The 55,878-nt window shown below is 65.6% G+C and carries 55 protein-coding genes and 3 pseudogenes (1 of these 58 only partly in view); 38 read left to right on the top strand and 20 right to left on the bottom strand.

All coding sequences use genetic code 11. From position 1 onward, the window contains the following. Positions 1 to 262: 262 nt before the first annotated feature. The 8 genes from V8F63_RS15380 to V8F63_RS15345 all read right to left on the bottom strand — a co-directional run bounded on the left by V8F63_RS15380 (position 263) and on the right by V8F63_RS15345 (position 5,914). Positions 263 to 583 (bottom strand): hypothetical protein, encoded by a 321-nt coding sequence (locus V8F63_RS15380; RefSeq protein WP_392353969.1) that lies wholly within the window; start codon positions 581 to 583, stop codon positions 263 to 265. Next, positions 580 to 1,389, bottom strand: coding sequence for a hypothetical protein (locus V8F63_RS15375; RefSeq protein ID WP_392353968.1), 810 nt, complete (start codon positions 1,387 to 1,389; stop codon positions 580 to 582). The genes V8F63_RS15380 and V8F63_RS15375 overlap by 4 nt, the downstream gene beginning before the upstream one ends. 241 nt (positions 1,390 to 1,630) lie before the next feature. Continuing rightward, entirely contained in the window at positions 1,631 to 1,864 is a 234-nt protein-coding gene (locus tag V8F63_RS15370; RefSeq protein WP_392353967.1) for a hypothetical protein, read from the bottom strand. A gap of 26 nt (positions 1,865 to 1,890) precedes the next feature. Beyond that, positions 1,891 to 2,637 carry a UDP-glucose 4-epimerase GalE gene (gene galE / locus V8F63_RS15365; RefSeq protein WP_392353966.1) on the bottom strand — a complete coding sequence of 249 codons (747 nt, stop codon included), beginning with the start codon at positions 2,635 to 2,637 and terminating at the stop codon, positions 1,891 to 1,893. Positions 2,638 to 2,774: 137 nt separating this feature from the next. Next, on the bottom strand, positions 2,775 to 2,963 hold the full coding sequence (locus tag V8F63_RS15360) for a hypothetical protein (protein WP_303684407.1): 189 nt from the start codon (positions 2,961 to 2,963) through the stop codon (positions 2,775 to 2,777). 65 nt (positions 2,964 to 3,028) lie between these two features. After that, positions 3,029 to 3,781, bottom strand: a complete 753-nt coding sequence (locus V8F63_RS15355) for a Crp/Fnr family transcriptional regulator (protein ID WP_392353965.1) — start codon at positions 3,779 to 3,781, stop codon at positions 3,029 to 3,031. Between the two features lie 295 nt (positions 3,782 to 4,076). Beyond that, on the bottom strand, positions 4,077 to 5,003 hold the full coding sequence (locus tag V8F63_RS15350) for a methyltransferase (RefSeq protein WP_303705249.1): 927 nt from the start codon (positions 5,001 to 5,003) through the stop codon (positions 4,077 to 4,079). After that, complete coding sequence (locus V8F63_RS15345; RefSeq protein WP_392353964.1) at positions 5,000 to 5,914, bottom strand: iron-containing redox enzyme family protein; 915 nt, start codon at positions 5,912 to 5,914, stop codon at positions 5,000 to 5,002. The genes V8F63_RS15350 and V8F63_RS15345 overlap by 4 nt, the downstream gene beginning before the upstream one ends. A 378-nt stretch (positions 5,915 to 6,292) precedes the next feature. Between V8F63_RS15345 and V8F63_RS15340 the strand changes: the two genes are divergently transcribed. The 17 genes and pseudogenes from V8F63_RS15340 to V8F63_RS15260 all read left to right on the top strand — a co-directional run bounded on the left by V8F63_RS15340 (position 6,293) and on the right by V8F63_RS15260 (position 18,511). Beyond that, positions 6,293 to 6,958 carry a hypothetical protein gene (locus tag V8F63_RS15340; RefSeq protein ID WP_392353963.1) on the top strand — a complete coding sequence of 222 codons (666 nt, stop codon included), beginning with the start codon at positions 6,293 to 6,295 and terminating at the stop codon, positions 6,956 to 6,958. Continuing rightward, positions 6,922 to 8,040 (top strand): acetate--CoA ligase family protein, encoded by a 1,119-nt coding sequence (locus tag V8F63_RS15335; protein ID WP_392353962.1) that lies wholly within the window; start codon positions 6,922 to 6,924, stop codon positions 8,038 to 8,040. Before V8F63_RS15340 ends, V8F63_RS15335 begins: the two co-directional genes overlap by 37 nt. Continuing rightward, positions 7,965 to 9,038: a Mur ligase family protein gene (locus tag V8F63_RS15330; protein WP_392353961.1), complete on the top strand. Its 1,074-nt coding sequence runs from the start codon at positions 7,965 to 7,967 to the stop codon at positions 9,036 to 9,038. Before V8F63_RS15335 ends, V8F63_RS15330 begins: the two co-directional genes overlap by 76 nt. Beyond that, positions 9,031 to 9,258, top strand: a complete 228-nt coding sequence (locus V8F63_RS15325; protein WP_392353960.1) for a hypothetical protein — start codon at positions 9,031 to 9,033, stop codon at positions 9,256 to 9,258. The genes V8F63_RS15330 and V8F63_RS15325 overlap by 8 nt, the downstream gene beginning before the upstream one ends. Before the next feature lie 28 nt (positions 9,259 to 9,286). After that, a pseudogene (locus V8F63_RS15320) lies at positions 9,287 to 9,856 on the top strand (cyanophycinase); the annotation flags it as partial. A gap of 74 nt (positions 9,857 to 9,930) precedes the next feature. After that, positions 9,931 to 10,449, top strand: a complete 519-nt coding sequence (locus tag V8F63_RS15315) for a ferritin-like domain-containing protein (protein WP_303684402.1) — start codon at positions 9,931 to 9,933, stop codon at positions 10,447 to 10,449. 46 nt (positions 10,450 to 10,495) lie between these two features. Continuing rightward, positions 10,496 to 10,669: a manganese catalase family protein gene (locus V8F63_RS15310; RefSeq protein WP_392353959.1), complete on the top strand. Its 174-nt coding sequence runs from the start codon at positions 10,496 to 10,498 to the stop codon at positions 10,667 to 10,669. After that, on the top strand, positions 10,612 to 11,400 hold the full coding sequence (locus V8F63_RS15305) for a manganese catalase family protein (protein ID WP_392353958.1): 789 nt from the start codon (positions 10,612 to 10,614) through the stop codon (positions 11,398 to 11,400). Before V8F63_RS15310 ends, V8F63_RS15305 begins: the two co-directional genes overlap by 58 nt. Before the next feature lie 899 nt (positions 11,401 to 12,299). Continuing rightward, positions 12,300 to 12,443, top strand: coding sequence for a hypothetical protein (locus tag V8F63_RS15300; RefSeq protein ID WP_392353957.1), 144 nt, complete (start codon positions 12,300 to 12,302; stop codon positions 12,441 to 12,443). Continuing rightward, positions 12,440 to 12,841 (top strand): annotated as a pseudogene (locus tag V8F63_RS15295) (DUF72 domain-containing protein); the annotation flags it as partial. The gene V8F63_RS15300 and the pseudogene V8F63_RS15295, both read left to right, overlap by 4 nt. Before the next feature lie 116 nt (positions 12,842 to 12,957). Beyond that, positions 12,958 to 13,227 (top strand): annotated as a pseudogene (locus V8F63_RS15290) (DUF72 domain-containing protein); the annotation flags it as partial. A 292-nt stretch (positions 13,228 to 13,519) separates the two neighbouring features. Continuing rightward, positions 13,520 to 13,804: a hypothetical protein gene (locus V8F63_RS15285; RefSeq protein WP_303684398.1), complete on the top strand. Its 285-nt coding sequence runs from the start codon at positions 13,520 to 13,522 to the stop codon at positions 13,802 to 13,804. Positions 13,805 to 14,028: 224 nt separating this feature from the next. Continuing rightward, complete coding sequence (locus V8F63_RS15280; RefSeq protein WP_392353956.1) at positions 14,029 to 14,457, top strand: hypothetical protein; 429 nt, start codon at positions 14,029 to 14,031, stop codon at positions 14,455 to 14,457. 611 nt (positions 14,458 to 15,068) lie between these two features. Then, a complete protein-coding gene (locus tag V8F63_RS15275) occupies positions 15,069 to 15,512 on the top strand; it encodes an SRPBCC family protein (RefSeq protein ID WP_392353955.1) in 444 nt (147 codons plus the stop codon). 18 nt (positions 15,513 to 15,530) lie between these two features. After that, positions 15,531 to 16,703, top strand: a complete 1,173-nt coding sequence (locus V8F63_RS15270) for a zinc-dependent alcohol dehydrogenase (protein ID WP_303684394.1) — start codon at positions 15,531 to 15,533, stop codon at positions 16,701 to 16,703. 171 nt (positions 16,704 to 16,874) lie between these two features. Further along, positions 16,875 to 17,924, top strand: coding sequence for a DNA polymerase IV (gene dinB, locus V8F63_RS15265; protein ID WP_392355114.1), 1,050 nt, complete (start codon positions 16,875 to 16,877; stop codon positions 17,922 to 17,924). 5 nt (positions 17,925 to 17,929) lie between these two features. Further along, a complete protein-coding gene (locus V8F63_RS15260; protein WP_392355113.1) occupies positions 17,930 to 18,511 on the top strand; it encodes an alpha-ketoglutarate-dependent dioxygenase AlkB in 582 nt (193 codons plus the stop codon). Here the strand turns inward: V8F63_RS15260 and V8F63_RS15255 are convergent. Next, positions 18,508 to 19,704, bottom strand: coding sequence for a DUF6880 family protein (locus tag V8F63_RS15255; RefSeq protein ID WP_392353954.1), 1,197 nt, complete (start codon positions 19,702 to 19,704; stop codon positions 18,508 to 18,510). The two genes, V8F63_RS15260 and V8F63_RS15255, sit on opposite strands and share 4 nt — an antisense overlap. 151 nt (positions 19,705 to 19,855) lie before the next feature. On the opposite strand from V8F63_RS15255, the gene V8F63_RS15250 reads away from it, so the two are divergent. After that, a complete protein-coding gene (locus tag V8F63_RS15250) occupies positions 19,856 to 19,999 on the top strand; it encodes a hypothetical protein (protein ID WP_392353953.1) in 144 nt (47 codons plus the stop codon). A 251-nt stretch (positions 20,000 to 20,250) separates the two neighbouring features. Here V8F63_RS15250 and V8F63_RS15245 read toward each other — a convergent pair whose 3' ends face one another. From V8F63_RS15245 to V8F63_RS15230, 4 genes are all read right to left on the bottom strand, one after another. Continuing rightward, positions 20,251 to 21,150, bottom strand: coding sequence for a LysR family transcriptional regulator (locus V8F63_RS15245; protein ID WP_392353952.1), 900 nt, complete (start codon positions 21,148 to 21,150; stop codon positions 20,251 to 20,253). A 10-nt stretch (positions 21,151 to 21,160) separates the two neighbouring features. Further along, entirely contained in the window at positions 21,161 to 21,541 is a 381-nt protein-coding gene (locus tag V8F63_RS15240; protein ID WP_392353951.1) for a RidA family protein, read from the bottom strand. A gap of 94 nt (positions 21,542 to 21,635) precedes the next feature. Then, complete coding sequence (locus V8F63_RS15235) at positions 21,636 to 22,811, bottom strand: FAD-dependent oxidoreductase (RefSeq protein WP_392353950.1); 1,176 nt, start codon at positions 22,809 to 22,811, stop codon at positions 21,636 to 21,638. 55 nt (positions 22,812 to 22,866) lie between these two features. Continuing rightward, positions 22,867 to 24,204 (bottom strand): serine hydrolase domain-containing protein, encoded by a 1,338-nt coding sequence (locus tag V8F63_RS15230; protein ID WP_392353949.1) that lies wholly within the window; start codon positions 24,202 to 24,204, stop codon positions 22,867 to 22,869. Between the two features lie 215 nt (positions 24,205 to 24,419). On the opposite strand from V8F63_RS15230, the gene V8F63_RS15225 reads away from it, so the two are divergent. From V8F63_RS15225 to V8F63_RS15185, 9 genes are all read left to right on the top strand, one after another. After that, positions 24,420 to 25,016, top strand: a complete 597-nt coding sequence (locus tag V8F63_RS15225) for a sigma-70 family RNA polymerase sigma factor (protein WP_392353948.1) — start codon at positions 24,420 to 24,422, stop codon at positions 25,014 to 25,016. Next, on the top strand, positions 25,007 to 25,969 hold the full coding sequence (locus tag V8F63_RS15220) for a FecR domain-containing protein (protein ID WP_392353947.1): 963 nt from the start codon (positions 25,007 to 25,009) through the stop codon (positions 25,967 to 25,969). Before V8F63_RS15225 ends, V8F63_RS15220 begins: the two co-directional genes overlap by 10 nt. Before the next feature lie 241 nt (positions 25,970 to 26,210). Beyond that, positions 26,211 to 29,372: a TonB-dependent receptor gene (locus tag V8F63_RS15215; RefSeq protein WP_392353946.1), complete on the top strand. Its 3,162-nt coding sequence runs from the start codon at positions 26,211 to 26,213 to the stop codon at positions 29,370 to 29,372. An 81-nt stretch (positions 29,373 to 29,453) separates the two neighbouring features. After that, entirely contained in the window at positions 29,454 to 30,749 is a 1,296-nt protein-coding gene (locus V8F63_RS15210; RefSeq protein WP_392353945.1) for a dicarboxylate/amino acid:cation symporter, read from the top strand. 4 nt (positions 30,750 to 30,753) lie between these two features. Next, positions 30,754 to 31,590, top strand: coding sequence for a gamma-glutamyltransferase (locus tag V8F63_RS15205; RefSeq protein WP_392353944.1), 837 nt, complete (start codon positions 30,754 to 30,756; stop codon positions 31,588 to 31,590). Then, a complete protein-coding gene (locus tag V8F63_RS15200) occupies positions 31,511 to 32,482 on the top strand; it encodes a gamma-glutamyltransferase (protein ID WP_392353943.1) in 972 nt (323 codons plus the stop codon). The genes V8F63_RS15205 and V8F63_RS15200 overlap by 80 nt, the downstream gene beginning before the upstream one ends. A gap of 173 nt (positions 32,483 to 32,655) precedes the next feature. Beyond that, complete coding sequence (locus V8F63_RS15195; protein ID WP_392353942.1) at positions 32,656 to 35,004, top strand: amidohydrolase family protein; 2,349 nt, start codon at positions 32,656 to 32,658, stop codon at positions 35,002 to 35,004. Between the two features lie 265 nt (positions 35,005 to 35,269). Continuing rightward, positions 35,270 to 35,944, top strand: a complete 675-nt coding sequence (locus tag V8F63_RS15190) for an amidohydrolase family protein (RefSeq protein ID WP_392355112.1) — start codon at positions 35,270 to 35,272, stop codon at positions 35,942 to 35,944. Beyond that, positions 35,908 to 36,804 (top strand): CIA30 family protein, encoded by an 897-nt coding sequence (locus V8F63_RS15185; protein ID WP_392353940.1) that lies wholly within the window; start codon positions 35,908 to 35,910, stop codon positions 36,802 to 36,804. Before V8F63_RS15190 ends, V8F63_RS15185 begins: the two co-directional genes overlap by 37 nt. Positions 36,805 to 37,720: 916 nt before the next feature. Here the strand turns inward: V8F63_RS15185 and V8F63_RS15180 are convergent. Both V8F63_RS15180 and V8F63_RS15175 read right to left on the bottom strand, forming a co-directional pair. Next, positions 37,721 to 38,152 (bottom strand): TonB-dependent receptor, encoded by a 432-nt coding sequence (locus V8F63_RS15180; protein WP_392353939.1) that lies wholly within the window; start codon positions 38,150 to 38,152, stop codon positions 37,721 to 37,723. Further along, positions 38,149 to 40,173, bottom strand: a complete 2,025-nt coding sequence (locus V8F63_RS15175) for a TonB-dependent receptor (protein WP_392353938.1) — start codon at positions 40,171 to 40,173, stop codon at positions 38,149 to 38,151. The genes V8F63_RS15180 and V8F63_RS15175 overlap by 4 nt, the downstream gene beginning before the upstream one ends. 578 nt (positions 40,174 to 40,751) lie before the next feature. On the opposite strand from V8F63_RS15175, the gene V8F63_RS15170 reads away from it, so the two are divergent. Next, positions 40,752 to 42,035: a tannase/feruloyl esterase family alpha/beta hydrolase gene (locus tag V8F63_RS15170; protein WP_392353937.1), complete on the top strand. Its 1,284-nt coding sequence runs from the start codon at positions 40,752 to 40,754 to the stop codon at positions 42,033 to 42,035. A gap of 397 nt (positions 42,036 to 42,432) precedes the next feature. Here the strand turns inward: V8F63_RS15170 and V8F63_RS15165 are convergent, their stop codons facing one another. After that, entirely contained in the window at positions 42,433 to 44,130 is a 1,698-nt protein-coding gene (locus V8F63_RS15165; protein ID WP_392353935.1) for a tannase/feruloyl esterase family alpha/beta hydrolase, read from the bottom strand. A gap of 103 nt (positions 44,131 to 44,233) precedes the next feature. On the opposite strand from V8F63_RS15165, the gene V8F63_RS15160 reads away from it, so the two are divergent. From V8F63_RS15160 to V8F63_RS15140, 5 genes are read left to right on the top strand one after another with little or no spacing between them, the layout of a single operon-like run. Beyond that, positions 44,234 to 45,136, top strand: coding sequence for a fumarylacetoacetate hydrolase family protein (locus V8F63_RS15160; RefSeq protein WP_392353934.1), 903 nt, complete (start codon positions 44,234 to 44,236; stop codon positions 45,134 to 45,136). Next, the gene (locus tag V8F63_RS15155; protein ID WP_392353933.1) at positions 45,133 to 46,074 is read left to right on the top strand and encodes an acetaldehyde dehydrogenase (acetylating); all 942 of its coding nucleotides are present in this window, start codon (positions 45,133 to 45,135) and stop codon (positions 46,072 to 46,074) included. Before V8F63_RS15160 ends, V8F63_RS15155 begins: the two co-directional genes overlap by 4 nt. A 1-nt stretch (position 46,075) precedes the next feature. After that, on the top strand, positions 46,076 to 47,116 hold the full coding sequence (gene dmpG, locus V8F63_RS15150) for a 4-hydroxy-2-oxovalerate aldolase (RefSeq protein WP_392353931.1): 1,041 nt from the start codon (positions 46,076 to 46,078) through the stop codon (positions 47,114 to 47,116). Positions 47,117 to 47,148: 32 nt separating this feature from the next. Next, positions 47,149 to 47,721, top strand: coding sequence for a tannase/feruloyl esterase family alpha/beta hydrolase (locus V8F63_RS15145; protein WP_392353930.1), 573 nt, complete (start codon positions 47,149 to 47,151; stop codon positions 47,719 to 47,721). Beyond that, positions 47,718 to 48,725 carry a tannase/feruloyl esterase family alpha/beta hydrolase gene (locus V8F63_RS15140; RefSeq protein ID WP_392355111.1) on the top strand — a complete coding sequence of 336 codons (1,008 nt, stop codon included), beginning with the start codon at positions 47,718 to 47,720 and terminating at the stop codon, positions 48,723 to 48,725. Before V8F63_RS15145 ends, V8F63_RS15140 begins: the two co-directional genes overlap by 4 nt. A 95-nt stretch (positions 48,726 to 48,820) precedes the next feature. Here the strand turns inward: V8F63_RS15140 and V8F63_RS15135 are convergent, their stop codons facing one another. Further along, positions 48,821 to 49,780: a bile acid:sodium symporter family protein gene (locus V8F63_RS15135; protein ID WP_392353928.1), complete on the bottom strand. Its 960-nt coding sequence runs from the start codon at positions 49,778 to 49,780 to the stop codon at positions 48,821 to 48,823. Between V8F63_RS15135 and V8F63_RS15130 the strand changes: the two genes are divergently transcribed. Together V8F63_RS15130 and V8F63_RS15125 are read left to right on the top strand one after the other, a co-directional pair. Next, complete coding sequence (locus tag V8F63_RS15130; protein WP_392353927.1) at positions 49,735 to 51,078, top strand: gamma-glutamyltransferase; 1,344 nt, start codon at positions 49,735 to 49,737, stop codon at positions 51,076 to 51,078. The genes V8F63_RS15135 and V8F63_RS15130 overlap by 46 nt on opposite strands. A 444-nt stretch (positions 51,079 to 51,522) precedes the next feature. Beyond that, the gene (locus tag V8F63_RS15125; protein WP_392353926.1) at positions 51,523 to 51,687 is read left to right on the top strand and encodes a hypothetical protein; all 165 of its coding nucleotides are present in this window, start codon (positions 51,523 to 51,525) and stop codon (positions 51,685 to 51,687) included. A gap of 85 nt (positions 51,688 to 51,772) precedes the next feature. Here the strand turns inward: V8F63_RS15125 and V8F63_RS15120 are convergent, their stop codons facing one another. Next, the gene (locus tag V8F63_RS15120; RefSeq protein WP_392353925.1) at positions 51,773 to 52,009 is read right to left on the bottom strand and encodes a Rieske 2Fe-2S domain-containing protein; all 237 of its coding nucleotides are present in this window, start codon (positions 52,007 to 52,009) and stop codon (positions 51,773 to 51,775) included. 57 nt (positions 52,010 to 52,066) lie between these two features. On the opposite strand from V8F63_RS15120, the gene V8F63_RS15115 reads away from it, so the two are divergent. After that, positions 52,067 to 53,029: an asparaginase domain-containing protein gene (locus V8F63_RS15115; RefSeq protein ID WP_392353924.1), complete on the top strand. Its 963-nt coding sequence runs from the start codon at positions 52,067 to 52,069 to the stop codon at positions 53,027 to 53,029. Here the strand turns inward: V8F63_RS15115 and V8F63_RS15110 are convergent. Continuing rightward, on the bottom strand, positions 53,026 to 53,355 hold the full coding sequence (locus V8F63_RS15110; RefSeq protein WP_392353923.1) for a hypothetical protein: 330 nt from the start codon (positions 53,353 to 53,355) through the stop codon (positions 53,026 to 53,028). The two genes, V8F63_RS15115 and V8F63_RS15110, sit on opposite strands and share 4 nt — an antisense overlap. A gap of 58 nt (positions 53,356 to 53,413) precedes the next feature. Further along, the gene (locus tag V8F63_RS15105; RefSeq protein ID WP_392353922.1) at positions 53,414 to 54,016 is read right to left on the bottom strand and encodes an FAD-binding oxidoreductase; all 603 of its coding nucleotides are present in this window, start codon (positions 54,014 to 54,016) and stop codon (positions 53,414 to 53,416) included. Between the two features lie 98 nt (positions 54,017 to 54,114). On the opposite strand from V8F63_RS15105, the gene V8F63_RS15100 reads away from it, so the two are divergent. Together V8F63_RS15100 and V8F63_RS15095 are read left to right on the top strand one after the other, a co-directional pair. Beyond that, positions 54,115 to 55,275 (top strand): Rieske 2Fe-2S domain-containing protein, encoded by a 1,161-nt coding sequence (locus V8F63_RS15100; protein ID WP_392353921.1) that lies wholly within the window; start codon positions 54,115 to 54,117, stop codon positions 55,273 to 55,275. A 14-nt stretch (positions 55,276 to 55,289) separates the two neighbouring features. Beyond that, a protein-coding gene (locus V8F63_RS15095) for an alpha/beta hydrolase (RefSeq protein WP_392353920.1) crosses the window boundary here: on the top strand, positions 55,290 to 55,878 show its 5' portion. It continues 227 nt past the right edge of the window; only the first 589 of its 816 coding nucleotides appear in the window; the start codon lies at positions 55,290 to 55,292; its stop codon lies beyond the right edge, outside the window.

Raw genomic sequence — 55,878 nt, 5'->3', positions numbered from 1 at the left:
GGTCCCGTCGCGCATGCGGAAGATCGAGAATGTCGGCGGCGGGGGCGGCGGGAAACTCTGTCATGGCGGCTTTCATCAAGAGGGCCTTGATCAAAGCCTGCGGCCGCCGCCCGTATCCCTGTGTCGGGTCTAGCGCACAGGGCCGCAGAGGCGTCGGTCGATCAGCAGATCCAGGGCGCGCCGCAGCGGGGTTTCCGAAACCGTGAAGGGCCAGGCCCCGGTTCCCGCGTCGCCGCCGGCCGCCAGGCGCAATCCGCGCCGTTCACACTCCGCCATGAGCCTCCGGGTCCAGGTCGATGCAGCAGATGGCCTGCGCCGGGGCGGCGTCGCCCGGTCCACCGGAAGGGCGCGTAGACGCCGCCGGCGTGTAGAGCAGGCGCTGGGCGCGCCGCCACCAGCCGGTCTCGGTCGCAAGCGTCATGCCCGTGTCCCCGTCCAGCGCCAGATCTCTCACCAGGGCGGCGAGGGCGGTCGCACGGGGCGCGCCCTCCGAAAGGTCGAAGACGCCGGTCTCATAGCGTCCGTCCGCGCGGGTCAGCAGACTGTCCCAATCGAAGCTGCCCAGGAGATTCCAGACGGTCACCGCCTCCACCTTGACCCCCGAACGGCGAACCTCGAGAGCCGCCGCCCAGCATTCGTGGAGCCAGCGCAACTGCTCCTCGCGGGTGCAGCCAAGGTGGCATTCGGTGACGATGAGGGGGATACGGTAGCGGTCCCAGAGCGCTTGCATGTGGGCTTTCCAGCCGGGCGGCGGGGGTCGAGGACGCGCACCGCCTCGACATCGGCGTAGGCGAGACGCCCGTTTCCGCCATGCAGGGCCGCGGGGTAGCGATCCAGCCGGTGATCCAGAAGGCGATCGCTGGTGAGGTAGTGATTGAGGCCGATCACCGGCGGGCAGGGATCGGCCGAAACGGCCTCCAGCCGAGCGGCGAAACCCATGCGGGCCAGATGAGAATAGAGGTCGTGATCCGGCGTCACCCGCCCGCACAGGAGGTCCCAGGTCATCAGCCTTCGGCGGTTCTCGTGATCGGCCTGCTCCTGGCAAGGCGGGGTGGCGTAGGTCCGGCCGAAATCCTCGGTCTGGATCAGGCGGGCCTCCGGTATGATCCGGCGGATCTCGCGCATGGCGCCGCGCACGGCGTCGACCTGGTTCAGCAGGGCGAGCCAGAAAGACCTTTCGTCGCGAAGATGGGGATGCCACAGGCCATAGAGGGCGCTGAAGCGCGCGGTCGTCAGGGGCTCGTTGACCGGGGTCCAGTCCCGGATCCAGGGATAGCGTCGCGCGGCCGCGCCGGCAAAACGCGCCAGACCGGGCGCGAACCCCGGATCGAGAAGGCCGGTCCACGCCGGACCCGACCCGTGATGCACCAGGCCGGCGGTCACCCCCATGCCCAGGGCCCTGATCCGGCCCAGCCTCCGGTCGGCCCAGGTCCAGTCTAGGACGCCCGGGGAAGTCTCCGTTCTTTCCCACAGGAGCGGGTAGCGCAGCGCCCGCAGGCCGAGCGCCGCGAATCGGTCCAAGTCCTCCTCCCTGTCCTCATGTCCGCTGAGGACGGTCTGGTCGCGAAAGGTTTCGCCGACGCGGTTCAGCGAGCACTCGTGACCGCCCCAGATTTCAAGAGGCGGCTGTTCAGGCGACATGGGCGTGGGCGGCGGCCGGGCCGAAGCGGGGCGCCAGGCGCCAGGCCAGGGCGGTCCCGATGATGGCGTCAATGTCCGTGAAGGTCGGCGACCAGTCCAGACGACGACGCGCGAGGCCCGGATCCGCTACGAGGACGGGCGGATCTCCGGCGCGCCGCGGCGCCGCCTCCCAGGGCACGGGGCGGCCCGTCGTCCGCTCGACCGCGGCGATGATCTCAAGCACGGACAGGCCTCGGCCCAGTCCGAGATTCATCGCCAGGAAGCCAGCTTCCCCGTCGGAACCGTCAGGGCTGCGACATGGGCCTGCGCAAGGTCGGCGACATGGATGAAGTCCCGCACGCAGGCTCCGTCGGGGGTCGGGAAGTCCAGGCCGAAGAGCTTGAGGGGAGGGCCGAAACCCAATGCGGCTTCAAGGGCGAGGGGAATAAGATGGCTTTCGGGCTGATGGGCCTCGCCGAGTTCTCCCTGCGGGTCAGCGCCCGAGGCGTTGAAGTAGCGCAAGGCTACGCCTTCCACGCCATGGGCGCGGGCATGGGCGGCGATCAGGCGTTCTGCGGCCAGTTTGCTGTCGCCATAGGGATTGACGGGACACGCCGCCGCCGTTTCGTCCAGAAGCCCGGATCCGGCCTGGCCGTAAACGGCCGCGGTGGAGGAGAAAACGATCCGCCGCACGCCCTGGGCGCGCATGGCGGCCAGCACCGAGGCGACGCCATTGAGGTTGACGTCCCAGAACGCCGCCGGGTCCTGGACCGATCGACCCACCTCGATCAGGCCGGCGAAGTGGATCACGCCCTGCACGCCGTGCCGCTGCATGCAGGCGCCGAGGGCGGCGCTGTCGCGCACGTCGCCTGTCACCAAAGGACCGTATCTGACGGCGTCGCGATGGCCGTTGCTCAGGTCGTCGAACACCACGGGTTCGAATCCGGCGGCGGCGAGCGCCTTGCAGGCGTGGGAGCCGATATAGCCGGCGCCGCCCGTCACCAGTATGGTTTTCATTAGAGACCTCCGTCGCCGGAGGGGAAGGGGAGAGCCGCCTCGAGGTTGCCAGTGTCCGATCCACGACTTGGCTCCGGCCTCGCCCGAGCGCACAGGCGCGGCGCCGACAACCGGGTTGAGAACGCTGGCGGCGCGACCTAGGTCCGGGTCGAGGCCGCCGTGGAACGGGTGTCGCCGCCCGCGTTCTGTCCGGCGCGGAAGATCTTGATGGGCTTCTTTTGCTCCAGACCGTCGGTGCGCCCGTCGGTCCGGGCCGGCGCCGTCACCGTGGGGTCGGTGTTCTCCTCGGGGTCGGGTCGGGGCGGCGTGTCAGGGTTTCGAGTCATGGCGTCCTCGCGAGCGGGCATGAGGTCAACCCGTCCCCGGCCGGCGGGTTCCGGCCGCGGTCCCTCTACAGCGGTGCAATGAGCGGCCCGCAGACGGCGCTGAGATTGGCCGCCTGAACAAGACCGGGCAGATCCTGCAGCAGAGTGCGTCCCGTCCGGTAGTCGACGAGGACGTTGCGTCGGAGCTGCTGCAGCGTGCGGTTCATGTGGACCGCGCTCAGGCCGAGGATATCGGCGAGCACGTCCTGGGTCAGGGGAAGGTGCAGGGCGCCGCCGCGCGCCGTTCCCAGACGCACCTGCCGTTCGTGCAGTTCCAACAGCAGGTGGGCCGTGCGTTCGTAGGCGTTGAGCCGGCCGAGCCGGACGACCTGGCGCGCCATGCGCAGCCGCTCGGCCGTCCGGCAGCGCCGCCAGGCCTCCCTCAGGGGAGAGGCCTGTGCACCGGGTTCGGAAAGCGTGGTCCAGAAGGCTGTGGCGTCCACCGTGACGACGTCGGTCAGGGCCCAGACCAGGAGGTCGGCGTCTACCGATCCCGAGGCGACGATCACGTCGCCCGGGAGGCTGAGACCGATGATCTCGCGTCGCCCGTCGTTCAGCATGGCGCCGCGCGCGATCCAGCCGCTCGCCACCAGCCGGGCCTGGTTGCGTTCGGGATCCATCGGAATGGCGGCGCCGGACGGCTGGTGCTGCGGCGCTCCGGTGAAGCTGCGACGGACCAGGTCTCTTCCTTCGATACCTATCGGGGCGAAGCTGGCCAACATAATCTCCAGAGGGGCGGTGAGCCGCGCTTCAAGACCTGCATCCGACTGATTCTTCATGGTCTTCGACCAACAGCACGGCTTTGGCGTCCAGTTCTTCACATAGGTTGGTTTTTGCGCATTTCGCCTGACCCAGCGGGCGGAGTTCGGCGTCTCGAGCGGCCCCGCCGGTTCAACAGGCGGCGGCCGAGGCCGTTGCGCGGCAGGTGTCGGCTCTCGGACCGTCGGAGCGGATGTTTAGCGCAGGCGCCAGCCGGCAGGGCGAGAGGGCGCGGGGGCGGCGCGAGGCGTCCAGAGCTCGTAGGAAGGCGTTTGGGCGTCGGCGGCCGCACAGGGAGGTCCGCAGCCGGACTCTTCAGACGGTGACGACGGCGCCGACGGCGGCGATGCGCTCGACCTCGGCGTAGGAAGGCCGCGCGAGGCTGGCCCCGAAAACATCAGGATCGATCTCTTCATAGACCAGCCGCGCCCCGGCTTGGCGCGCCAGGGCGGCGAGGGCGGCGCGCACCAGATCGCGGCCTTCCACGACCGGGGCGCCGGTGTAGAGCACGAAGGCTCCGCCGGGCGCGAGACGGGAGAGGGCTTCGCTCGCCCATCCCAGAGCGACCTCCGCCCCGTATTGACCGCCTCCGTCGCGATACAACCGCCCGCTGCGGCCAGCCATATAGGGCGGATTGGCGGCGATCAGGTCCCAGACGCCCTCGGCGGGGAAGCCGCCCGGGCGGAGGTCGATCGGGAGCCCGGCATGTCCGGCGTTGAGGCGGCTTAGGCGAAGGGCTTGGGGATTGATGTCGGTCGCGATGACAGCGGCGTCCGGATCGAGGGCGGCGATCGCCAGGGCTCCGGCTCCCGCCCCGACGCCGATCTCCAGCGCCTGTCGCCAGGCGCAGCCTGACAAAGCCTGGCGCAGGAAACGCACGTAACGATAGCTGTCCGGTCCCAGGAAGACGGCTTGCTCGTCCGCGGACGAGGCGGAATGCAGGTGCAGACGTCCGTCCAGACGGCTCACGCGTAGTCGGGCGCGCAAGCCATCGGGGTCTTCGACGAGGGCGTCGGCCGCCTTCAGGACGTCCATAAGCCACGCGGGCGCGGTTTCGGGACCGAAGGCCCGGCCCCATCCAAGGATATCGCGAAGAAGGTCGGCCTCGGCCGCCCGGCGCCGCCGCGCGACCAGGCGATGGACCGCCGGGGTCGGCGAGACGAAGTCATAACCGACGCTCTCCAGACGGGAAAGCAGCTCAAGCAGCGCGGCGTCGCCGGGCGCAAAGGCCTGCGCCGTCACGCCGAGCGACGCAGGGGAGCCTGACCCCAAAGATGGGCCCGGTAGGCGTCGAAACAGCGGGCGCCGGCCATCAGCCGCATGATCGCGCCTTCAGCAAGGGCGCGGACGCACTCCGGCCGCTCCTGCGCTAGGGGGCGAAGCACTTCCTCGTTCCAGGCTTCGGAATGGGCGATGTCCAGGGTCGCGTGGAGGGCGAAATACTTGCGCTCCACGCCGACGCCTAACCGTTTCAAGCCTTCGGCCACATGGGCGGCTCGCCATGGAGCCGTGAGCTCCACCGCCCCCAAGGCCCCGAGGGCGTGGTAGGCGTAACGTCTCTGGGTGGAGAAGGCGACAAGGGTATTGCCCAGGGCGAGGGACGGCCACGCCGTTTCCTCGATCCGGGGATGCAGGTCGAGCGCCGCCGCTAGACGGTCCAGCATGGGACCATGCATGCCAGCCTCCGACCCGCGGCCCATTTCGTCCCAGTAGTTGCGCGCCAGCTCGAGCTTGGGCCGGGCCGGCATCTTGACCTGGGCCATCGCCACGAGATCCTCGAACCCCGCTTCGCCGGCCACCTCCTGCAGCAGGAACCAGCGCATCTCCTCCATCGAGGCCGTCTCGGCCAGCCAGGGGAAGAGCGGGTCCGCCTCGCCGGGACCGGATCCCTTGAGCGCCTCGAACCAGGCGATGAAGCCGTCTGCCGTGGTGGGGAGATCGGCGAGCCAGGGGGCGGCCTCGAGCCGGGCCCGTTCGATGAAGTCGCCCTCGACCAGCATCATCTCCGCATCATGGCGGACATCATCGCGCCAAGCACGGCCCGGCGTGGCCGGGGCGAGGCGGCGGTGGTTCCAGTGCGCCAACCGGCGATGAAAGCCCGCCGGGTCCGAGGGTTCGGAGGCGAGAAGCGAGGCCGGACCTTCTGAGGACATGAATGGCTCCTGTGAGTGGGGATTGCCATACGCCTTGCCGCGGCTCCGGGTTCCCGAAGGGACAGGAGGCGGCGAAATCCCCCCTCGGTGTCTGGTTTCGGACAGTGGAACTGGGTTCGGGAAAGTCGGTTCAACCAATCCTTCAGGGAGGTGTCGAGTGGAACAGAATGGATTTGCATGGACGATCCGCCAGGTCGGGGAGACCTGGACCTGGGCTGTGACAGCCCCGGGAGGCGGGACCGTCCTTGTCTCTGGCCAAGCTCCGTCAAGGGCCGCAGCCGCCGCCATGGTGGTCCGCGCCCTAGCGCGAGGCATGACTGAGGCGGCGCCTCGGGAATTGGCCGCATAAGCATGACGGCGACGAGCGGAGAGCGGGCGATGCAGGTCCTGGAGCGAAGCGTCTATCGCGGCCCCCACCTGTACAGCGCCAGGCCCATGGTGCGGATCCGCCTGGATCTGGGGCGGATGGAGGACTGGCCGACGGATCGGCTGGGCGATTTTTCGACTCGTCTGCTGGAGGCGCTTCCCGGCCTGGATCGACACGGATGCTGCTACGGGGAACCGGGCGGATTTGTCCGACGTCTTCGGGACGGGACTTGGTTCGGCCACGTGGCGGAGCACGTCGCCCTTGAACTGCAGACGCGCGCGGGAACCCCTGTCACCCGGGGTAAGACGCGTTCAGTGCGCGGGCAGCCGGGCGTCTACGACATTCTCTTCACCTATCGGGACGAAACGACGGCCCTTCTGGCCGGACGGCTGGCCCTGCAGGTTTGCAACGCCCTGCTGCCGGAAGCGCTCGCTGGGATCAGCGGCCTGGACAGGGTCTGCGCAGACAGTCTGGATCCGCGCCTCCCGGGCGCCGTCCAGGCCGACGAGGCGGCGGCCATTCTCCGCGGCGCGGTGCGCCGGACGGCGTTCGGACCCTCTACCCAAGCTCTGGTCGACGCCGCGCGACGCCGAGGGATTCCCGTCGAACGTCTCAACACCGGGAGCCTCCTGCGCCTGGGATGGGGCGCGCGGCAGAGCGCCTGCGCGCCAGCGTGACGGACCGCACGGGCCTGATCGCGGCCGAACTGGCGGGCGACAAGGCCCAGGCCAAGGCCTTGCTCGAGGCCGCGGGGTGTCCGACCGCCCGCGGAGAGGTGGTGCGCAGTGCGGACGAGGCCGCCGCCGCAGCCGCACGCCTGGGCGGCAGGGTCGTGGTCAAGCCGCTCGACGGCAACCATGGACGGGGCGTGACGACAGGCCTGGACACGCCCGAGGCCGTCAGGACGGCTTTCGGCCTGGCCGCGCCCCACGGACGGCGGGTCATCGTCGAACAAGAGCTTCCCGGCCGGGATTATCGGGTCCTGGTGGTCGACGGCAGGGTCGTCGCCGTCGCCGAGCGTCGGCCGCCGTGCGTCGAGGGCGACGGGCGCCGGTCGGTGTCTGAACTGCTGGAGGAGGTCAACGCCGATCCGCGTCGGGGCATCGGCCATGAGAACAGCCTGACCGTGATCCGTCTTGACGAGGAGGCGCTGACGCTACTGGCCCGCCAGGGCCTGTCCCCCGAAAGCGTTCCGGGGCCCGGCGTCAGAGTCCTGCTGCGAACCGCGGCCAATCTTTCCTCGGGCGGGACGGCGACGGACCGGACCGAGGAAATCCATCCGGCCAACGCCGCCATCGCCCGGCGGGCCGCCCTGGCCCTCGGCCTGGACGTGGCCGGGGTGGATCTTCTGGCGCCGGACATCCGCCGCTCGGTGCGCGACACCGGCGGGGGCGTGGTCGAGGTCAATGCGGCGCCGGGATTGCGGATGCATCTGTCGCCTTCGGAGGGCGAGGCGAGGGACGTCGCCCGGCCGATTGTGGACATGTTGTTTCCGCGCGGCGTCCGGTCCCGCATCCCCGTGATCGCGGTGACGGGCACCAACGGGAAATCGACGGTGGGCCGGATGATCGCCCATGTGCTGCAGACGGAAGGACGCGTCGTGGGTCTGACCAACACCAGCGGCGTCTATGTCGACGGGGAAGAATCCGCGCCGGCGACGCCAGCGGTCCGCGCAGCGCCCGCATGGTGCTCAATGATCCTGTCGTCGATGTCGCGGTGCTGGAGTGCGCCCGAGGCGGCATCCTGCGCGAGGGACTAGCCTTCGACCGCTGTGACGTCGGCTGCGTCCTCAACGTCCAACCGGACCACCTGGGGCTCAAAGGGGTGGACACGCTTGAGGACCTGGCGAAGGTCAAGTCGGTGGTGGCAGAGGCCGTGTCGCGGCGGGGGCTGAGCGTCCTCAACGCCGATGATCCCCTGACCCTGCGTATGGCGCGCCATGCCGGAGGCCGTGTCTGCTGGTTCTCCATGCGCGGCGGCGCCGAGTCGCCGGGCTTCCTGCTCAAGCATGTGGCCGAAGGCGGCGCGGCGGTCCTCTATGACGCCGCGAGCGGCGTGATCGAGCTTCATGACCGGGGCGAGCGCCGCCGGTTGGGTCATGCTGCGGACCTGCCTTCGACCCTGGGCGGGGCGGCCGCCTTCAATGTGGCCAACATCCTGGCGGCTTCGGCAGCCTGCTACGGCGTGGGCGTGCCGCCAGAGCGGATCGGGGCGGCCCTGGGCAGCTTCACATCCAGCTACGAGCAGAATCCCGGCCGCCTCAACATCTGCGACCAGCACGGCTTCCGGGTCGTCATGGACTACGCCCACAATCCGGACGGCCTTCGGGCCCTCTGCGGCCTTGTGGCCGCGATCAGGCCCGCCGGCGGTCGGACCATCGCCATGATCAGCATCCCCGGCGACCGGCGGACGCAGGAAATCGTCGCCATGGGCGAGATCAGCGCCGGCTTTTTCGACGAGGTCGTTTTCAGGGAGACGCCTGACAACCGCGGTCGTCCCGCCGGCGAAGTGATCCGCCTTCTCGCCGAAGGCGCGCTGCGAAGCGGTGCGGACGGCTCGCGTTTCCGCGGCGTGCAGAAGGAAGAGGACGCCGTGGCCGCATGTCTTGAAGCGGCGCGACCCGGGGACCTCGTCATCCTGACGCCGACCCGTATCGAAGCAGTTTGGGCGCAGATCCAGGCCTTTCGTCCCGCCTTTCCGTCCTCCGCCCTGGGCTTGAATGCGCCCGGCGTCATCCTGGAGCCTCCCCATGGGTAAGGGCCCCCTGATCATCATCGGCGGACATGAGGACAAGACCGGCGAGCGGGTCATCCTCAAGGAGGTCGCCCGGCGCCTCGACGGCGGCAAGCTGGTGATCGCGACCATCGCCTCCCATAAACCCGAGGGCTATTTCGACAGCTATCGGGAAGGCTTCAAGGGTCTCGGCGTCGGGGAACTGATCGAGCCTCTACGTCGAGGACCGGGCCGAGAGCCATGAGCAGGACCTTCTCGACAGGCTCGAGGGAGCCGCCGGCGTCTTCTTCAGCGGCGGCGACCAGCTCAGGCTGGCCAGCCAGATCGGCGACACGCCGATCGAACGACGCATTCGCGATCTCCATGCGCGCGGGGGCCTGATCGCAGGCACATCGGCGGGGGCTTCGGTGATGAGCGAGACCATGCTGGTCAAGGGACCGAGCGCGGAGTCCTACAGGATCGGCGAGGTGCACATGGCTCCCGGACTGGGCCTGCTCCCCAATGTCATCATCGACCAGCACTTCGCCGAAAGGGGACGGTTCGGCCGGCTGCTGGGCGCGGTGGCCCACAATCCGCGGCTCATGGGGCTTGGCATTGACGAAAACACGGCTGTGGTGGTCGAGCACGGGCGGTTGAGGGTGCTCGGCGACGGCGCCGTCTATGTCGTCGACGGGGAGGATGCGACCCATTCCAATATCTCGGAAGGCGGGGCCGAGGACGCCCTGTCCATGTTCGACGTGCGCCTCCACGTCATGTCGCAAAGCGATGTGTTTGACCTGGACCGCCGTCGCCCCCAGCGCGCCGGTTCGGAAGGAAAGGGTGAGAGCGGCGATCCGCTGTGACCTGAATCCGACACGCCGACCCGGGCGCCGGTTGGACGGGTTAGCCTCCTGTATCAGCAGGAAGGACAGCCGACATGATCAATGCAGACGACATCTGGCGTGATGTTTTCGTGACGGGCCTCAAGAACGCCCACGCCGTGGAAAACCAGGCCTTGGCCCTGATGGATCGCCAGATCGATCGGGCGCGGAACTTTACCGAGGTCGCCGACCGGTTGAAGGCCCACCGTCTTGAAACCGAGGGACAGATCCTGCGACTGGAGACCCTGCTGGAGGGCTTCGACGAGAAGCCGTCCGGCCTTAAGGACGCTGCGCTCTCGCTCGGCGGCAACCTGGCGTCCATCGGCCACAGCTTCGCCGAGGACGAAATCCTGAAGAACGCCTTCGCCAACTACGCCTTCGAGAACTTCGAGGCGGCCTCCTATCGGGCCCTGATCATTCTGGCTGAGAGCGGCGGCTATGCGGCGGCCTACGACCCCCTCGCGGCCACCTTGGAGGAGGAGGTGCGCATGGCGCGGTGGGTCGACGAAAGCCTGCCCATGCTGGTGGAGAAGCATCTCGAGCTGAGGCGCGCCGGCGAGAACCCCAGCCGCTGACTCAGCCGAAATCTATTTTCTTTATTATCTTTTGGATAACTAGATCATGTTCATGCACAACAAGAAGTTGATGTACACGGTTAGGGTCGCCGAACCCAATCCCGCTCTCGCCACCCTGATGCTCGAACAGTTCGGCGGTCCCCAAGGTGGCTCGCCGCCGCCATGCGCTACTTCACTCAGGGGCTCGCCGACGAGGACAGCGGCCGTCGCGATATGTTGATGGACATCGCCACGGAGGAGCTGAGTCACCTGGAAATCATCGGTTCGATCGTCGCTATGCTCAATCGCGGGGCCAAGGGCAAACTCGCGGAAGCCGCCGAGGAAGAAGCGGATCTTTACGCCAGCATGACCTCGGGCGGAGAAAGCCACACCATGTCCATCCTCTATGGCGGCGGCACGGCCCTGATCAACTCCGCCGGCGTGCCGTGGACGGCGGCCTATATCGACTCCATCGGTGATCCGGCCTGCGACCTGCGCTCCAATATCGCGGCCGAATCCCGGGCCAAGATCGTCTACGAACGGCTGATCAACGTCACCGATGACGCGGGGATCAAGGACGCCCTGACCTTCCTCATGACGCGGGAGGTGGCCCACCAGAAGTCCTTCGAAAAGGCGCTTTACGCCATCCCCGCCAACTTCCCGCCCGGCAAGCTTCCCGGTCATCCGGACTTTGCCGACAAATATTACAACATGTCCCAAGGAGAGGGGGATGCGAGCGGGCCGTGGAACCAGGGCGAGCAGTGGGAGGTCGTGGACGACCGCGAAGCCCAGGCGGCGGTGGACGGCGGCGTGGGCGACGCTTCGGTCAAGCTGTCGGCGGCTGACAAGAAGTCATTGCAAGCCTTTGCGGCCCGCACCCAGTCCGACCCTTCAGCCGATCCGATTACTGGAGCCGATCTCGGCGCCGGGCCTGGGGCCGGTCGCACCACGTCTCTGGCGGCTCCGGACTGAAGCGCCGCCAGACCGACGGCGCGGACGGCCGGCGCCGGCTCGGGCATTGGTTATGAATGGGCCGGCTTGCTTGCGAGGGACGGCGATGACCTGATCCTATCCGCTGACCAGAATTTGTCCGACGCTCAAGCAAGCCGGGGCCGCGCCGGCGTGATCAGAACCTGGTCGAACTCCCACATGGGTCAATATGACGGGGACCCTGCGTGGCCCTCTTGCAGCCGCCGCCTGGCAAGGCGAGGTGAAAACATAGAAGCCGCGGTCGGCCACGGCGGCGAAAAAGTCCTCATCGTAGACGCGATCCGCACACATCGGACTCACGGTCTCCCTTCCGGTTGTCAGGAGGGCGCAACGAGATCCTTGCGGCGGCGATCCAATGGGTCCGACTCCCGACTCTTTGATCGGGGCGTGGCGCAGGGCTCTCAGTCGTCAATCCCTCGGCGCCGGTCATCCGCGGGTTCGGCTGCATTTCCTGATTTCCCAGAAATCCCGTCAATGCCGCGCCGACGTAGATAAGAGACGTCAGTAGATGGAGGAGGCTTCCGAACTGCAGGAGCCGCCGGGGTTGCGCAGGACTGGCGGCCTGTCGGCGGATTTCACAGGAGCTCTTTCCTTCCCGTTGGGTGTTCGGGTGTCCGGAGCCGCCGCCTGCTCCCGGGCGGGATGTGTCGCCGATCCGCCTTTGGAGGCGATGCGTCCGGAACGCGTCGGTCGCCGAAGCGCTACCGGAAGCGGCCGGCCGCCGGATCCGCGTCCTTCGCGGTCGAGAGACAACCCCTGGTCAGGTGAGGAATGGACATGAAATTCTACGAGATCGTCGTCGCCGACGCCCACGGCGCCGAGCGCAAGTTGAGGGTTCCGTCTCCGACGGATGTCCAGGCGGCGGACGCCGCCGCCCCCTGTTGAAAAGCGGCGATTCCATCTTTTCGATCCGCGAGACGCCCGACGACAGTCTTCAGAGAACCGATGGGCCGCCCTCCAAGACCCAGGCCGAGGAACTGGCGCCGACCACGCCCGGCATGGCGGCCCGTCGCGATGCTTCGTGAGCCCTGAAGGCCTTGCCGGCAGCGCGGCCCCCGGCGAGATCACGCTGCGCATCGGGACGGCGGGCTGGGCCATTCCCGCAGGGGTGAGAGACCGGTTTCCTGTCGCGGGCGGCGGACTCGAACGCTACGCCAGCCGTCTCGGCGCCGTGGAGATCAACTCCACCTTCTACCGCCGTCACCGGGTCTCGACTTTTGAGCGCTGGGCCGCCGCCACGCCTGCGGACTTTCGTTTCGCGGTCAAGGCGCCGCGTGACATCACGCACCGCCGCAAGCTGGAGAACTGCGAAGATCTGCTCGCGGACCTGGCCGCCGATCTCCGCGGGCTGGGAGACCGCCTCGGACCAGTCCTGATCCAGACGCCGCCGGGCCTGGCCTTTGACAAGACCCGGACAGGCGCTTTTCTGGACGCTTGTAGGGCCCAGATCGACGCGTCGATCGTGCTGGAGCCGCGGCACGATCCTGGTTCACGGCCTCGGCGGATCATTGGCTCGCCTCTCGGCGGGTCGCGCGTGTTGCGGCCGATCCGGAGCCGGCCCGGGGTGCAGGCCTTCCCGGCGGCTCCGAGGGCCAGGTCTATTTTCGCCTGCACGGCTGTCCGCACATGTATCGCTCGGCCTATGGAACCGATCGGCTCAAGACCGTCCTTCAGCGGGTGGTGGCGGCGGGCGAAGTCGGGGCCGAGCGCTGGGTCATTTTCGACAACACCGCTTCGGGTGCGGCGGCAGCGGACGCGCTGGCGCTCGCTGGGATGGCAAGGTCCGCCCCGCCTGCGGTCTGGTCGTGAGGTTGCGACGACCGGCGTGTATTCGAAAGAGCCGAGCTGCCGTAGGAAGATCGCCAGGACCGCCACGAACGCCGTCGACAGACGCTCGCTCTGCCAGTCTGGAAGATCGCATCTGAGCCGGGGGCGGCGAGATAAGCGACGGTCCAATGGGCCGCGGCGCCATGCTCCAGCGCCTTCTAGGCGGCCGCTCGCGCGCTTTGGGTCCAGCCGAGCATGAAGGAGGCGAGGAAACGAACCACGAGCGCCAGACCGGCGACAAGGATTGCCCTATATCGCCGGAAGGACACCGCCCATGAACCCCCAGCAGTCCGGAGCGCTTTCGCTCGCCTCGACCGCCGCCTTTCAACTGACCCAGATCGACGCCCGGGTGGAGAAGGGGCTGCCTGAGCAGGAGGAGGTGGGGAGCCTCCTACTCTGCGCGGACGCCAAGTTTGGAGAGAGCGCGGAGAGAGAGGTCACCAGCGCATTTCTCACCGATCTCCGTCGGGACCTGGGGCTCATCGACGATCAGGAGCCCCGCCGCCGCGCGACGGGGCGACGGGGCGAGCGCAGTCTTCGCCTTGGCGCTCTCGGCTGACCGAGACCCCCAGCGCTCGGCCGGCGGTTCCCGAACGGAGAGCCAACGCGGGGGTTCCGGCCAAGGCGAACAGGCGTTCGGGCTTGTGTCGTGTTCCCGACAATGGCTCGCGGCCCCGCTGCTCCGGGCTCGCCAAGCTCTCGACCCCGCCCCAAGTCGCCAAAGGGAAACCGGAGGACGCGCGGCGCGCTTGCTTAGTCACACCCAAGAGGAGCCTCATGACCTTGCGCCATGCCCCGATCATCGTCGCTTCCGTCACTGGGCTTCTCCCCGCCCGCAATCCGCAAGGGGACGACGGGTGCGTCGACAAGGCCCAGGACGCTGTCTCAGCTCCAGTCGATCAAACCTTCGCCGCCATGGGGAACACTATACTCGGCTATGCGCCTGGCGCAGCCATGAGCGAGATCCGGTCCGGCGACGTCGCTCCTGAGCGGGCCAGGGGCCTGCTGGATAATCCGAGGTCGGCGGGCGTTGGGGATTTCGACCGGCTCTATATCGACCGGCAGGCCTCCACCCGCCAGGAGGTCGTGGTCCTGAATCGCGGCTTCACGCACAATACGGCTGCGCCGCCGCTTGCCGCTGATGCCCCGACAGCACCGCCGAAGGTCGAGCATTACCTGCGGAAGGCGCGGGAAATCCAGGCGGCGATCTGATCGACATGGCTCCTAGGCTGAAGCTCTTTGAATGGTCGGACGGCTTCCATCGCTTCACGGTGGCTGCGTCCTCCAGGCCCAAGGCTCTGGCCGCCTGGGGCATCCGGCAGGATATCTTCGCTTCAGGCCTCGCCAGGGAGGCGCCCGATGCAGAGGACGCCGAGGCGGCAAGAGCGCGGCCTGGAGAGGTGATCGAGCGTGGCTTGACGGTCGATATCGGCAAGGCCGGCCGCCGTGGGGCGCCCCCAGGGCGCGCAAGGGAGCGACCACGGCCCAGCAGAATCGGGCCCAGCGCCTCGCTGAGGAGCTGAAGGCGCTCGATCAGGCCCACGCCGAAAGCGCGGCAGCCGTTCGCGCCGAGATGCAAGGCCTCGAGGCGCGGGCCGCCGAAGAGAAGGCGCGGTTTGACCAGACACGGACCAGGCTTGTTCGAGACCTCGCCATAGCGCGCGAGAAACTAGGATCGGAGGAGGCGTCCGCGCCTCCCCGGAACCAGGAGAGAACCCATGCAGACTGAGCCCAGAAGCACCGACGCAGACATGGCGTCGACAGGATTTCTGAACGACGACGTACATGAGGGGGATCACGCCTCCTCGTCCATCCAGGCCGCCATGATCAACCGGCCCCGATCCGAACTCTACGCCTTCTGGCGGGAGTTCCGGAATCTTCCTCTTTTCATGGCCAATGTGCGGTCGGTCAGCAGCGACGGACGCGACTGGGTCATAGCCGGGCCCGGCGGCATGGATGTCGAACTGGAAACCGAGATCGTCGAAGACCGGCCGGGCGAAAAGATCGCCTGGCGTTCCACGGAGGCAGCGGACGTCGATCACGAGGGCTGGGTCGAGTTCCGCGACAACGCCTTCGGGCGGGGGACCGAGGTCCGGGTCATGATCAGCTATGACCCTCCCGCCGGCGCCGTGGGCAAGCTTGTGGCCAAGGTGATGCAGCGTGAACCGCGCATCCAGGCACGACGCGAACTTCGCCGCTTCAAACAACTGATGGAGACGGGGGAGGTTTCCACTTCCCAGGCTCCCGGCGCCGCTCCCCGCGGCTGATTATCAAGGACATATTTCATGCGCGCACTGACCTGGCACGGCAAACACGATGTTCGGGTGGACACGGTCCCCGATCCGGAGATCGTCAATCCTCGCGACGCCATCATCAAGATCACCGCGACCGCAATCTGCGGCTCGGACCTCCACCTCTATGACAGCGTAATACCCGGTATGCACCGCGGAGACATTCTCGGCCATGAGTTCATGGGCGAGGTCGTCGAGGTGGGGCGGGGAAACACCAGCCTGCGGGTCGGGCAGAAGGTGGTGGTTCCTTTCGTGATCGCCTGCGGCCAGTGCTTCTTCTGCGGCAAGGAGCAGTATTCGGCCTGCGACAACTCCAATCCAGCCGACAAGTCCGACGCCTCCGAGGTCGCCTACGGCTATCCCGCCGCCGGGCTGTTCGGTTATTCGCACCTGACCGGCGGCTATGCGGGCGGGCAGGCCGAGTACGCGCGCATTCCCTATTCGGACTTCGGACCTATCGTCGTGCCTCACGGCGTCGAGGACGAGAGGGTGCTCTTCCTGTCTGACATCTTCCCGACCGGCTGGATGGCGGCGGAAAACGCAGGGATCGAGCCGGGCGACACCGTGGTGGTGTGGGGTTGCGGCCCGGTCGGCCTGTTCACCATCAAGAGCGCCATCCACATGGGCGCGGCGCGGGTGATCGCCATCGACCACCATCCGCGTCGTCTCGCCCTGGCGAAACAGAACGGGGCCGAGGTGCTCAACTATCACGAGGTCAAGGTGCTGGAGGCGCTCAAGGAGATGACGGCGGGCATCGGACCCGACGCCTGCATCGACGCCGTGGGCATGGAGGCGCACGGTTTCGCGCCGGACAACATCATCGACGCCGTCAAGCAGGAGACGAAACTAGGCACGGATCGCCAGCACGTGCTGCGCGAGGCGATCATGGCCTGCCGCAAGGGCGGGCGCATCTCCATGCCGGGAGTCTATGGCGGGATCGGCGACAAGCTGCCGATCGGGGCCTTCATGCAGAAGGGGCTGACCCTGAAGACCGGCCAGACCCATGTGCAGAAATACCTGCCCAGGCTGCTGGAACTGGTGATGGACGGTCAGATCGACACCACCGACCTCATCAGCCATCGCCTGCCCCTTGAGGAGGCCGCAACGGCCTACAAGAACTTCCACGACAATCCCAACGAGTGGACCAAAGTTGTCCTCAAACCTTAAACGCGCCGCCCGGGCGGCGGGCTTCTAGGGGCAGGATAAATGGTCGTCTGCATTGGCGACGGGCATTCATGGCTGAGCCTGTTGGGAGCACGAAGCATGTTCTTGTTTTGTTCTCTTTCTGCTAAGCGTAGCGTATGGACGTCGCCCCCTCGCAAGATCATCCATGTGGACATGGACGCCTTCTTCGCCTCGGTGGAGCAGAGGGACGATCCCGCCTTGCGCGGTCGTCCCGTCGCCGTAGGCCACGCCGCTTCGCGCGGCGTGGTCGCCGCCGCCAGCTATGAGGCGCGCGAGTTCGGCGTGCGGTCGGCGATGCCGTCGAGCACCGCCTTGCGCAAGTGCCCGGAACTGATCTTCACGCCGCCCCGGTTTGAGGTCTATCGCGCCGTCTCGGCGCAGATCCACGCCATCTTCGCCGACTACACGCTCCTGATCGAACCCCTGTCCCTGGACGAGGCTTACCTCGACGTGACCGCCAACATCCGGGGCTTGCCGACGGCGTCGGCGACGGCCGAGGAGATCCGCGCGCGCATCCTCGAGGAGACCGGTCTGACGGCCTCGGCCGGGATTTCCTACAACAAGTTCCTGGCCAAGCTGGCCTCGGACCAGCGCAAGCCCAACGGCCAGTTCGTGGTCCCGCCCGGGCGAGGGGAGGCCTTTGTCGAGGTCCTGCCGGTGAAGCGTTTCTACGGCGTCGGGCCGGTGACGGCTGAGAAGATGAACCGCCTGGGCATCGAGACGGGCGCGGACCTCAGACGCCAGTCCCTAACCTTTCTTCAGCATCATTTCGGCAAGTCCGGCGCCTGGTACCATGGCGTGGCGCGGGGAGAGGATCATCGCCCGGTCAATCCGGATCGCGAGCGCAAGTCGAGCGGCTCGGAGACCACCTTCGCCAGCGATCTGGTCGATCCGGCGGCGATCGAGGCCCGGCTGGACGAGATGGCGGATGATGTCTGGGCCTGGTGCGAAAAGGCCGGATCGCTGGGCCGGACCGTGACGGTGAAGGTCAAATGGGCGGACTTCCAGCAATCGACCAGGAGCCGGTCCTTCAATGAGCCGGTCGCCTCGAAGGAACGGTTGCGCGAGATCGCCCGGCTGCTGGCAAGATCCCTCTATCCGCCGACCAGGGGCGTGCGTCTTGTCGGCGTGACCCTGTCCAATCTGGAGAAGGCGTCGCCGGGAGCGCCCTCAAGGGCTTCTGTGGGCGAGCTGGCGCTGTGACAGCCATGCTCCAGGCGGACCTGTTCGGGCGCGCCTCCCAGCCTGCCGTGCCTCCGGGCTTCGACTATTGGCCGGATGTCCTGTCGACATGCGAGCAGGCAGCGGTGGTCGAGGAACTACAGCGGCTGGATTTCAGGCCTTATGAGCACATGGGCTACCAGGGCTTCCGACAGATCGCCGCTTTCGGACGCCGCTATGATCTGGAGCGGCGTCGATTGGAGACGGCCGCGCCGTGGCCGGACTTCCTGAAGGCGCTTCTGGGCCGTCTGACCGGACGGCTGGACCTTGATGAAGAGGCCTTCGTCCAGGCTCTGGTCAATGAATACGCCCCCGGAGCCGGCATCGGCTGGCACCGCGACAGGCCGGTTTACGGGGAGATCCTCGGCGTCTCCTTTCTCGCGCCTTGCATGATGCGTCTGCGCCGGAAGGACGGGACGGGATGGCGTCGATCAGCCGCGCCGCTGGCGCCTGGATCGGCCTATCGGCTGTCAGGCGAGGCGCGCAGCGACTGGGAGCATTCGATCTCGCCGATGACGGCGCTGCGCTATTCCATCACCTTCAGGACCCTGGCTGGCCAGAGCGTCTAGCTCGCCAGGATGTCGGCGGCTTCGGGATAACGCTGGGCCAGGCGAGAGGCCCAGTCCGCAGACACCGGGCGAGCCTGCCGGGCTTCCCGAGGTCGGGCCAGGACGAGGGCCGCGGCCTCCCTGTGAGCGGGCCAGTCCATCAGGAGGCGCATGGCGGCCTCGAAGTCCGGATGGCTGGCGGCGTGGACGAAGGCCCGGTCCAGGGCCTCGACGTCGTCGAAGTCGGGCAGGCGCGAGAGGTAGTCACGCAGAACCGGAGCCGACAGGTCGCGTTCAAACAGGCTCCAGCGCAGGTCCTGGGCCTCCTGGCGGCTTCCTTCGGCGTCGAGCACTTCGATGGAGGCGGCTTCCCACGCCGGGGTCAGGCGCGGTGCGCCGTTCTTCGGGCTGTGGCCAAAGGTCCAGGGGCGGTTTAGCGGGGAGGGGCTCAAGGCGGCCTCCAGGGCGGCGCGGGCTTCGGCGACGCGGCCGGCGTCCAGGAGGCGGCGGGCGATGTCTGCGGCTATGTCGGGGGATCCGGCCTGTTCGGGGGTGATGAGCGACAGCCAGAGGTCGAGGTCCCCGGCCTTGTCCGCTAGGCGACGTAAAAGGTTGCGGCCTGCCGGGGTCTTCCTGACCGAGGCGTCCAGGCTGTCGAGCAGCCGGCGGGCGGTGCGTGGACCCAGGGTCTCGCCGGCGGCGGATGCCCAGCGAGCGTAATCCTGCGGGTGTCGGCGCAGGGCGTCGACCAGGTCGCGCAAGGCCTCGTCCCCGGCTGTCTCCGCCAGGGTGAAAAGTTCAGGAGCGGCGGCCTCGAAAGCGGCGGGGAGTTCGCCCTTGGTGTCCTTTACGCGGGCGGACAGGCCGGAATAGAGGTCGAACCAGCGGACGAGGACGGCGAGCGCCTCGCCGGGCGCTTCGGGCGCCAGACGCTCGACGATCATCCGGCGGTGTGCGTTCAGGTCCTCTATCAGTTCGCCGCGTTTTCGCCAGGACACGCGGGTGCGCGCGGCCGAGACGGCGGTGATGCGCTTGTCGATCTCCAGGGCCAGGATGTCAGGACTGATCTCGGCCGCCAGCTCGAGACGCAGCCGGCGCTTGAGATTGGCGTTTCCGGCGCCGGCCTCGATAAGGAGTTCCGCCAGGCGCGGCGCGCCGAGCTGGACCAGGCTGGCTGCGGATAGCCGGGTCGAAATCCGAGATTGTCGCGCCATGAGGTCCTTGGGGCAGGAAGGGTGTTCGCCACCCGGGCGTCTATAGCATGCTCATCCCGACGCTGGCCCCGGCTCGGCGGGAGGCGCCGTTCGTCCGGCCGTGTACAAGGCGCCGCAAGAAGGCCGCTGCTCGGCTGAAAGGAAGGCGCTCATGCCCAAGGTCAACGACACGGTTCATATCCGTTTTTCAATGCGTGGCATGTCGGGGCCCTTCTGGCAGACCAACGCCACGGTGGCTGCTGTCAGCGGGACGTCGCTGCTCCTAGACGGGCTGGACCGTCAGGTGCCCGCGTGACTTCAGAACTCAAGCCGGCCGGGGCAGGGCGGTGGACCCTGGACTGGGAGGTGCGGCGTCGGCCTTGAGGCCCTGGTGCGCTGCGGCGCCGTCAGAGGGGTCGAACAAGCTTTGCCTTAAATGGGTGGTTGCAATTGAGTGGTAGTGACCGCTCTGATAATGGCGACCTCTTGTGACCGGCCGCGTCCGGCTCTGCCCAGAACTGGACCTGGGGGCAGCGCTTTATTTCCCGATTGCCGCCTTCTGCTGGATTAGGTTTGTCTAGACGACTCTGGGAGCACATTTTGGAAATGGGCGATGAATTCGCCCACAATGCCGGAAATAGGTCGGTCTTCGAGATGCACGCATTCGACGCTGAAACGTAGCGACGGGTTCAGCGGCTGGAATACGATGTCCTGAAACAGGCCGGCGCGTGCTGTGAACTCATCGACCACCGAGACGCCAGCGCCGTAGCGGACCAATGCTGCGGCGACGAAGAAGGTCTGGACCGAGATCACCTCGCGCACGGCGACGCGTTCCACTTCTAGAGCCCGAGCGAGCAGGTTGCCGATGGGGCCGCTGCCCGAGACGCCGATGATCTCCTGGTCGTGCAGTTGTGTCAGGGCAAGTCCATCGCGCGTCGCACATAAGGCGTCGGGCTTGTGAGCGACCATGAGTTGCCCTTGGCCCAACCGGGTCCGCGACAGCCGCGCGTGATCCGGGGGATCATAGGCTATGGCCAGGTCGCATTCACGTTCCCGCAGCGAACGAAACAGGTCGTCGTGGTGCAGGGTCTGGATCTCCATCGTGATGCCGGGGTGATGTTCCCGAAACCTAGCAATGGCGCGCGGGGCGATGTCCAAACCCAGAGACGGAACGACAGCAAGCCTGATGTGGCCGCCCCCGTGCGTCCGGATGTTCTTTACTGCGCGGCGCAGCGACTCGATGCGGTCAAAGACATGGTTCGCTTCGCCGAACAGGACGTGGGCTTCGTCGGTGGGGACGAGACGCCCGCGCACTAGTACGAAGAGCTTAAAGCCGAGCTGGTCGTGGAGGCGGCGCAGCGCCGTGCTGACATAGGGTTGAGAGACGCGCAGGGTCCTCGCCGCCGCGCTGATCGAACCGTGGACATAGATGGCGTGAAAGACCTCGACCTGCCGCGTATGCAACAACCCGCCTCCTTTAGTCTCGGGCCGTCGCGAGCGGTTGCGGATGCTGCGCGATGGCCTCGATCTCCACGTCGCCCGCAATCAGTCCCGATATGACAACGCTTCGGGCCGGGTAGGGCGGCTTGAAGGTTTCGCTATACGCGGCGTTGAAACCGCTCATATGGCTCGGGTCAGTCAGCCAAGCCGTGACCTTGACCACATCGGAGGTCTGGGCGCCGTGCGCGGCCAGCACGGCCTGCAGATTGGCGAGCGACCGCCGGGTCTGGACGACAATGTCGCCGTCTACGATCTCGCCGTCCGCTCCTCGGGGCAGTTGGCCGGAGACGAAAAGCAGATCGCCAACCTGACGGGCGGCACTGAGCGGAGGAGCGAGACGGGACGGAGATTGGGTCATGGGATCCTTTCAAGACGTGATGAGGCCGACAAAGCCGCCGCCCGTTCGCCGGCGCCCATGGCGTAAGTCCATCCGAGCATCCCGTGACCGACGTTCAGAACGGCTCTGGCCGCGGACGGTTTATGATCGGCAGGGATGACGGCGACATCGGCCGAAGGCCGGCCCACACGCTAGTCACGGCGTCGTAGTGAGCGGCGGCGGGCAGGACGGAACGGGCCAGGTCGATCAGTTGAGCGGCGCGTCTGCGATCCACCGCAGTCGACTGTGCGCCCAGTTCGGCCAGACCAGCGACGCGGATTTGATCAGCCAGTCGACAGAAAACCACCTTGCGGGCGGAATCGGTGACGCTCAGACGAGGCGCTTCCGGCCCGACGGCGGCGGTGAAGGAGTAACCCTTCATCGGCCAGACCGGGGCCGACAGTCCCAGCTTGCGCAAGAGCTGCGGCGCGTCAACGCCCGCGCAGATCGCCAATAGGTCGGCGCGAAGTACGTCGCCGGCTGCGTTCGCGACCCACGCGCGGCCCTCCTGGGCTTCCAGACGTACGACCTTGAAGCCGAAGCGAGCGGTCACGCCGTACTGTTGCGTCAGAACCTTCAGCAGTTCGGTACAGAAGCGAAAGGGGTCGCCTACCGCGTCATCCGGCGTGTGAATAACGCCGACGACCTCGCCGGCGGCGCGCAGCGCAGGCTCGATTGCGACCGCTTCGCGCCAGGACAACACCGCCTGTCGGCCTCCGTGGCGTCGCTTGATATCGACGACCCGTCGAGCGGTTTCAAACGCGGCTCTGCTTCGAAACATATGCAGCTTGCCGGGGACGGCGTGGTGAAATTCGAACGGATGGCGTTCCATCAGAGCCTCCAGCGCCGCGCTGGATTCCAAAGCCAGTTGCAGGCCGGCTAGGGTATGGTCGCTGAAGCGCGTCCAGGTGCAGTTGCGCAGGAACTGCAAGGCCCAGGGCGCGAAGTCCGGGTCGAGGAGGCCCCGAACCTTAAAACTGGGATCGAGGCCGATCGTCAGTTGCGGCAGCCTGCGCAGCAGGTCAGGGTGCGCCAGGGCGTCTGTATAGGCGTAGCTTAACTGCGCCCCGTTCGCGAACGAGGCGCCGAGGGCCGGGCCCTCAGCCTGGTCCACAACCGTCACGGACCATCCCCGACGGGCAAAGGCGTAGGCCGTGGCGAGGCCGATGACCCCCGTCCCTATGACGATAAGCCGTCGAGGGGCGTCATGCGCCCGGCCACGTGCAGGCGCGCGGTTTTGCAAGCTCAACATTATGAGACCGAAATTTCAGGAGGAGGCTGAGGCCGAGCGGCGAGTCTGCGTCCGGCTAGTCCAGCCGATGAAAGCGCAGGGCCGTGACCCGCGCGGTCGACAAGGTGAAGGCACCGCCGTCGTGGTCGAAGGTCAGGCGCGTTCCACCGGCGCGATAGGCGCCGTCTTCATCCCGCTTGAACTGCAGCCGACGGGACGCGTCCGCGGCCCCATCTCGACTGACGACGGCGTCCAGCCCATCGCCCGTCGTTGTCAAAGTGTAGGTCGCCCCGACCTCGGGTGAACCATAACGGCCCTCGAACGCGGGCGCCGGCTGGGCGGAACTGTCAGTTTCTGTGGCAATGGCGTCCAGGATAGCGTCCGCTTTGTCCTGAGCGACCCAGTCGTCCCGGTTGCAGAACAGCGCGAGCGACAGACGCTGTTCGGGCAAGCGCGCATAGAAGTTCTTGAAGGCTTCGGCGGAACCGCCGTGCTGTATAAACGATCGGCCGCCACGGGCTCCAATCATGAGGCCGCCAGCGTAGGCTAGGCCGTTGCGATCGTCCCGAGCCGTTGCGCCGTTATCGAGGCGGCCCGGCGCGGTCATCAAGCGCGCGACCGCGGGGGTCCAGACTTTATGGCCGACCGCAATGTCATGCTCGAACCGAGCCAGATCGTTCATGCTAATCATCAAGCCGCCTGATCCGCTGAACCGGGGGTAGGTGTCGCGCACCTCGAAACCGCGGCGCGTCAGTGCATAGCCGTGGGCGATGTTGGGCCCTGAGGCGGGTCGATCCGCGAGGAAGACGCTTCGCGTCATGCCCAGGGGCTCCAGAATGGCCTGACGGGCATAGTCGGCGAAGGGCATGCCCGAAGCTCTGGCGACCACCTCGGCCAGGAGCAGGTAGCCGCCGTTGGAATAGGTATAGTTGGTCCCCGGTGGGAAGTTCGTGCTCTGTTGGGCAAGCACCAGACGCAGGGCCGTGTCCTTGTTGACATCTGCCGCGCGACCAAGCCCGGCCATGCGGATCAGGTCCAGGGTGTCCCGCACGCCCGCCGTGTGGGTCATCAGCATGCGCGACGTGACCGGCCGCCCGTAGTCAGGCGATTCCGGCAGATATCGCCTTATGTCAGCGTCGAGATCCAGCCGACCGCTCTCAGCCAGCAGGGCGGCTGCCAGGGCGGTGAATTGCTTGGATATGGAGGCGGCGTAGAAAAGCGTGTCCCCGTCCAGGGGCGTGCCGCGCGCAATGTCGCCGGCGCCGGACGCTGTGATGAACAGGGGAACGCCGTCGCGGAAGGCGCCCACGGCGCAGCCTGGAGCTCCCAGGCCCCGCGGATCCGCGATGATCGCCTCTGCTGCGGCGCGATCGAGCGCATGGCCTGGAGTTCCGATAAGGACGGCGGCCGTCACGGTCAAAATTCTGAGCATCGAGCCCCCTGGGACAGCGCCCCGAAATCAACGAAACGAGGGTGGCGAAATGGTCCAGGTCTGCAAGAGGGTGATGCTGCTATCGGGCATAACCTCCGCGTTATGGATCGCTGGATAAAGGCACGCGGTCAGCCTGGGGAGGCTTGTGTTCCGCCGCCATGTTCGCCCATCCTTCCGTCCGGGGAGGATAATCGATCATGCTGGATTTGCGGGACGAGTGGCTGGCGCGGCATGTGTTGCCGGCCGAACCGGCCTTGCGCGGCTGGCTGCGAAAGGCCCGGCATGCTGAGTTCGATATCGATGACATCATCCAGGAGACCTATGCGCGTCTGGTGCAGGCGCCCGGCTTAGAGAAGGTTGTCCACGTTCGAGCTTATTTGTTTCGGACTGCGCATTCGGTGGTTGCCGATCGGTATCGGCGCAAGAATATCGTCTCGATCACCGACCTGGCTGATCTGGAGAAATTGGCCAATGCGGTCGATGTCCTGACGCCTGAGGACCATGCGGAGGCCAGTAACGAACTGCGCATTCTGATCGAGATTACGTCGACCTTTCCAGAAAAGACGCGCACCATTTTCATGCTCAGCCGGGTGCAGGGACTCAGCATGAAGGAGATCGCAGAACGGACAGGGATACCCGTCAGCACCGTGGAGAAACACGTCGCTCGCGCGTTCCGACTTCTGATGGACGCCTATGCGGACGGCGGATATTCAGTTCCGGTTACGTCTAGTAAGATGGCGCGCCGGTTGGGCGTTGTTGGCGGGAAAGGCCGAGAGACGTCTGGATGGGACTGAACGAGACAAGCGGGGAGATCGACGACGCGGCGGCGCTTTGGGCTGCGCGCGTCGAGCGCGACCTGACGGCCGGAGAAGCGGCTGAGTTTGAGCTATGGCTGAGCCAGGACGCCCGCCGCGTCGGCGCCTATGCGCGGGCGCGCGCTGTGGCAGCGAACAGCCGCCGTTTGGCGGCGCTTCTCGCCCCGCCCAATACCGCCGCCCACGTGGCGAGACGAGCTCAGGAACGCTCGCGCAGACTGGCCTCACGTCGCGAAGCCGTGGCCGCCGTGGCGGTGCTCGGCCTCGGCGTGGCCGGGGTCGGGGCCGCGGTGTGGCGCCGTTCGCAGTCCTATAGAACGGGTCTTGGAGAGGTGAAGGAATTCAGTCTCGAAGACGGCTCGCGTATGAGCCTCAGCGCTCTGACGTCCGTGTCCCTCCGCTACGACCGCAGCGTGCGCGAAGTTGTTATGGCCGCGGGCGAGGCCTTGTTCGAGATCGCCGACGACCGGCGGCCCTTTCGCATCCTGACCGCGGGTTCCTCGGTAGTCGTGGATCAGGCGAGCGTGCTCATTCGCCGGTATGATCATGGCCCCCTTGAGGTCGCCGCCTTAGCTGGCAGGGCCAGTCTCAAGGCCCCGGATTCCGCGCGCCTGCTGATCGACGCCGCCCAGCAGGTCACTCTTGACCAGCATCCCTCAGTCGTTCCTTTCGAGGCCGAACAGGCCGCGCGCGCTCTGGCCTGGAGAGAGGGCCGGCTGGCGCTGCACGACGAGACGCTGGCCGACGCGGCGCGCGCTTTCGCCCGCTTCAGTCTGCAACGGATATCGTTCGGGGATGCCGCCGCCGCCCACCAGCGGATCACCGGGCTGTTTGACGCGCGCGCGCCGTTAGTGTTCGCCAAGGCCGCCGCCACCAGCCTGGGGCTGGCTTTTTCCGCCACACCCACCGAAATCCGTCTGTCGTCGATTTAAATTTTCCCGGAGTGGCGGTTTTTGAGACCGCGCCCCGTCTGGGGAAGGAAGGCGCTGTTCAAAGCGCTCGAATTCCTCGGGGGAGCAAATGAACAACTGGAAACGCAGCCTTGTTGCGAGCGCAGCCGCCGCCGTTCTGGCCGCAGCCTTAAGCACCAGCGCTATCGCCCAAGAACGGCAGTTTGACCTTCCCGCGCAGCCGATCAGTCAAGCGCTGACAGAGCTGGCGCGGCAGGCGGGCGTGCAGATTTCGGCGCCGACCAGCCATCTCGAGAGCCTGCGCTCACCTTCCATTCACGGTCGCATGGAGGTGGAGGCGGCTATCAATCGCATCATCGCCGGGGCGGACCTGGAGATCGCCGAGCGCCAAGGTGACGTGATCGTCTTGCGCCGCCGAGCGCAGGGCGCGCCTTCCCACGAAGCTGCGCAGGTGGATGACGTGGTGGTCGTCGGGTCGCGCATCGCGTCGGTGCGGATCAATGAGGCTCTGCCTGTCACGGTCTTAGGCGAGGAAGAGATCGACGCTATTGCGGCGGCCGACGGCGACGACCTTTTTCGGGCTATCCCTCAAGCCGGGGACGTGAACTTCAACGAAGCCGCCAGCGACGACGGCGGGATCAATAACGCCCGCGGGGATGTGGCGTCGATCGACCTGCGCGCCATCGGCACGGGCAACACCCTGGCCCTGTTGAACGGGCGTCGCCTTGTCAACCATCCGGGCACTCAGGTCGAGAACTTCGTGCCGGTGACGACGGTCAACACCAACTCCATCCCTACGATGGGCATCCGCCGGGTCGAGGTGCTGGCGGACGGCGCCGCCGCCCTCTACGGCACGGACGCCGTGGCCGGGGTAGTCAACACCGTCCTGCGCGACAACTTCACCGGCTTTACGGCCCAGGCGGGCTGGGGGTCGGACGAGGGCGGCATGGAGGAATATTCCTTCAACCTTCAGATGGGGCGAGACTTCAACGACGGGCGCACCAACATCTCCGTGATGGCGGACTTTCTGACGCGCGACGCCCTCTATGTATGGGAGCGCGATTATGCGACGGTCGAGGGCCGCCTGGCGCGCTTTGACGGGCGGGCGACAGGGTTGGACTACGGGACCCATTCGGTGATCACGGCCTGGGCCGAAGGAATCCGCCTCAACCCCACGACCTGGCAGCCCGCGAACGCGACGACGCGGGTGGGCGGCCAGACCCTGACGGCGACCTCCGGGTCCTTCCACATCCAGCCGTCGACGAATCCGGGGTGTCTGGCAGCGGGCCCGCGCGAGGGAACCTGCTGGGATAACTCGACGCTGGCGACGCTGTCCGAGGACAACAACCTGCGTTTCGACCTGGACCAGATGCGGACGATCTCGTCGGCTGTGGAACGCGTGAACGTCTTCAGCTTCCTGAATCACGAGTTCGGCAACGGCGTCGAAGCGTTCGGAGAGCTGGGCTATTATCATGCCGACAGCTGGTCGCAGCGTCCCCAGGACACGCCGCTCGCCTATCAGCGCGTGTTGATGTCGCCGACCGCCTATTGGAATCCGCTCGGCGCTGTCGGGGTGACCGCGCGCATTCCCGGGCTGACGACCGGAACCGGAACCACCGCCTTCCCGGCAGGCGGCGCAGCGGTGGAGGTGCAGGACTATCGCTTCGCCGACCTCGGTAATCGGGTGATCGAAGTCGAGAACGAGACCTATCGCCTGCTGGGCGGTCTACGCGGGCATTGGCGTGGTTTCGATTGGGAAAGCGGGCTGCTTTACTCCAAAGCCTCGGTTGCGGACCTGATGGACGGCGTCTCCATGACGCTGTTGCAGGAAGCCATCAACCGGACCACCCCGGACGCCTACAACCCGTTCATCGGTGGAAATCTGGCGCAGCCGTCTCTTGGCCAGACCGGGCTGAACGCGGCGGAAACGATCGACAGCTTCATGGTCAAGATCGGCCGCCGCTCGGAAACTGAGCTGATGCAGTGGGACGCGCGCGTCTCGCGAGGCGATATCTATCAGCTGCCAGGCGGGCCGGTCGGTTTCGCCGCAGGCGTGGAGATGCGACGCGAGACCATCAAGGAGGATCGTGACGACCGCCTGGACGGAACGATCACCTTCACCGATCTGGCGGGCGTGATCTCGCCGAGCGACGCCATGGGCGTATCCTTCACGCCGGACTCCTATGGCGGCCGGAATGTCTATTCGGCCTTCGCCGAGTTGGCTATTCCTGTGGTTTCGCCCGAGATGGGCGTTCCTCTGGTGCGTTCCATCGACGTGCAACTGGCCGGTCGCGCCGAACACTACTCGCTGTTCGGTTCAGTGCTGGCGCCGAAGATCGCCGCCGCTTATCGCCCGACCGAATGGCTGATGTTCCGTTCCGCCTGGTCTGAAGGTTTCCGCGCACCCAACATCCTGCAACTGGTGCAGGGCGATTTCGAACGCTCCAACAGCCGGCGCGACTATGCCGCCTGTGCGGTCCAATTGGCCATCGGCGCGATCACCAGCATCACCCAGACGAACGATTACTGCTACTCCGAAGGCCGGGTGGAGTCGCGCTCAGGCAATCCTGAACTCAAGCCGGAGCGGTCGGAAAACCTCACCTTCGGCGTCGTATTGGAGCCCAAGCTCTGGCCGCGCAAATATGGTTCGCTGACGCTGACGGCGGACTACTGGTCCATCCGCCAGACGGATCTCGTCGGAATCTTGGGCGGCACCAACCAGCTGATCATGGACTACTACCTGCGCCAGATCGGTCAGACCAATCCGAACATCCAGCGCCGTGACCCCACAGAACAGCAGATCGCCGACGCCGAACTGGCCGGTCTGGCCCCGGTGGGCGATCTCGTGTCGATTTCAGATCGATATACCAATCTGCAGCCGCGTGAGTCCGAGGGCATCGACTGGCGGTTGCACTACTCGCTGCGCAACACCCCGCTGGGCAATTTCCGCTGGACGGTGAACGTCGCACAGAGACTGAAGCTGTATCAGGAGGCGGGGCCGGATCATCAGGTTCTGCTGGATGCTCTGGACGCCGGCGTGATCCAGGGGGTCAACGTCACGGGGGCGGAGGATCTTCTGCGCCGCAATGGCCGGCCCAAGCTGCGCTGGAACTCGACACTCAGCTGGAACAAGGGACCTTGGGCCGCGGGCTTCTACTCGTCCTACACTAGCGATTTCTATGACAGCTCGGCCACCGACGCGGTCACCGGGGATTACTGGATCGTGGAGGACTGGCTGACACACAACCTTTACGTCCAGTACACTTTCGACGACGGGCCGCTTGCGGACACCCGCATCCGCTTCGGCGCGCGCAACATCGAGGACAAGGATCCGCCTCTGGCGGATAACCGGTTCGGCTATAACGGTTCGGTCCACTCGAACCGCGGTCGCTGGTGGTACGCCACGCTGCGCAAGAGCTTTTGATGTTCCGCCTCGCCGGCCAGCACGTCCGGCAAGGCCTGTGATTTCTTGTTGCCAGGCCGTGAGGTCGCGCCAGGAGTTCCTATGATCGATTTTTCCTCCGCTTCGCCGGGTCGCGGCGGGCTGCGCCGATATGCGCGCCGTTTCTGGTTCGACATTCCCCTGTGGGGACGCATCCTCATCGGCCTGGCAGGCGGCGTGGCGGCGGGGCTGCTGCTGCGGGAATCGGCGGTCAACCTCAAGTGGATGGGCGACGTCTTCGTGCGCCTGATCCGGATGCTGGTCGTGCCCCTGATCTTCGTGTCGGTGGTCGCTGGCGTGGCCTCCATGGCCGACCCGTCCCGCCTGGGGCGGATCGGCGGTCGAACCCTGGCGCTTTATCTGGGGCTCATGCTGGTCGCGTCGGCCGTGGGCTTGACCCTCGGGGCCCTGATCAAGCCCGGCGTCGGGGTCGACCTGACGGGGGTGACGCCCGAGACGATCGATCAGGCCAAGCCTCTGGGCCAGGCCATGCTGGAGATCATACCCATCAACCCCATCGCTGCTCTTGCGTCCGGGGACACTCTGTCGGTGATCTTCTTCGCCCTTCTGCTCGGGCTGGGCCTGCTGGTGGTGGGGGAGGAGGCGCGGCCGCTCAAGGCTGTTTTCGACTCAGCGTCCAGCCTGATGCTTCGGCTCGTCCATTTCGTCATGGAGCTGGCGCCGTTCGGCGTCTTCGGCCTCATCGCCTGGGTGGTGGGGACCAGCGGCCCCGGCGCCTTCCTCAGCATCTTCAAGTTGGCGCTCTGCGTCATCCTGGGCTGCGCAGTGCAGACGATCATCATCCATGGCGGTCTGCTGCGCCTGCTGGCGCGCCTGCCGGTCCTACCGTTCTTCCGGGACATCGCCGATGCCGTGGTTGTGGCCCTTTCGACCTCATCTTCCTCTGCGACCCTGCCAGTCGCCATGCGAGTGGCGCAGATGAATCTGGGCGTGAGCCCGACCGTCGCCTCCACGGTGCTGCCGTTGGGCGTCACGCTCAGCATGGACGGGACGGCGTTGTATGTCGGGCTGCTGGCGACCTTCTCGGCCCAGGTTTTCGGCGTTCACCTGGAACTGGCCGACTACCTGGCGATCATGGCGGTGACGACGCTCGTCGCCCTGGGCACCGCGCCGGTGCCGTCGGCGTCGCTCTTCCTGCTGGCGGCCGTGCTGTCGGTGATCGGTCTGGGGCCGGAGCAAACTGCTCTGATCGTCGGCTTCATTCTGCCGTTCGATCGCCCGCTCGACATGCTGCGCACGGTGCCGAACTGCACCTCGGACCTGTCGGTCTGCGTGGCCGTCGCGCGCTGGGAAGATGAACTCGACATGGCGGCCTATGTCGCCAAGCCGGTGGAGTAACGCCGTGGCCCAACGTTTCATTCGCCCGGTTCTCGCCGCGTTTCTTGCCGCTCTTCTGTCGACGAGCGCGGCGCACAGCCAATCGACGACACGGCCGGCCTTGCTGGATTATGGGGCGATTCAGCACCCCGTTCGCGCTGAGCGCGCCATGGTAGTCAGCCAGAATGTCATCGCCAGCAAGGTGGGCGCCGACATCCTCAAGCGCGGCGGCAACGCCGTCGATGCAGCGGTGGGCGTCGGGTTCGCCCTGGCGGTGACGCTCCCCCGCGCCGGGAACCTGGGCGGGGACGGCTACATGCTGGTGCATATTGCGGAGACGGCCGAAACCTTGGTGGTCGATTACAGGTCGATCGCCCCCATGGCGGCTGACGTCGGCCTGTTTTCGGAGAGCGCAGGCGGCGATCCAACTGATCTGCGCCGCGGGTATCGCGCTTCGGGCGTGCCGGGGACGGTTGCCGGGCTCGAGGCGGCTCATCGGCGCTGGGGGCGGTTGCCCTGGGCCGAGGTGGTCCGGCCAGCGCGGCATCTGGCCGAGGACGGCGTGGTTCTATCGCGCGACGAAGCCGAGGGCCTGGCGTGGTCGCGGCCCATGTGGGAGCCTTACGCCGCCGGGCGGCAGGCCTTCCTCAAGGCGGACGGCTCAGACTATGCGGCCGGCGAGCGCTTTGTGCAGCCGGACCTCGGCTGGACCCTGTCGCAGATCGAGCAAGGGGGCCGCCGCCTTCTATCTCGGGGCGGTGGCCGATCGGATCGTCGCCTCCATGGCCAAAAACAATGGTCTGATCACCAAGGCGGATCTCGCCGCCTATCGACCCGTATTTCGCGAGCCGATCGAGGCTGATTATCGCGGCTACAGGGTTTTGGCGACGCCGCCGTCGTCGTCTGGCGGCGTCATGCTGCTGGAAATGCTGAATATCGTAGAAAACTTCGACCTGAAGGGCGCCGGGGCTGGAACGGCCGCTTCCCTTCATCTGATGGCCGAAGCAATGAAGCTGGCGCAGCTGGACCGCGTTCGCTGGATCGGCGATCCCGATTTCAGCGAGGTGCCGACCCGCCAGCTGGTTTCTCAAGCCTTCGCGGACCAAAGGGCGCGGTTGATCCAGCCGGATCGAACCCTGCCCCCGACGGCGCTTCATCCGCTGGATCCGTGGTCGGTCGAGGGCGAAAGCACGACCCATTTCTCCGTCGTGGACGCCGAGGGCAACGTCGTCTCCAACACCTATACGCTGGGCGCGTCCTATGGCTCGGGGGCGGTGATCGACGGCGCCGGTTTCCTTCTCAACGACCAGATGAAGAACTTCAATCGCAGGATGGGGCCTGATGGACGGCCGCTGCGGGCGAACGGCATGGAGCCGGGTAAGCGAATGATCTCGACCATGACGCCGACGCTTGTTTTTCGCGACGGCAAGCCTTGGCTGGTCACCGGCACGCCGGGCGGCTCCACCATCCCCAACAGCCTGTTCCAACTCATTGTCAACATGATCGACCATGACATGACAGTGGCGCAGGCGACCCACGCGCCGCGGGCCCACCAGGACGGGGCCAGCGGAAAGCTGGAGGTGGAGCCGGGCTTCAATGGCGACACGGCGGACCTGCTTGCGCAGCGCGGGCACCGGATCGGGCGTCGTTCCACGATCGGCAGCGTCCAGTCCATTCTTATCCGACCTGACGGCGGGCTAGAGGGCGCGGCCGACAGCCGACGGCCCGACGCGGCCGCCATCGCAGCTGACTGAGTTCAACACGGGGAGATATGAGTTGAAGAAAGCATCGAGTTTGACGGCTGCGCTGCTTCTAGCAACGGCGGCGCCGGCGGCGGCGCAACAGACAGTATCGCCTGGAGCCGGTGAGGCTCACGGCGACGCGCCCTTCGGCACGGCCGCAGGCCGAGCGCGTGGTCTTTCGCTCCATGGACAAGCCGCGCACCGAACTGACGGGGTACCTTTACGTTCCTGTGGGCGAGCGGAACGGCAAGGCTCCGGCCGTGGTGCTCATGCATGGCCGAGCGGGCGCCTACTCCAGCCTGGCCAAAGGTGTTTATGACGCCAGCACATTGACGATCCGACATCGCTACTGGGCCGAGTACTGGGCCAGTCGGGGCTATTATGCGCTGATCATCGATAGTTTCGGGGCGAGAGGGTTTCCGGGCGGTTTCGCGGCCGGCACCTATTCGCAGCGCCCGGCCAGCGTGAATGAGGTGACTATTCGTCCGCTGGACGCCTATGGCGCCCTGCGCTTCCTGCGCAGCCTCGATGGCGTGGACGGCGACCGTGTCGGTTTGATGGGTTGGTCCAATGGAGGCAGCGCGGTACTGGCCGCCATGGCGGATGATAAGCCGGGCGACATGCGTCGACTGGGCTTCCGCGCTGCGGTGTCCATGTATCCCGGTTGCGGGCTGCAGAACCGCTTTCGACGCGGCTATCGCGCCTATGCGCCGGTAGAGATCTTCATCGGCACGGCGGACGAGGAAGTCAGCCACGACCGTTGCCGCACTTTCGCCGCCGGCGCGGGGCTGGCGCTCCTGTGGGCTTCAGCAGCTTCGCCGGCGCGACCCACAGCTTCGACGATCCCGGTCGCCGCCGCCAGTCCGTCCCTGCGAATGCGACCGCCACCCGGACCGTGCGGGAGCGGCTTGCGCAGTATTTTGAGCAGGCTCTGGCGCCGCGTTGAGAAGATGAGCATGAAATCTCGGACACTCGGATTGGCGGCCGCTGTAGTCGTCCTGAGCGGGGGCGGGGCGGCGGCCCAAACGTATGACCTCCTCATTCGCGGCGGTCTCGTTTTTGACGGAAGCGATGCGCCCCCGCGCCGCGCAGATGTCGGCATTAGACAGGATCGAATCGTCTTCGTGGGTGCGGCCCCATCGGGGGCGAAGGCCGATGTCGAGGTGTCAGCCGAAGGCAAGTGGGTCGTCCCCGGCTTCATTGATCCGCATACCCACTATCTGGCGGACATATCTTCACGTGACGCGCAGCGCCGCCGCGTAGAAGCGGCTCTGATGCAAGGGGTGACCACCGTATTCGTGGGCAACGACGGCACGTCCGCCTCGGCCGGAGTGGGGGACCTGTTCCGGCGCATCGATCAGCGCGGGGCGGGCCCGAACGTGGCCAGCTATGTCGGCTTCGGCACCCTCCGCCGCGCGGCCATGGGCCAGGCGGATCGCGCGCCCGATGCCGCCGAAATGGCGCAGATGGCGACGTTCGCGGCCCAGGCCATGTGCGAAGGCGCGCTAGGGCTCTCGACTGGGCTATTCTACGCCCCGCAAAGCTATGCAGCCACCGAGGAGGTGGTCGCCGTGGTTAAGGCCGTCGCGGCTCATGGCGGCTTTTACGACACCCATCTGCGCGACGAGTCCTCTTATGGCATCGGCCTTGCGGCCGCTGTGGGCGAGGCTCTGGACATCGGCCGCAAGGCCGGCGTTCCCGTCCATATCGCCCACATCAAGGCGCTGGGCGTCGATGTACACGGCGCGGCGCCGGCCGTTATCGCGCAGATCGAGGCCGCCCAAGCGGACGGTCTGACTGTGCACGCCGACCAATATCCCTGGGACGCCTCCGGCACGGGGCTGGGCGCTGCACTTCTGCCGCGCTGGGCCCAGGCGGATGGAGACGAAGCACTCCTCGCGCGCCTGAATGACGCCGAGCAAATGGCGCGCATTCGGCCGGCCATGGAAGATAACCTGCGCCGCCGCGGCGGGCCGGACGCGATCCTGCTTACGGCCGGCGCCTTGGACGAGGTGCGCGGCAAGACCTTGGCGCAGGCCGCGACTCACTGGGGCGTGGATCCTGTCGAGGCGGCGTTGCGACAGCTTCGCGCCGGCGGCTCGTCCATCGCTTCTTTCAACCAGGTCGAGACGGATATCCGCGCCTTCATGGCGCGTCCCTGGGTGGTGACGGCCTCTGACGCCTCGGCGGGCCACCCCCGCCGCGCCGCCAGCTTTGCGCGGCTGTATGATCGTTATGTCCGCGAGGGCGAGGTTCTTTCCGCCCAGGCGTTCGTGCACCGCTCGAGCGGCCGCACGGCGGCCCTCTTCGGCCTCGAGGGGCGCGGCCGGATCGGGGAGGGCGCCTATGCCGATGTCGCCGTGATCGACCCGGACAACTACGCCCCGCGAGCCACCTATCTCGACCCGGACGCCCCGGCGACCGGCGTGAGCCACGTCATCGTCAACGGCCGAATGGCGGTGTCTGAGGGGCGGCTCACTGGCGACCTGGCCGGCCGGCCGCTGCGGCGGGTCTCGCAGGCGGCGTGCCCATGAATGAAGGAACCGGACGCATGAGCAACGGAATCTGGCGCAGGCGAGCACGTCTTGTCGCTGTCGCCTGCGCAGCGGTTGTGGGGCTGGGCGGCGGGACGGCGGACCCTGCGTCGCCGCTGCTGATCGTAGGCGCGACCATCTTTGACGCCACCGGCGCCGCGCCTTTCCAGGGCGACGTTCTGGTGCGCGACGGCCGCATCGCTCAAGTGGCCCCGACCATACGCGCGCCCTCTGGCGCGACCGTCGTTGACGCGCGGGGAAGGCGCTGCTGCCGGGCTTCTTTGACCTGCACACCCATTGGACGCCGGGCGGTTCGCCGGCAGCCACCCCGTCTATCGCTCATGCCTATGTCACCGCGGGGGTGACGACCGTGAACGATTTCCACCAGCCGCCGGAAGCGTTCGAACCTCGTCGTCGCTGGCTCGCCAACCTCGTCTCGCCGCACGTCAACCTGACCGCCAGAATGAGCACGCCGGGCGGTCACGGGGCCGACTGGGCCGATCAGAACACCACGCGCTGGGTCAACACGCCGGACGGAGCGCGCGCCGGCGTCGAGGCGATCGCCGCCTATTCGCCTGACCTCATCAAGGCGTTCGCGGACGGCTGGCGTTACGGCTTGTCGGCGGACAACAGCAGCATGGACGAGAGCGTGCTCAGCGCACTGGTCGCGGCATCTCACGAACGCGGCCTGCGCGTCGTGACACATACGGTGACAGTGGAGCGGGGCGCCCAGGCGGTTAGGGCAGGGGTGGACGTCATTGTCCACAGCCTGCAGGACCGGGAGGTCGACGCAGCGACGGCCGAGCTGATGCGCGCGGGGGCGTGGCCTATGCGCCGACCTTGGCCGTTTACGAGCCGGTCAAACCGGGCGCGACGCGGCCGCGGAATATGGACACGCCGCGAATGCGCCAGCAGACGCGCAAGTTCGCGCATGCGCTGAACAACGTCCGCCGGTTGCACGAGGCGGGGGTGTTGATCGCCGTGGGCACAGACGCCGGCATGCCGGGCACGCCACACGGGGTAGCGACCCTCCGCGAGATGGAATTGCTGGTCCAGGCTGGATTGAGCCCGACTGAAGCCCTACTGGCCGCCACATCAAATAGCGCCAAGGCCATGGGCGTGCACGACGACAGAGGCAGCATCGAGGTCGGCAAACGCGCTGATCTGGTCCTGATCGACGGGACGCCCTGGCGCGACATCGCGGACGTGCGACGCATCCATGGCGTCTTCATCGACGGACGCCAGGTTCACAGTGCGGGCAAACCGCTGCGGGATGACGCGCCGGCCTTGATGCCGGCGATCACGATCGGAGGCCTGATCGACGATTTCGAGCGGCCGGATCGTCGCACCGCGCTGGACACGGCGCGCCTGGATCATTTCGACAGCGGCGGGGAGCGGACTGAGCTGATAACTCAGCTGGTACAGGACGCTGGCCGCAATCATTATCTCAGTCTGGCCGCGCGCATGGCCTATAAGGACGATCCCTTCGCTGGTGTGACCTTTCCGCTCAGCCGGGGCGGCGTGGAGCCTGTCGACCTGTCAGACTACCAGGGCTTGCGCTTCGACGTGCGAGGCGACGGCGGCGCCTATCAGGTTCGCCTGCGCGGCCCAGGCGGCGTTAGCTTGGCCGAGGTTGTGGCGGATGCCGAATGGCGGACCGTTGATGTTCCGTTCGAGGCTTTTCGGTCGTCAAGGCGGTCCCTTGAGACAGAGGCTTTGTTCTTCGATGTGACGGTCAGAGCCAGCCGAGAAGGCGGCGAGGCGGTTTGGCTCGAGCTCGACAATGTCGCGCTCTACTGAGGCCCGATCGCTTCCGGCGTTTAAACGCGCAAGATCGCGTCCTTTTAAAAAACCTGTACAGCCTTCTGGACATGCGGAGGCGGGGGCAAAGTAGAGCCGGCCCGCTATATATAAGGCTGCCAAGCTTTTCTGGTCAGTGTTTCCGCACACGCCGGTCAGGTCAGCTCTGAGAATGGCCACCTCGGTGATCGCGACGGCGCGCGATATTCGATTACCCTTAGGGCCCTGGCCTGAGTGTTGCACCGGCTGACTCTAGAAAGCGTCGCGACGGTGAAGAGTCGGATGCGCTCTGAAGCGCGATATGTTATTTCTTTGAAGGCTAGCGATTTGAAGAAAATGATATTGTGATAGTCTGGTTCTCTAGTCGGTGTCAGCTAAACTTTTTAGCTAGTCAGCTTTGTGGCGTTGTCAATATGTATCGAAAGATGTCGCGATGACGTACTTGTTACATCAGTATATTTTCTCATTGTTTTCAAGATGACTAAGTTTTGTCGGTGCTGCGAACGGTTTGGGCTTTTTGGGATTTGAAAAATTAAGCAATAACAGACCGATAAGTCGGTTTATATAATCGAGTGGGAGTGAGGCGGTCTTTTGAGGGGTTTCGCGCCACCGCTTCCAAGTTCGTCTGTAAAGCGCCGAGAAAGCCTGAGTTCTGACAAGATAGGTATCAGGGGTTTTCAAGGTGCCTGTGACGTGTGCTCGCCACTTGGTGTATCATCCTCGCCGAGGTTAAGCGCAGTTCGGTTTAGTCTCGTCCAATTGGCGGAAGTATCACGCTAGCCGTCAGTGTAATGCGGGGGCTCACGAGGGCGATAGAGGATGCGGTAGGCCGCGCGGTACTCGGTCCCTCGGGATGGCACTTGAGCGGGACCGCCCTGACGGCCCCGCTCATTCTAGTCTGCGTCGTCGCCCGCCGTCAGAAATTGTAGCGTGCAAGCACCCCGATTGTGCGTGGTCGGTTGGTGCTTCGCATTGCTACGTTCGTCGTGCTGGCGCTCCAGTCGATCGCGCCGGCCGTGTCGGTGGCGTTGGTGACAAAGGCGCGGATGGTTGCGGGGCCGATGTCAAAGTTCATGCCAAGATTAACGAGAGCAAAGTCGCCAATTTCTCGGAATCCGTCAAATCCATTATTGAACGCATTGTAAGAGCCGCTGACGTAGTTGAGGCCCGCGTCGAAAGACAGTTCCACATTCTCGAAGATCGGAGTGGGCACGTGGTATTGGACGGAAGCGGCGAGGGTGAGCTTGGGTATTTTTGGAACTCGATCGCCAGCAAAGCCAAGCGGCGGCGGCTCGGGAAATTCCTCAAGATCAGGCATATGCTGATCTTTGTCGAGTTTCGCCGTCATATAAGTAGCAGCGAGGCTGAATGAGAGGTCTGGATTGGGGCGCAACATGGCTTCGATTCCAAGCCGTTGATGTTGGCATCCGTCCCGTTGGATATAAAGCCGGCGGCGCCTGTCGGTGAAGATCCTGGGACCTGGATGTCTTCCCAGAACATGTGAAAGTACGTGGCGTTCAAGGTCAGGCGGCGATCAAACCATGAGGTCTTGGCACCGCCTTCCATGCTGAGGACCGTATCAGGGCCAAAGAACTTGGGTATGACGATGCCGAGTTGCGCAGCGCTATTGTAGTTATTGATCCCGCCTTCTCGGAAACCAGTCCCAGCGCGGGTATAGATCAGTTTATCGGGATCAATCTGATAGGAGAGGGACCCGCTCCAGGTCATTTTGCTCTGGGTGCTGTGAGCGTCGAGGCCGATGACCGTCTCGGTCTGAACCGGTCCGCCATAGGCTGGCGGTGTGGCGGGAGGAATGCTCCCCTGAAAGGCTTGTTTGGTGAGCGCTATGTTGTGTAGGCGCGCCTCGAAATGGCGTATGCCAACGCTCGCTTTGAGTTTTTCACTGATTTCGTAGTCGGCGTTCAGAAAGTAGGCGACGGATCGAACTCGATTTTCGCCTCCTGTAGAGTAGATGAGCGATCTGGCGCCGGGCGAGGTGATGTCGGCGATGCATTCTGCATGGGTGCGACAAAGCGAGACGCCAGTTACAGGATCTGCAATTTTGACGGTGATTTCGTCGTTCTTCTGGTCGTCTGCGTAGGAGCCGCCCACGACGAAATTGAACGGACCGTTGAAGCGAGAGTTGTACCGCACTTCGGACGAGAACACGCTGCGATCCTGCGTCTGGTCGCCACGAACGGGGCCGAGCGGCTGCAGAAGCCCGGTTGAACGATAGAGGCCCACGTCGACCAGACCAAACGCCACTCCGCTCCCAGTGAGCGCGAAGGAGGTATCGTATAGAAGGTCGTACTGAGACGCGGTGGCGGTGAAGCTGCCGATCGGCGTATCGTACTGTCCGGTCGCCCCATAGATTTGGACGATGTTGGTGACTTCGGGGCGGGCCGGATCGGTAAATGTACGGCTGGCGGCCACAGCAGTGGGACTGGGCTGAACAATGAGGCCGCGTAAGAATGGGCGCCGCTGACGATCTTGATGGGCGCTAGCGTGCCCGACGATGCTTCGGGAGTGTCGCCAGGGGGGCCATCGGCGGTGAGGCTCTTGACGGGTGTAGAAGGCATCGAGCGTGAGGTTAGGGGTGGGGGTATAGCGGGCCGAGATCCGGCCTCCTACCTTGTCGCTGGTGTTGGAGTCTTTGACGAAGGTGGCCCCGTTCAGCCCGAAATATCCGTCGATGTAGCCGCCGCCGTGCTCTTGCCAGAGTACGCCGCGAACGGCGAGGACATCGGATATCAACGGCACGTTGACGACAGCCTCGCTGCCATAGTTGACGCCGCCTTCATGGGTTTGGCTCGCTGTGGCCGAGACGTGCCCACCGAATTGGCTCGGGTTCGGCTTGTTGGTGATAATGCGGACAGTGCCGCTCATGGAGCTTGCGCCGAACAAGGTGCCTTGGGGGCCCTTCAAAACCTCCACGCGCGCGACATCATAGGCGCCGATATCCGGAGTGCGGCCGCCGCCGCTGCCGAAGTTGACGCCATTGATTACCGTTTCGTCGAGGTAGAAGCCGACGGTGCTGGCGCCGGGCGACTGGATGCCTCGAATGATAAGTTGAAGATCACTGTCGCCTTCTTTGGCGAACTGAAGCGACGGCGTCATGCGCGCCAAGTCCTCAATCGACCGGACATTCTGGCGTTCTAGGGCGGCTCCAGTGACAACGCTGATGCTTGAGGGCACCTTTTGCAGCGACACCTCTCCGCGCTTCGTCGCCGTCACGACGATCTGGTCGACCGAGTACGCCGCGTCTTCCTCTTGAGACGGAACGGTTTGTGCTGCGGCATGTGTCGATAGAACGGCTGCCGCCGAGGTCGTGCAAATCCAGAACGCTTTCGGAATCTTACTCAGTCGCATCTTAATTCCTCCCCTGGTCGAGGCCTTTATCGGCCAAAGTCGCTTGGTTTATGTATGATGGTCATACAATCTTATTGGAGGCTGCCTTTCAAGCGGCGGGCATGTTGGAAATGGAGCGGTCTCTCAAAATTCGAGCAAACTCGGAGGAGAGATCATGTATGTATGATTGTCATACGTAAATTCTTGCCGTAGTTCGGTAATGTGGCGACATTGAGGGTCGTCCTAAGGGAATGGGTACTGTGGAATGTTGAGGCTAACTACACTGCTGTTCGTAGGTCTGGGCGCTGCGAGCTCGGCATGGGCTGAGGCTCCGGCGAGCGTTCGGCCGATTGCAGGCCTCGATGCGCAGATTCACGCGGCAATCGCCTGCGGTGACCTGGAGAAGGCTGATTTTTCCGGGATCGCCGGGGCCCCGACAACCATCTCATCCGTAAAAATCGTCTCGGGATCAGATCGCTATAACGAGTATTGCCAGGTCGAGGGCACAATCGCTCCGAAGATCGGTTTCGAGATCCGTCTGCCGACAAAAACCTGGAACGGGCGCTACTTCCAGACCGGATGCGGGGGCATGTGCGGTTTTGAAAACCGACGACTATTGCGGTGACGCATTGGCGCGCGATTTCGTGATTGCGGCGCACGACATGGGACACCAGGGCAGCGGTCCCTGGGATGCCCAGACCTGGTCGCAGGATCCGCAACAACGTGCGGACTTTGCTCACCGATCCACCCATGCGATGTCTGTCGTCACGAAGACTATTATTGGATTTTACTACAAGCAGGATGCGGCGAAAAGTTACTTTAGAGGTTGTTCGACGGGCGGACGTGAGGCGGTTCAGATCGCGCAGTATTACCCGGACGACTTTGATGGCGTTATTGGCGGCGATTTCGCCATGCCGATCCGTCAGGGTGCGATCGCCAATACCTGGGATGCTCAACATCTGATGGATGAGAACGACAATGATGTCTTCTCGGATGCCAAGCTGCAGGGATTGCACGCCGCCGTTATGGCGAAGTGTGACGACCTGGACGGGGTGGTGGACGGGATTCTCATGGATCCACGTCAATGCAGCTTCGATCCCCGCACTATCGCCTGCGAACCTTCGGCGGATCGCAGTGATTGTTTGACGCCGAAAGAGCTCGCTGCTGCGATCGCGCTATACGACGGCCCCCGAAACAGCAGCGGTCAGCGTCTGACGCCTGGCGGACGAGCGCTGGGGAGCGAACTCGCCTGGGGCGGCGGCGCCTATGGCGGCGGCAAAAGCCGCATCGCCATTTCTGAGGGCACCCTGCGTAACCTGGCCTTCGGCGAAGAGCGGGCTGACTTCCGCTACCGTGACTTCAACTGGGATAGCGACGTAGCGGCGGTCGAGCCTCAGGTGGCTGAGTTCGACGTCATGCCGGTCGGAACTGCGCCGGACCTCGCAGCCTTCCATCAGGCTGGTCGCAAGCTGATCCTCTATCATGGGTGGTGGGACCCCGGCGTGCCCGCGGTCGGAACGCTCGACTACTACGCACAGGTGCATAGCCGCCATGGCGGATTGGACGAGACGCGTGACTGGTTCAGGGTCTTCATGGTGCCGGGGATGTTCCATTGTCGAGGCGGCGACGCGCCTGATAAGTTCGATGTCCTCGGCGCGATGGTAGCCTGGGTCGAGCAGGGCGTTCCTGCTGACGGGATCGTCGCCACGCAGTACAACGAGGACGGGAGCGTGAAGCGGACGCGACCGCTCTATGCCTATCCTGCGGTGGCTCAGTACGATGGCGAGGGCGACGTCAACGATGCGCAAAATTGGCAGCCTAAGGTCCCGACCGAAGCGACCGACGATCTCGTCGACTGGATCTGGGCGCCCGAGCCCAACTAACACCGCACCAAGTTTAAGAGGACGCCGTCGCAGCCATGCGGCGGCGTTTTCTTTTGCGTCACGTTCGGACGACTTGGGTTCCGATCCGTCTGAGACAGGCGGCGCGCCGGGAGAAACTGCCGCCGGCCTTGCAGGGAGGCGCTGCATGACGCCTGTAGCCCATGTCCTGCCGTCGGCGGTGCGGAGCTACAGGCCTTGAGGCGGGATTGAGTGGTGAGACGGTACGGAAGCGATCCGCAATGCGGCGGCGGGGGCTGCTGATCCGCCGCGAAAGGTCGCTGGTCAGGCCGGCAGAAAATATCGCGCGGCGCAAACAACTGCGCCCCGCTCCGGGTCAGGGAACGGGGCGCAAGGGGGCTGGTGGGATCTCTCTCTCTCTCTCTCACCGGTCTTTAGGTTAGTTCTTCGGTGCCCAGATCCAGTCGATCTTGTCATCGGGAGCGCTCTTCGGCGGAGCTGGCCGCCAGTTGGCGGCGTCGTTCACGTCGCCTTGGCCGCTATAGGCCTGGAGGGTTGGGTAGGCGTAGAGAGGGCGCGTCCGCTTCACGCTCTGATCATCGTTGTACTGCGTTGCGATCACGCCGTCAGGCGCCTGTCCATGTTCGACCCAGGCAACGATTTCGGTAAGCAAGTCGAAAGTGTTCGGCGCGTCGCCCCCGCGGCAATGACCCATTCCCGGCACCATGAAGACACGGAACCATTCTCTCGTGGCGTCCAGTCCTCCCTCTTTCTCCCAAACCCGTTGGTAAAAGTCGAGCAAGCTGGTCGGCGGAATCCCGTCGCCCCAACCGTGGTAAGCGATCATCTTGCCGCCGCGCGCATGAAACGCGGCATAGTCCGGGGCGACCCGCGGCGGGATGCCGTCGAGAAGAGCCGATTGCGCCTCGACTGCGGCGATATCGTTGTCCCAGTCAAAGTCCCTGTAGTGGAAATCGGGGCGAGGCTCAGCGAACACAAGGTGGCGGAGCGAAGTGGTCGCGACCTCGAGATTTCCTTTGCCGCGCCAGCTCAATTCGCTGCCGTAGGGGTAGCCCCCGGGCGAGAGGCGTTCGCCGCGGGAGTTCCTGGGGCCGTTGTAGATCGCCATCGCCGCCTGAACCTGTGCTTCGTTCAGACAGTTAGTGTTGTTTCCTTCCGTGCAGGCGGTCGTGCGCGGGTCGAAGCGGCACAGCCGAGGGTCCGACAGAATGCCGTCGGCCACGCCGTCGAGCTTGTCGCAGGCTTCGAGGACGGCGCGGTGTAGGACGGCCTTGCTTTCATCACTAAAAATTTCGCGATCCTGAGTGTCGAGCAGGATCTGTGCGGCCCAGTTGTTCATGATCGCGCCCTGGCGCACCGGATAGGCGGCGTCGCCGGCGATGATGCCGTCAAAATCCCCGGGATAGTTGTGGGCGCTGTTCATGCCTTCTCGACCGCCTGTCGAGCAACCTTGGAAGTAGTTCTTCGCCGGTCGCTGACCATAATAGGCTGCGATGATGGCCTTAGAAGCAACGGCGACGACGTGAGTGGATCGGTTGCCGTAGTCGGCACGCAGTTCAGGAACATCCGCCCACATGGCGTTTGACCAGAAATGGCCGACATGTCCCATGTTGTGTGCGGCGACAGCGAAATCCCTCGCTTGTGGGACTTCGCACCGGTCCATTCTGATGTCCCCGCACAGGCCGCCGCAGCCCGCCTGGAAGTAGCGTCCATTCCAGCTTTCGGTGGGAAGGCGAAGCGTGAACGAGATCTGGGGGGCGATCACGCCGTTGACCTCGCAGTATTCTTTGAAATTCCCCGAAGCTTTGACGACGTTGGCACTGGTGATCGACGTGGGCGCCTCAGACAGTCCAGAGAAGTCCATTCTTTGGATTGCGGCGCAGTCAACGACCCCCTTTGTCTGCGCGTCCAGCTGGGATGTGGGGGTGTCGCTTTGAGGCGTCTGGGCGGCAGCAGTCGAGTGTAACAACAGAGCTGAGCCGAGTGCGGCGTAAAGTGCATTCATATTAACTCTCCAACCAAGCGGCGATTGTTTCAGGCGTCCAATTTCATCTTCCGAGACGTCATGTTTTCGCCTGAGGGCCGTGCCGGCGCTGCTGCTGTGAGCGCCGCCCAAAGGGGGCGAATCCTTCGCCCAAGGAGGGCCTGCAGATGATATTGAAGCATGATGATCATAATATCATACAAAATCTGGGAGGCGCTCCAGCGTCTTATGAATTTTGGCGGACGAGGGCGGCGGCCGCTCCCAAAGATTGAGAGGTCGGGGGATCTCGCCATCGCTTCTCCTGTCCATGGGCGCGATAACGGCTCGCAGAAGTTGCGCGAGATTTGAGAGAGATGCCGACACTCCACGATGCGGCCGCAGCGCGGCTACGGGCTGCTTATGCGGGTTCGCCGACGGCGCCGCTGAGGACATTCTGGCGCCCACGGACATCGAAGGGGCCTATGCGGTTCAATCGATCAACACGCAGCTTTGGCGCGCGGAGGGTCGAAGGGTTGTGGGGCGCAAGATCGGCCTGACCGCAGAAGCTGTTCAGAGGCAGCTCGGCGTGGATCAGCCGGATTTCGGCGTCCTGTTCGCCGACATGCAGCTTGAGGACGGCGGCGCGCTGGAATGGGCTCGCGTCCTGCAGCCCAAGGCCGAAGCCGAGGTTGCGTTGATCATGGCGCGGGACCTGGATCGAACCGACGCCTCGCCGGAGGATGTCGCAGCAGCCGTCGGCGGCGTTGCGGCTGCGATCGAGATCGTCGATAGCCGCATCGCGGACTGGAAGATCACCTTCGCCGATACCGTCGCGGACAACGGGTCTTCCGCCTTCTACGTTCTGGGCCGGCAGGTCAGACCCCTGGAGGGGCTGGATCTCGCCTCGGCCGCCATGACGCTGGAGTTGGATGGCCGCCTCGCCTCTGAAGGCGTCGGGGCCGCCTGCCTGGGGCATCCGTTGAACGCCGCCGCCTGGCTGGCGCGGACGCTGGCCGCGCATGGCGAGCCGTTGCGTGCCGGCGATATCGTTCTGACTGGAGCGCTTGGTCCCATGGTCGCCCTTGCGCCGGGGATGCACGTCAGGGCGACGATCGAGGGGCTCGGATCTGTGGAGTTTCGCGTGGGAGAACCGGCATGAGCCGAACCAAGGTCGCCATTATAGGGTCGGGAAATATCGGCACCGATCTGATGATCAAGATACTGCGTCTGTCGAAGGGCCTGGAGATGGGCGCCTTGGTCGGCATCGATCCAGAATCGGACGGACTGAGGCGGGCCGAAGGCCTGGGCGTGCCGACGACTGCGGATGGGGTCGACGGCCTCATCGCCATGCCTGACTTCGATCAGATTCAGATTGTCTTCGACGCGACATCGGCCGGCGCCCACGCAGAGCACGATCGCAAGCTGAGGGCGCTGGGCAAGACCGTCATCGATCTGACGCCGGCGGCTATCGGCCCTTACACCATCCCGCCGGTCAACCTGGACGCCAATCTGGACGCGCCGAACGTGAACATGGTCACCTGCGGCGGCCAGGCGACGATCCCGATCGTCGCGGCGGTCAATCGCGTCAGCCCAGTGCGCTACGCCGAGATTGTGGCGTCGATCGCTTCCAAGTCGGCGGGGCCGGGCACGCGCGCCAACATCGACGAGTTCACGGAGACGACCTCCCGCGCCATTGAGGCGGTCGGTGGAGCGGGACGAGGCAAGGCCATCATCGTTCTGAACCCGGCCGAGCCGCCTCTGATCATGCGCGATACCGTCTATTGCCTGTGCGACGCAGCGGACACCGAGCAGGTTCGCGCCTCGGTGGAGGCCATGGTCGCCGAGGTCCAGAGCTATGTGCCCGGCTATCGTCTGAAGCAGGCGGTGCAGTTCGAGACGATCGGCGACAACGATCCGCTCTACATCCCCGACCTGGATGCGCGTTTCACCGGTCTCAAGGTGACCGTCTTCCTCGAGGTGGAGGGCGCGGCGCACTACCTGCCCGCCTACGCAGGCAACCTGGACATCATGACATCGGCCGCCCTGAAAACCGCCGAGCGCATTGTTCTGGCGCGCGCCGAGAAGGAGGCTGCGTAAGATGACGACCACTGAAGCGAAGAAGCTCTATATCCAGGACGTCACCCTGCGCGACGGCATGCACGCCATCCGGCATCGCTATGGCTTGGACCATGTCCGGGCGATCGCTCGCGCCCTGGATGAAGCCAAGGTGGATGCAATCGAGATCGCTCATGGCGACGGGTTGTCGGGCTCCTCCTTCAACTACGGCTTCGGCGCCCATACTGATTGGGACTGGATCGAAGCCGTCGCTGAGGTGGTCCGCCATGCTCGTCTCACGACCTTGCTTCTTCCCGGGATCGGCACGGTCCATGACCTGAAGCGGGCCTATGATCTCGGCGTTCGCTCCGTCCGCATCGCCACCCATTGCACCGAAGCGGATGTGTCGAAGCAGCATATCGAATACGCCCGCAACCTCGGCATGGATGTCGCGGGTTTCCTGATGATGAGTCACATGAGCGCGCCGGAACCGCTGGCCGCCCAGGCCGTGCTGATGGAAGCCTACGGCGCCCATTGCGTCTATGTCACCGATTCAGGCGGCGCGATGACCATGGATGACGTGGCCGCTCGCCTTCAGGCCTATGATCGGGTGCTGAAGCCCGAGACGGAACGCGGCATCCACGCCCATCACAATCTGTCGCTCGGCATCGCAAACTCGATCGCGGCGGTGCAGAACGGCGCCATGCGCGTGGACGCCTCCTTGACCGGCATGGGGGCGGGGGCGGGGAATGCGCCGCTCGAGGTCTTCATCGCCGCCGCCGATCTCTACGGATGGGATCACGGCGCGGATCTGTTCAAACTGATGGACGCGGCGGAGGACCTGGTGCGGCCGCTTCAGGATCGTCCTGTTCGCGTGGATCGCGAGACGCTGAGCCTCGGCTACGCGGGGGTCTATTCCAGCTTCCTGCGCCACGCTGAAAAGGCGGCGGCGGATCACGGTCTGGACGTGCGGCGGATTCTGCTGGAGTTGGGGCGCAGGCGGATGGTGGGCGGTCAGGAAGACATGATCGTGGACGTCGCCCTGGATCTGGCGAACGGTCGCGACGTCGCGGCGCCGGTCTAGGGTTCAAGAGTGGAGGGAATAAGAATGCGCCGTTGGATCACCGGCCTTGTGGGAACCGCCTTCTGGCTGGGCGCAGCGTCGACCAGCACGCTGGCGCAAGCGATGGAGCCCTCGGCGCCGCGGCCGATCCGGCCGCCGCCTGCTCGGCCCTGGCGCGGCTGGATCTGACCCGAACCGCAGATGCGCCCGCCACCATCCTGTCCGCGACGCTGGACGAGGCGGCGAACGGCGAAAAGCCCTTCTGCAAGGTCAACGGCGTGATCATGCCGCAGATTCAGTTCGAAGTGCGGCTGCCCCTCGGCGAGGCTTGGAACGGGCGCTATTTCCAGACCGGCTGCGGCGGCTTCTGCGGCACTGTGCCGGTTGAGAATTTCGCCGACGCCCAGCGCATGGGCTTCGCCGTCGCGGCCCAGAACATGGGTCATGTCGGCTCCGTGCTCAATGATCCGCTTTGGGGCGAGAGTCTGGAGATGCGCCGCGACTACGGGCGTCGCTCTTCCGAGGTCGTCGCCGTGACGGCGAAGAAGGTGGTGGAGGCCTTCTACGGGCGAGCGCCGGACTACAGCTATTTCCGGGGTGCTCCACCGGTGGTCGTGAAGCCCTGAGCATCGCCCAGTATCTGCCCGAAGCGTTCGACGGCGTCATCGCCGGCGACCCGGCCTTTCCGGCTCGCCAGGGAGGCATCGCCAACCTGTGGGACACGCGCCAGTTGCTGCGGCGAGATGGATCGGAGGTCCTTCCCGCCCCGGCGTTGACGCTGCTGCATAAGGCGGTGATGGATAGATGCGACGCGCTGGACGGCGCGGCGGACGGCATCCTGACGGATCCGCGGATGTGCGATTTCGACGTGCGGACCCTGGCCTGCGCCGACGGGGAGCGGGCGGCCTGTCTGGACGCCGAACAGGTTCTGGCGGTTCAGCGGCTCTATGACGGACCGCGCAACAGCGCCGGACGGCGCCTGGCCCCAAGCGGACGAATGTTCGGCAGCGAATTGTCCTGGGAAACCAAGGCGCGTGCAGGCCTGGCCGAAGGTTACGTCCGCTTCCTGGCGTTCGATCAGAATCCCGAGCCCGACTACACGATCTGGGATTTCGACTTTGATCGGGATGTCGAGCGGCTTGAGACGTGGGCCGCCGTCTATGACTCCGTCGCCCCCTATAAGGCGCCCGATCTGACGGCGTTCGAAGCGCGCGGCGGCAAGCTGATCATCTATCACGGCTTCGCTGATGCGACGGTCTCGCCGATCAACATGATCGATTTCTACGCCCAGGTCCGGCAACGGCAGGGCGGCGACGCCGTGGGGAACTGGGCGCGGTTGTTCATGGTCCCCGGCATGTTCCACTGTCGCGGCGGCGACGCGCCCAATCAGTTCGACATGCTGGGGCCGATCATGGCCTGGGTCGAGCGCGATCAGGCGCCCGATCGCATCGTGGCGACGCAGATCGCCGATGGTCAGGTCAAGCGCACGCTGCCGCTCACGCCCTATCCGCAAATGCCGCGCTATACGGGGCAGGGGGATGTGAACGACGCCGCCAACTGGGCGGGGACGACCACGCCAGCCGCAAAGGCGGACGAGCGGGTCGATTGGAACTGGGCGCCGCGCGACTGACGTTGCGGTTTCGGCGTCCAAAGCCGGGGCTCAGGCCCCGGCTTTTTTGTTTCTGGAGGTTGATCAGGCGAAGGGGGTCCGGCCGGGCGCGAGCCTCAGGCCGGGGCGTCCTGTTGAAGCTGTGCGGACGCCTCCGTGTCCTGATGTGCGGCATACCGTTGAGCCATGACGGCGCAGACCAGCAGCTGGATCTGATGGAAGATCATCAGGGGCAGGAGAATCGCGCCCGCCTGGGCGGCCGGAAAGATGGCGCCGGCGATCGGCACGCCGGAGGCCAGGCTTTTCTTGGAGCCGCAGAACACCAGAGCGGCTTCGTCGGCGCGGCAGAGCCCGGCGCGCCGGGCGATCCAGGTTGTCAGGCCCATGATGAAGGCCAGGAGGGCGCAGCAAAGAACGATCAGGACGCCCAGGTCGAGCGCTGACACCTGAGACCAGAGTCCTTCGACGACCGAGGCGCTGAAAGCCCCGTAGACGACGAGCAGAATGGAGCCACGATCGACCTGCGTGGTCAGGGCCTTGTGCTTACGAATCCAGGCGCCGACCCATGGCTGAAGCAACTGACCGGCGACGAAGGGGGCCAGGAGCTGCAGCATAATCTTCCAGATTGCGTCGATCGAGACGCCGGCTTTTCCCCCGGCGGACATCAGCACGGCGACCAGCAACGGGGTCAGGAACACGCCCAGAATGTTGGACAGCGAGGCGGCGCAGACCGCCGCCGGCACATTGCCCCCGGCCATGGAGGTGAAGGCGATCGAGGATTGTACGGTCGAGGGCAACAGCGTGAGAAACAGCAGTCCGCCCGCCAAGGCGCTTCCGAGCAGGACCGCCGCCAGCGGCTGAAGCGCGAGCCCGGCCAGCGGAAAGATGACGAATGTCGCCGCCAGTACGATCAGATGAAGCCGCCAGTGCAGGAGGCCGGCCACAACGGCTTCCCGCGACAGCTTGGCTCCATGCAGGAAGAAGAGAAGGGCGATGGCCGCCGTGGTCACAAGGCCCAGCCCCTCGGCGAATGCGTCCCGCGCCGGCAGGAGGGAGGCGAGGACGACTGTGCCCATCAGCGCAAGGCTGTAACGGTCGATGTAGGAAAGAACGCGACGCATCGCTCACCTCCAATTGCGTATTTTCTATAATATTGTCATACAAAGATAATAGCAACACGACGGGGTGGGACATGTTCACGACGCGGCCGGATATCTACGGCGTATTCGGAATGGCGTCGTCGACGCACTGGATTGCGTCCCAGACCGCAATGGCCATGCTCGAGCGCGGCGGAAACGCCTTCGACGGCGCCGTGGCGGCGGCGTTCGCTCTTTTGGTGGTCGAGCCGCACCTATGCGGCCCAGCAGGCGAGGTTCCAATCCTGTTCCGCCCGGCGGGCGAGGACGAGCCCCAGGTGCTCTGCGGCCAGGGTGTTGCTCCGCGCGCGGCGACGATTGAAGCCTTCGCCCGCCTGGGCCTGGACATGGTGCCCGGTTCAGGATTGATCGCGGCGGTGACCCCGGGCGCGTTCGACGCCTGGATGAAGCTGCTTCGTGATTACGGAACGCTTGAACCGACGACCGTCCTCGAACCGGCCATGGGATACGCGCTTCAAGGTTTCCCCATGAGCGCGGGCGCCGCCGCCGCGTTGGCGGACGTGGCCGATGCGCTGCGCATCCATTGGACTTCATCCTTGCCGGTTTGGCTGCCTGGAGGCCGGCCGCCCGAGGCGGGCGGCTGGTTCCGAAATCCGGTTCTGGCGGAAACGTGGCGGCGGCTGCTGGGCGCGCAAGGTTATGGAAGCCGGGAAACCCGCATCGATCGCATGCGCCGAGCCTGGAGCCAGGGTTTCGTGGCGGAAGCGATCGACCGTTTCGCCTCCGCCGTTCCGCTCATGGACGCCAGCGGACGTCCTCACAAGGGTCTGATCACCGGCCAGGACATGGCTGAATGGGAGGCGACCTATGAGACCCCGGTGTCGATCGATTACGCTGGGTGGCGCATCTACAAGACGGCGACCTGGGGGCAGGGGCCGGTCCTTTTGCAGACTCTGTCCATTCTCAAGGCGTTCGATCTCGACGAGATCGACTTGGAGACGGCTGAGGGCGTCCATCTGATCCTTGAGGCGCTCAAACTCGCCTTCGCCGACCGCGAGGCCTATTACGGGGATCCCAAATTCGTCGACGTTCCCCTCGAGATCCTGTTGTCCGACGCCTATGGACGGGAGCGGGCCGCGTTGATCGCGCCGGCGGCTTCGAGCGTCATCCGGCCCGGACTGATCCCGGGGTTTGAAGACCAGGCGCGTCGGGCCCTGGGGCAGGTGAGGAGGCTTCCGATCTCAGCGGCGGCATCGGCGTCGGAGAGCCGACGATGATCCACCTCCAGCCCACGCGGCGACCGGGCGACACCGTACATCTCGATGTGATCGACCGGTGGGGCAATGTTGTTAGCGCCACGCCGTCAGGCGGGTGGCCCCAGTCGTCTCCCATGGTGCCGGAGCTCGGCTTCGCCCTGAACACGCGGGCGCAGATGTTCTGGCTGGAAGACGGCCTGCCCGGCTCCCTGGCCCCAGGAAAGCGGCCGCGGACGACGCTGACGCCGACCCTGGCGCGCGGGCCGGACGGCCGGTGGCTGAGTTGCGGCACGCCCGGCGGCGACCAACAGGATCAGTGGCAGGCTGCCCTGATCCTGAGATATCTGCACGGCGGCAAGACCTTGCAGCAGGCGATCGACCAACCGCTGTTCCACAGCCTGCATTTCCCGTCCTCCTTTTTCCCGCGCGAAGCGCTTCCCGGGCTGGCCGTGGTGGAGGAGAGCTATGGACCCGAGGCTCATCGCGGATCTACGCCGCCGAGGCCACGAGGTGCAGACGACGGCGGCGTGGACGGCGGGGCGGCTGACTGCGGCGCTGCGGGAACCCGGCGGCGTGCTGCGAGGCGCTGCGACGCCCCGGCTGATGCAGGCTTACGCCGTCGGGCGCTGAGCGCAGACTCAGCCGCGTCGCAGAAAGACTGCGCCGTCCTCGACGATGATGGGGAAGGTGCGCAGCGCCTGTTTACAGGGAAGGGTCAGGGCCTTGCCGCTGCGGACGTCGAAACTTCCCCGTGCAGCGGGCAGAAGACGGTATGGCCTTCCAGCCGGCCTTCTGAGAGCGAGGCGATGGCGTGGGTGCATTCGTCGTCCACCAGATGAAAGCTGCCTTCGCTGTTGCAGAGCAGAAGCGGGTCCATGCCCTCAAGTTCGATGAGCTGCATTTCGCCGGGCGAAAGATCGTCGACGGAACAAAGACGGGTAAGTGCGCACACGCTGGAAATCCCTCCATAGTTTGTCATACAATCATATAAAACTCAGGAGGGATTGCAATGCATCTGGTGATGCTCGACGCGGGAGGCACCATCAGCGCCGTGGACCGAGGGCGCGGCTTCGATGGAGGGGCTCTGGGCGACGATATCCTGGCGCATTTGGTTGAGGCCGCGCCCTGGGCGACGATAGAGGCGCGCTCCGTCTATCGCGGCTTGAGCGAAGCCATGACCTTTGGCGACGCCATGAGCGTGGCGCAGGCGGTCCGTGGGGCCTGCCTTGACCCCGCCGTCGACGCCGTGGTCGTGGCCCACGGCACGGACGCGATGGAGGAGACCGCCTTTCTGTGCGACCTCATCGTTCCGGCCTCCAAGCCCGTGATTTTCACCGGTTCTCAGCGCGCGCCATCGGAGCTGGGCTATGACGGCCTGCGAAATTTGACGGACGCGGTGCTGACGGCGGCCAGGCGAGGCGCCGCGGCGTCCGGCGTCCTGGTGGTGTTCGGCGGATGCGTCCTCTCGGCGACGCGGGCGCGCAAGGTTCACGCTCAAGCCTTGCAGGCCTTCGGTCCCGATGCGGCGGTGGTCGGCCGGTGTGGAGCGGCGTCGCCGCTCGCCGCGCGCCAGCCGAGGCCCGCGTTGCCGTTGTCCGACGCGCCGGCGGCTGCGGTCGAAATCGTCACTCTGGGGCTAGGGTCGGACGGGCGTCTGGTGGAAGCGGCGGCGTCCCGTCTGGATGGAATGGTCATCCAGGGCCTGGGCTGCGGCAATGCTTCGCCCGGCGTCATCCAGGTGGTGGAGAAGGCGGTCGAGGCGGGGCGATTGGTCGGGGTCGTTGCGGGCTGCTTCGAGGGCGAGGCCGCGCCCGCTTACGCTTCAGGACGCCGATTGTCGGACATCGGCGCGATTTTCATGAGGGATATGGACGCACGGCGGGCGCGGATGTTGATCGCCTGCGCCCTGGGCGATCACCGAACGATCTCCGAGGCCTCGGCCTTGATCCTCGACTGGCTGAAAGACCGCTAGGCTCGGGGCGCGAAACGCTCGGCGCGGATGGCGTGGGACGCCACGCCGGCGCCTCTGAGGAACTGCTGCGCCGCGGTCACCATGGCGGGCGGTCCGCAGAGGTGTACGGCGCAGCCCGGTTCCAGGTCCTCTTGCCGGAGCAGATCCACCGCCGTGCCGGTCTCGGCGCCTGTCGCCGTTCCTCGCATTACGGCGATCCTCACCTCGAGGTCCGGCCGATCGGCTTCCAGGGCCCTCAGCTCTTCCAAATGGAAGAGGTCGAGCGGCGCGGTGCAGCCGAAGCAGAGCAGACGGCGGCCGGATCGTCCGCGCGCCGCGCGGATCATCGACAGGAGCGGAGAGAGGCCGGTGCCGCCGCCGATGAAGATCTGGCGCGGGCTGCGCTCATCGAGCGCAAAGCCGCCCAGGCGCCTGAAGGCGGACCTTTTGCCCGAGCTCGGCCTGGTTTTCGAGCCAGCCGGATACGGCGCCGCCGGCGACATGGCGGATCAATAGCTCCATCTCGGGCAGGGCGTCCGGCGTGCTGGCGATGGAATAGGGCCGTGCGACCCTCAGTCCCGGCGGCCGAAGACGGACGTACTGGCCCGGCGCGAACGCCAGATTCTCCGCGTTCTCCAGGTGCAGGACGAGTCGCGTGGTCGTGGGGTTGAGGCGGTCCAGGCCGATGACCTCCGCCTCATAGCGATCGGCCGCCGACGGCGTCGGATGAAGCGGATAATCCAGTTCGAAAACCGCGTCCGAAGCCAGACGCGTCTGGCAGCCGAGTCTTAGGCCTTCGGCCTGCTCTTCGGGCGACAACAGGGCTGTCGGATCGGTTTCGACGACTCCCGACGTCGCCCGACAAAGGCAGGCTCCGCAGTCGCCGGACAGGCAATCATGCCGCATGGGCAGGTCCAGGCGGGCCGCCGCTTCGGCGAGGGCCTCTCCGGCTTCTACAGGAACGTTGACGGCGGCTCCGTCCTGGAACTTCAGCTGTGCGTGAAACATGGCGCCTCTCTGCATCTTGCTACTTTGTCATACAATCATATAGTCTGAGATCAAGAGCTGGCGCGGTTGTCAGCCGAAGTGCGCGGAGGGAGCAGGGCATGAGTGAGGAATCGATCGTCCGGGAGGACGTCGCGGAGATGGTCGGAGACTGGCGCGGTTACGTGGAGGCCAAACTGGGCTTCCGAAACCACTGGTACCCTGTCCGCTTCTCGAACGAGCTGGGCGAGGGACAGCTTCAGGTGGTCGAACTGCTCAGCGAGCGGCTGCTGATCAAGCGGATCGACGGCGTCGTCTATTCGATGCGGGACCGATGCCTGCACCGGGGCGTACCTTTGTCGCAGAAGCCGGACTGCTTCACCAAGGACACCATTACCTGCTGGTACCATGGCTATACCTACCGGTTCCAAACCGGGGATCTGGTCAACATCTTGGCGGTCCCTGACAGCCGCCTGATCGGTCGGCGCAAGATTGTCACCTATCCGGTGGAGGAGGCCCAGGGCCTGATCTTCATCTTCCTCGGCGACGAGGACATGGTTCATCCTCTGGCTCGCGACGTGCCGCCCGGCTTCCTCGACGAAGACCTCATGGTCCTGGGCAAGCACCGCGTGGTCGACTCGAACTGGCGCCTGGGCGCCGAGAACGGTTTCGACGGCCTGCATATCTTCATCCACAAGGACACGACGCTGCGCCACTACCGCACGTTCAACTTCCCGATCGGCCATACGCCGCGCCCGGGCGCCGTCCAGGTGGTCGAAGATGAAGAGGGCCCCAAGGGCGTCACCGACGACTTCAGCCAGCACGATCCGGTGTGGGATGGGGTGATCGACGGTCAGGTCGTGATCAGCGGGCCCCGTTCAGAACAGGTGCATGGGACCTCGGCCTCGGTAGGCACATCGATCTGGCTGCCTGGCGTGCTCAAGGTCGACAGCTTCCCGAACCCTGGCCTGACGCAGTTCGAATGGTATGTGCCGCTGGACGCCAAGCGCCACCTCTATGTCCAGACCATCGGGAAGAAGGTCCAGACGGAAGAAGACCGCAACGCCTTCGCCAGCGACTTCGAGAGCATCTGGAAGCCGCATGGCCTGGACGGCTTCAACGGCGACGACATCTGGGCGCGCGAAGTGACGGAACCCTTCTACGCCGACGACTACGGTTGGGTCGATGAAATGCTGTGCGAGCCCGACAGCACCCTTCTGGAATGGCGCCGCGTGGCGAGCCGGCACGGGCGAGGCATTCAGACGCCCGAGAAGCTCCGGTGAGGGGAGGCGACGACATGCAATCGAAGTTCATTCAGGCCGGAAGCGTCCGGACCCATTATCTGGAAGCCGGCGAGGGCGACCCGCTGGTCCTGGTCCACGGCGGCGGCGCAGGCGCGGATAGCCGCGGCAACTGGGGCGCGACCATCGCCCATTTCTCCAAGACCCGTCGCGTCATCGCGCCGGACATGATCGGCTTCGGCCTGACCGACAAGCCGGATCCCGCCGGCTATGTCTACGATCAGCCCGGCCGCAACCGACACATGGCTGATTTCCTCGACGCCATGGGGTTGGTCGGCGTGGACATCGTCGGCAATTCCATGGGCGGGGCCACCGCGATTGGGGTGGCGCTGGACCGCCCTGACCTGATCGGCCGCATGGTCCTTATGGGGAGCGCAGGGCTTCCCATTCCCGAAAAGCCGTCGCCGCAGCTGATGCACAACCTTCAGTATGACTTCACTGTGGAGGGCATGCGCCGCGTCATCGGCGGCCTGACGGCGCCGGGTTTCGTCCCGACCGATGAGATGGTGCGGTACCGTTTCGACATTGTCGACGATCCTGCCTCACGCGCGGCCTTGGCGGCGATCAATGCGGAAACCCGCAAGG

The sequence above is a fragment of the Brevundimonas sp. LF-1 genome (assembly GCF_037055305.1).
GTDB lineage: Bacteria > Pseudomonadota > Alphaproteobacteria > Caulobacterales > Caulobacteraceae > Brevundimonas > Brevundimonas sanguinis.
The sequence above is the reverse complement of the archived record's forward strand: the minus strand, read 5'-3'. Positions and strand labels throughout refer to the sequence as shown.

What these genes read in the sequence shown, in the direction of transcription:
- V8F63_RS15155 (WP_392353933.1), top strand. Translation starts at nt 45,133, where the DNA reads ATGAGCCGAACCAAGGTCGCCATTATAGGGTCGGGAAATATCGGCACC.
- V8F63_RS15195 (WP_392353942.1), top strand. Translation starts at nt 32,656, where the DNA reads ATGGACAAGCCGCGCACCGAACTGACGGGGTACCTTTACGTTCCTGTG.
- V8F63_RS15315 (WP_303684402.1), top strand. Translation starts at nt 9,931, where the DNA reads ATGATCAATGCAGACGACATCTGGCGTGATGTTTTCGTGACGGGCCTC.
- V8F63_RS15305 (WP_392353958.1), top strand. Translation starts at nt 10,612, where the DNA reads ATGCGCTACTTCACTCAGGGGCTCGCCGACGAGGACAGCGGCCGTCGC.
- V8F63_RS15220 (WP_392353947.1), top strand. Translation starts at nt 25,007, where the DNA reads ATGGGACTGAACGAGACAAGCGGGGAGATCGACGACGCGGCGGCGCTT.
- V8F63_RS15115 (WP_392353924.1), top strand. Translation starts at nt 52,067, where the DNA reads ATGCATCTGGTGATGCTCGACGCGGGAGGCACCATCAGCGCCGTGGAC.
- V8F63_RS15225 (WP_392353948.1), top strand. Translation starts at nt 24,420, where the DNA reads ATGCTGGATTTGCGGGACGAGTGGCTGGCGCGGCATGTGTTGCCGGCC.
- V8F63_RS15355 (WP_392353965.1), bottom strand. Translation starts at nt 3,781, where the DNA reads ATGAAGAATCAGTCGGATGCAGGTCTTGAAGCGCGGCTCACCGCCCCT.
- V8F63_RS15270 (WP_303684394.1), top strand. Translation starts at nt 15,531, where the DNA reads ATGCGCGCACTGACCTGGCACGGCAAACACGATGTTCGGGTGGACACG.
- V8F63_RS15275 (WP_392353955.1), top strand. Translation starts at nt 15,069, where the DNA reads ATGATCAACCGGCCCCGATCCGAACTCTACGCCTTCTGGCGGGAGTTC.
- V8F63_RS15325 (WP_392353960.1), top strand. Translation starts at nt 9,031, where the DNA reads ATGGGTAAGGGCCCCCTGATCATCATCGGCGGACATGAGGACAAGACC.
- V8F63_RS15345 (WP_392353964.1), bottom strand. Translation starts at nt 5,914, where the DNA reads ATGTCCTCAGAAGGTCCGGCCTCGCTTCTCGCCTCCGAACCCTCGGAC.
- V8F63_RS15260 (WP_392355113.1), top strand. Translation starts at nt 17,930, where the DNA reads ATGCTCCAGGCGGACCTGTTCGGGCGCGCCTCCCAGCCTGCCGTGCCT.
- V8F63_RS15110 (WP_392353923.1), bottom strand. Translation starts at nt 53,355, where the DNA reads ATGATCCGCGCGGCGCGCGGACGATCCGGCCGCCGTCTGCTCTGCTTC.
- V8F63_RS15340 (WP_392353963.1), top strand. Translation starts at nt 6,293, where the DNA reads ATGCAGGTCCTGGAGCGAAGCGTCTATCGCGGCCCCCACCTGTACAGC.
- V8F63_RS15185 (WP_392353940.1), top strand. Translation starts at nt 35,908, where the DNA reads ATGCGCCAGCAGACGCGCAAGTTCGCGCATGCGCTGAACAACGTCCGC.
- V8F63_RS15310 (WP_392353959.1), top strand. Translation starts at nt 10,496, where the DNA reads ATGTTCATGCACAACAAGAAGTTGATGTACACGGTTAGGGTCGCCGAA.
- V8F63_RS15175 (WP_392353938.1), bottom strand. Translation starts at nt 40,173, where the DNA reads ATGCGACTGAGTAAGATTCCGAAAGCGTTCTGGATTTGCACGACCTCG.
- V8F63_RS15330 (WP_392353961.1), top strand. Translation starts at nt 7,965, where the DNA reads ATGGTGCTCAATGATCCTGTCGTCGATGTCGCGGTGCTGGAGTGCGCC.
- dinB (WP_392355114.1), top strand. Translation starts at nt 16,875, where the DNA reads ATGGACGCCTTCTTCGCCTCGGTGGAGCAGAGGGACGATCCCGCCTTG.
- V8F63_RS15335 (WP_392353962.1), top strand. Translation starts at nt 6,922, where the DNA reads ATGGGGCGCGCGGCAGAGCGCCTGCGCGCCAGCGTGACGGACCGCACG.
- V8F63_RS15130 (WP_392353927.1), top strand. Translation starts at nt 49,735, where the DNA reads ATGCGTCCCGCGCCGGCAGGAGGGAGGCGAGGACGACTGTGCCCATCA.
- V8F63_RS15125 (WP_392353926.1), top strand. Translation starts at nt 51,523, where the DNA reads ATGGACCCGAGGCTCATCGCGGATCTACGCCGCCGAGGCCACGAGGTG.
- V8F63_RS15200 (WP_392353943.1), top strand. Translation starts at nt 31,511, where the DNA reads ATGGCCAAAAACAATGGTCTGATCACCAAGGCGGATCTCGCCGCCTAT.
- V8F63_RS15255 (WP_392353954.1), bottom strand. Translation starts at nt 19,704, where the DNA reads ATGGCGCGACAATCTCGGATTTCGACCCGGCTATCCGCAGCCAGCCTG.
- V8F63_RS15250 (WP_392353953.1), top strand. Translation starts at nt 19,856, where the DNA reads ATGCCCAAGGTCAACGACACGGTTCATATCCGTTTTTCAATGCGTGGC.
- V8F63_RS15375 (WP_392353968.1), bottom strand. Translation starts at nt 1,389, where the DNA reads ATGGGGGTGACCGCCGGCCTGGTGCATCACGGGTCGGGTCCGGCGTGG.
- V8F63_RS15180 (WP_392353939.1), bottom strand. Translation starts at nt 38,152, where the DNA reads ATGACGGCGAAACTCGACAAAGATCAGCATATGCCTGATCTTGAGGAA.
- V8F63_RS15135 (WP_392353928.1), bottom strand. Translation starts at nt 49,780, where the DNA reads ATGGGCACAGTCGTCCTCGCCTCCCTCCTGCCGGCGCGGGACGCATTC.
- galE (WP_392353966.1), bottom strand. Translation starts at nt 2,637, where the DNA reads ATGAAAACCATACTGGTGACGGGCGGCGCCGGCTATATCGGCTCCCAC.
- V8F63_RS15210 (WP_392353945.1), top strand. Translation starts at nt 29,454, where the DNA reads ATGATCGATTTTTCCTCCGCTTCGCCGGGTCGCGGCGGGCTGCGCCGA.
- V8F63_RS15235 (WP_392353950.1), bottom strand. Translation starts at nt 22,811, where the DNA reads ATGTTGAGCTTGCAAAACCGCGCGCCTGCACGTGGCCGGGCGCATGAC.
- V8F63_RS15285 (WP_303684398.1), top strand. Translation starts at nt 13,520, where the DNA reads ATGAACCCCCAGCAGTCCGGAGCGCTTTCGCTCGCCTCGACCGCCGCC.
- V8F63_RS15105 (WP_392353922.1), bottom strand. Translation starts at nt 54,016, where the DNA reads ATGTTTCACGCACAGCTGAAGTTCCAGGACGGAGCCGCCGTCAACGTT.
- V8F63_RS15240 (WP_392353951.1), bottom strand. Translation starts at nt 21,541, where the DNA reads ATGACCCAATCTCCGTCCCGTCTCGCTCCTCCGCTCAGTGCCGCCCGT.
- V8F63_RS15100 (WP_392353921.1), top strand. Translation starts at nt 54,115, where the DNA reads ATGAGTGAGGAATCGATCGTCCGGGAGGACGTCGCGGAGATGGTCGGA.
- dmpG (WP_392353931.1), top strand. Translation starts at nt 46,076, where the DNA reads ATGACGACCACTGAAGCGAAGAAGCTCTATATCCAGGACGTCACCCTG.
- V8F63_RS15360 (WP_303684407.1), bottom strand. Translation starts at nt 2,963, where the DNA reads ATGACTCGAAACCCTGACACGCCGCCCCGACCCGACCCCGAGGAGAAC.